Raw genomic sequence first — 50628 nt, forward strand, 5'->3', positions numbered from 1 at the left:
ATGAGGTTGGTGTAAGTGCTCTGGGAGAACAGCGTGATGACCAGGAACGCCTGGATCATCAGATTGGTCAGCCACAGCGCGTTGACCGGCACCTGGTTGGCATTTTCCTTTTTCAGAAAGGCCGGCATGGTGTTGTCATGGGCCGTGGCGTAAAGAATTTCTGCGCACAGCAGCGCCCACGACAGCAAAGCCCCCACCAACGACACCGCCAGGCCGATGCTGATCGCCACCGCGCCCCACGGACCGACGATGTGTTCCAGCACACCTGCCAGGGATGGGTTCTGCAATTGCGCCAGTTCCGGTTGGCTCATGACCCCCAACGACAGCACATTGACCAGCATCAGCAGCGCCAGCACCCCAAGGAACCCGATCACCGTGGCGCGGCCGACATCCGAGCGCTTCTCGGCCCGCGCCGAATACACGCTGGCGCCCTCAATGCCGATGAATACGAACACGGTGACCAGCATCATGTTGCGCACCTGATCGACCACGCTGCCGAACTGCGGGTTGCCCAGGCCCCAGATATCGCGGGTGAAGATATCGGCCTTGAATGCCACGACCGCAATCACGATAAACATCAGCAGCGGCACGATTTTCGCCACGGTGGTGATCTGGTTGATGAACGCTGCCTCCTTGATGCCGCGCAGCACCAGAAAATGCACGGCCCACAGCAACAGCGAGGCGCAGCCGATGGCGACCGGCGTATTGCCCTGGCCAAACATCGGGAAAAAATAGCCGAGGGTGCTGAACAGCAGCACAAAGTAACCGACGTTGCCCATCCACGCGCTGATCCAGTAGCCCCAGGCGGATGAGAAGCCCATGTAGTCGCCAAACCCGGCTTTGGCATAGGCATACACGCCGGCATCCAGTTCGGGTTTGCGATTGGCCAGGGTCTGGAACACAAAGGCCAGGGTCAGCATGCCGACGGCGGTGATCACCCAGCCGATCAACACGGCGCCGACTCCCGCGCGCTCGGCCATGTTTTGTGGCAAGGAGAAAATCCCCCCACCGATCATCGAGCCCACCACCAGGGCGATCAGCGCGCTGAGGCGGAGTTTCTCGACCGATTCAGACATCACAACTCCTACACAAATAATAAATTGAGCGAACAACCGTGTACTCAACTAATTAATTCAGCGAGTGCAGCGTTTATTTAAGACGGCAATAAAACTCCCAGGCTCATACCATAACGGCATGACAGTTTGTAAAGTTTAGGTTTATTTAAAATTTAAACACGCCGACCTTTGGCCTGCCATTTAGCGCGTTTTCCGGCATTAAGTGGAAAAGTTTGCACATTCTGCAAAACGGACTAGCTTCAAACGTCCACGCCATAGGCCAAATCATTATTCATAACAGAGAGACCGCTCTAGAAAGCGTCTTTCCGAGCATACACCTGCTCAGGCGTTTCCTCCTTAAGTCATTAATTCACAATGGAATGTGCCAATGACGTGATCTAAGTCAGCTGTTTGATCAGCGCACAGATTTATTCTGTGGTCTCTCTTCTCCTGCATTGGAGTCACGCAATGTCTGACACTCCCGGAAAACTCCGATTAGGCGCACTGGTCGCACTGGTCGTGGGCTCAATGATTGGTGGCGGAATTTTCTCTCTGCCGCAAAACATGGCGGCCAGTGCCGATGTCGGCGCGGTGTTGATCGGCTGGGTAATTACCGCCATCGGCATGCTGACCCTCGCGTTCGTGTTCCAGACCCTGGCCAATCGCAAGCCTGACCTCGACGGCGGGGTGTATGCCTATGCCAAGGCCGGTTTCGGCGACTACATGGGTTTCTCGTCCGCCTGGGGCTACTGGATCAGCGCCTGGCTGGGCAACGTCGGTTACTTCGTGTTGCTGTTCAGCACCCTCGGTTACTTCTTCCCGATCTTCGGTGAAGGCAATACCCCGGCAGCCGTGATTGGCGCCTCGGTGTTGTTGTGGGCCGTGCACTTTCTGGTACTGCGCGGCATCAAGGAAGCGGCGTTCATCAACCTGGTGACCACCGTCGCCAAAGTGGTGCCGCTGGTGCTGTTCGTGTTGATCGCTGTGTTCGCGTTCAAGCTGGACATTTTCACCGCCGACATCTGGGGCCTGAAAAACCCGGACCTGGGCAGCGTGATGAACCAGGTGCGCAACATGATGCTGGTCACCGTGTGGGTGTTCATTGGCATTGAAGGCGCGAGCATCTTCTCGGCGCGAGCCGAAAAACGCACCGACGTCGGCAAGGCCACCGTGATCGGTTTTATCACCGTGCTGCTGTTCCTGATGCTGGTGAACGTACTGTCCCTGGGGATCATGACCCAACCGGAACTGGCCAAGCTGCAGAACCCGTCGATGGCCGCCGTGCTGGAGCATGTGGTGGGCCACTGGGGCGCGGTGCTGATCAGCGTCGGCCTGGTGATTTCCCTGCTGGGTGCCCTGCTGTCGTGGGTGCTGCTGTGTGCGGAAATCATGTTCGCCGCCGCCAAAGACCACACCATGCCGGCCTTCCTGCGTAAGGAAAACGCCAACCATGTGCCGGCCAACGCCCTGTGGCTGACCAACGCCATGGTGCAGATTTTCCTGGTGATCACGCTGTTTTCCGCCAGCACCTACCTGTCACTGATTTACCTCGCCACCTCAATGATCCTGGTGCCTTACCTGTGGTCGGCGGCGTACGCCCTGCTGCTGGCAGTACGCGGCGAGACTTACGAAAACGCCCTGCGCGAACGCAAGAAAGACCTGTTCATCGGCGCTATCGCGTTGATCTACGCGGTCTGGCTGCTCTACGCCGGCGGCACCAAGTACCTGCTGCTTTCTGCCCTGCTGTATGCCCCCGGCGTGATCCTGTTCGCCAAGGCCAAGCATGAGCTGGGCAAACCGATTTTCACCAACGTCGAGAAGCTGATATTCGCCGCGGTAGTCGTTGGCGCCCTGGTGGCAGCCTACGGGCTCTACGCCGGCTTCCTGACACTGTAATTGTTCTCACTGGAGGATCTGTAATGACCACGGAAAAAGTGAAGTACGGCGTACATTCCGAAGCCGGCAAACTGCGTAAAGTCATGGTGTGCTCCCCAGGTTTGGCCCACCAGCGGCTGACCCCCAACAACTGCGATGAACTGCTGTTCGATGACGTGCTGTGGGTCGCCCAGGCCAAGCGCGACCATTTCGACTTCGTCACCAAAATGCGCGAGCGGGACATTGATGTGCTGGAAATGCACAACCTGCTGACCGATATCGTCACCATTCCCGAAGCGCTGGACTGGATCCTTGAACGCAAGATCACCGCGAATACAGTTGGCCTGGGTTTGATCGATGAAGTCAGCGCCTGGCTGCGCAGCCTGGAGCCGCGCAAAATCAGCGAATTCCTGATTGGTGGCGTGTCGGCCGATGACCTGCCAAACAGCTTCGGTGGCAAGACCATCGAGATGTTCCGCGACTTTCTCGGCCACGCAAGCTTCATTCTGCCGCCGCTGCCGAACACGCAGTTCACCCGCGACACGACCTGCTGGATCTATGGCGGCGTAACGCTGAACCCGATGTACTGGCCGGCGCGACGCCAGGAAACCCTGCTGGCCTCCGCCATCTACAAATTCCACCCTGAGTTCACCAACGCAGACTTCCAGATCTGGTACGGCGACCCCGACCAGGAACACGGTGCCGCCACGCTGGAAGGCGGCGACGTCATGCCGATTGGCAATGGTGTCGTGCTGATCGGCATGGGTGAACGTTCGTCCCACCAGGCGATTGGCCAACTGGCGCGTAACCTGTTCAAAAACAACGCCGTGGAACGCGTGATCGTTGCCGGCCTGCCGAAATCCCGCGCTGCCATGCACCTGGACACCGTGTTCAGCTTCTGCGACCGCGACCTGGTCACCATCTTCCCCGAAGTGGTCAACCAGATCATTCCCTTCACCCTGCGCCCCGATGACAGCAAGCCGCACGGCATCGATATCCAACGGGAGAAAACCAACTTCCTCGAAACCGTCGCCGCAGCGCTCAACCTCAAGGCGCTGCGTGTGGTCGAGACCGGCGGCAACAGCTTCGCCGCCGAGCGCGAGCAGTGGGATGACGGCAACAACGTGGTGGCCCTGGAGCCTGGCGTGGTGATCGGTTACGACCGCAACACCTACACCAACACCCTGTTGCGCAAGGCCGGTGTGGAAGTCATCACCATCAGCGCCGGTGAACTCGGCCGCGGCCGTGGCGGCGGCCACTGCATGACCTGCCCGATCATCCGCGACCCCATCGACTATTGATTTTTTGGCCTTGGCCGCTGCTTATCCAGCAGCGGCCAGGGGGATAACCGAAACCTAAGGAGATCCATCATGGCTTTTAACATGCGCAACCGCAGCCTGCTCTCGCTGATGCACCACACCACTCGCGAGCTCAACTACCTGCTGGACCTGTCCCGCGACCTCAAGCGCGCCAAATACACCGGCACCGAGCGTCCGCACCTGCAGGGCAAAAACATCGCGCTGATCTTCGAAAAAACCTCGACCCGCACCCGCTGCGCATTCGAAGTGGCGGCCCATGACCAGGGTGCCCACGTCACCTATATCGACCCGGTGTCGTCGCAAATCGGCCACAAAGAAAGCATGAAAGACACCGCCCGCGTCTTGGGCCGCATGTTCGATGCCATCGAGTACCGTGGTTTCGAGCAGGAAATCGTCGAAGAGCTGGCCAAGTTCGCCGGCGTGCCGGTGTTCAACGGCCTTACCGCCGAATTCCACCCGACCCAAATGATCGCCGACACCCTGACCATGCGCGAACACAGCGACAAGCCGTTGCATGACATCAGCTACGCCTACCTGGGCGACGCCCGTTACAACATGGGCAATTCGCTGCTGATGATCGGCGCCAAGCTGGGCATGGACGTGCGCATCGGCGCGCCGAAAGCGCTGTGGCCGCATGAAGATTTCATCAAGCAGTGCCAGTCGTTTGCCGAAGAAAGCGGCGCACGCATCACCATCACCGAGGACCCGAAAGAGGCGGTCAAAGGCGTCGACTTCATCCACACCGATATCTGGGTGTCCATGGGCGAGCCGGTGGAAGCGTGGGACGAGCGTATCGAGCAACTGCTGCCGTACCAGGTCAACGCCAAGATGATGAAGGCCTCGGGCAACCCTCGCGTGAAGTTCATGCACTGCTTGCCGGCGTTCCATAACAGCGAAACCAAAGTCGGCAAGGACATCGCCGCGCGCTACCCGAACCTGGCCAATGGCGTGGAAGTGACCGAGGAGGTGTTCGAGTCGCCAGCCAACATCGCGTTTGAGCAGGCGGAAAACCGCATGCACACCATCAAGGCGATCCTGGTGTCGGCGCTCGCGGATATCTAATCCAACCCCGCTCCCACTGTCGGAACACAGCCAATGTGGGAGCGGGCTTGCTCGCGAAAGCGGCGCGTCAGTCAGCCTCTGTATCAACTGATCCACCCTATTCGCGAGCACGCCCGCCCCCACATTTTCTCCTGTGTTCACAACGATGATTTTCAGAAGGACATTTATTATGCGTATCGTCGTTGCACTGGGCGGTAACGCCCTGCTCCGCCGTGGTGAACCCATGACCGCGGACAACCAACGCGCCAATATCCGGATCGCCACCGAACAGATCGCCAAGATTTACCCCGGCAACGAGCTGGTGATCGCCCACGGCAATGGCCCGCAGGTCGGCCTGCTGTCGTTGCAGGCGGCGGCCTACACCCAGGTTTCGCCTTACCCGCTGGACGTGTTGGGCGCTGAGACCGAAGGCATGATCGGCTACATCATCGAACAGGAATTGGGCAACCTGCTGGATTTCGAAGTGCCGTTTGCCACGCTGCTCACCCAAGTAGAAGTGGACCCCAAGGACCCGGCCTTCAAGAACCCCACCAAGCCTATCGGCCCGGTCTACTCCAAAGCCGACGCCGAAAAGCTCGCCGCCGAAAAAGGCTGGGCCATTGCCCCCGATGGCGATAAATACCGCCGCGTGGTGGCGAGCCCGCGCCCGAAACACATCTTCGAAATTCGCCCGATCAAGTGGTTGCTGGAAAAAAGCGCCATCGTGATCTGCGCCGGTGGCGGCGGGATTCCAACGATGTATGGCGAAGACGGCAAACTGCGCGGCATTGAAGCTGTCATCGACAAAGACCTGTGTTCCTCGCTATTGGCCGCGCAACTGGACGCCGATTTGCTGGTGATCGCCACCGACGTCAACGCGGCCTTTATCGACTACGGCAAGCCAACCCAGAAGGCCATCGCCCAGGCTCACCCTGACGAAATGGAAAAACTCGGCTTCGCCGCCGGCTCCATGGGGCCGAAGGTGCAAGCGGCCTGTGAGTTCGCCCGCCAGACTGGCAAAACCGCCGTCATCGGTTCACTCTCGGACATCGAAGCCATCGTCCAGGGCCGCGCCGGCACACGCATCAGCACGGCCAAACCCGGGATCAGTTACCTGTGAAGTAGAGGAGAAATGCCTATGGCCACCTTTGAACCTGGTCACCTGCACATCGAACGCCACGCGCTCAACAAGGACGACTACAGCTACAACCTGTGCATCGACTACGAGGTCAGCCAGGATCCAGAGGAAGGTAAGGGAATGCTCTTCAAGATGCACGGCTCGGTACAAGGCAAGGAGCTCAAGGAGGAGTTCTTTCTGCCCAAGGATCAGGCCTTCGACTTTGCCCGGCATGCGATGAACATCGCGCAGAAATATGGAATGCCGAAGGTTGCGACGCTCAATGGCACCATGCATAAACAGTACGATTTGATGTTTGAAGATGTGCGGCATCAGCTGGATGTGAAGGCGGGAGACCCCATCAAGCCTGAGCACCTGGGCTAAGCCCCTTGCACTGCCCCCCCCTGAATGTGGGAGGGGGCTTGCTCCCGATTGCGCTGGTTCAGTCACCCGTTGTGTCAGCTGACACAGCGTATTCGCGAGCAAGCCCGCTCCCACATTTTGATCTCCATCAACGCCAAGGCATACTGGCCACCCTCCGCACTCCAGAATCAAGATCCACCCATGCGTATCCACGTCAGCTTCATCGACCGCGTCGGCATTACCCAGGAAGTCCTGGCCCTGCTCGGTGGGCGCAATCTCAACCTGGATGCGGTGGAGATGGTGCCGCCCAACGTCTATATCGATGCGCCGACCCTCAGCGCCGAGGTGCTGGAAGAACTGCGCGACGCGTTGTTCAGCGTGCACGGGGTCCAAGCGGTCACCGTGGTGGATATCCTCCCCGGCCAACGCCGCCACCTGCAACTCGATGCCCTGCTGGCCGCCATGACCGACCCGGTGCTGGCCCTGGACAGCGCGGGCAAGATCCTGCTGGCCAACCCGGCGCTGATCGCCCTGTACGGTCGCGAGCCGGCCGGGGAAAGCATCAGCGAACTGTTCAACGACCCGGCGCTGCTGGACACCTTGCTGGAGCAAGGCTTTCGCCTGCCGCTGCGCGAGATCAGCGTCAACGGTCAGACCTTGCTGCTCGATGCCACGCCGATCACCGACGCCGGCGCCCTGCTCACCCTGTACCCACCCAACCGGATCGGCGAACAGTTGTCGGCGCTGCACCACGACCATGCCGAAGGGTTTGATGCGCTGTTGGGCGAGTCACCAGCAATTCGCACCCTGAAGGCGCGCGCGCAACGGGTGGCGGCGTTGGATGCCCCGCTGTTGATCCAGGGCGAAACCGGCACCGGCAAAGAGCTGGTGGCACGTGCCTGCCACGCCATCAGCGCCCGCCACAGTGCGCCGTTCCTGGCCCTGAACTGCGCGGCGTTACCGGAAAACCTCGCCGAGAGCGAGCTGTTCGGTTATGCCCCGGGTGCCTTTACCGGGGCGCAACGGGGTGGCAAACCGGGGCTGATGGAACTGGCCAACCAGGGCACCGTGTTCCTGGATGAAATCGGCGAAATGTCGCCGTACTTGCAGGCCAAGCTGCTGCGGTTTCTCAACGATGGCAGCTTTCGCCGCGTGGGCGGTGACCGCGAAGTGAAGGTCAATGTGCGCATTCTCAGCGCCACCCACCGCGACCTGGAAAAGATGGTCAGCGAGGGCACCTTTCGCGAAGACCTGTTCTACCGCCTCAATGTGCTCAACGTCGAAGTGCCGCCGCTGCGTGAACGCGGCCAGGACATTCTGCTGCTCGCCCGCTACTTCATGCAGCAGGCCTGCGCACAGATCCAGCGCCCTGTGTGCCGCCTGGCACCCGGCACTTACCCGGCGCTGTTGGGCAACCGCTGGCCAGGCAATGTGCGCCAGTTGCAGAACGTGATCTTCCGCGCCGCCGCTATCTGCGAAAGCAGCCTGGTAGACATCGGCGACCTGGACATCGCCGGCACCTCGGTGGCCCGCCAAAACGACGCCGAGGTCGACAGCCTGGAACAGGCGGTGGAAGACTTCGAACGCAGCCTGCTCGAAAAGCTTTACGCCAGCTACCCCTCGACCCGCCAACTGGCCAGCCGCCTGCAAACCTCTCATACCGCCATTGCCCATCGACTGCGCAAATACGGCATCCCCAACAAGCCCTGACGGCACTCGATCTCAATGTGGGAGCGGGCTTGCTCGCGAATGCGCCGTGTCAGCTGACATAGCTGGTGACTGAACCACCGCAATCGGGAGCAAGCCCCCTCCCACATTGGATTGCATTGCAAGTGTGGTCTGAGAACGACATCCGCTGTACTGAAAGCGCTACAGCGTAACGATATCGCTACAACCCTGTTTTTTGCGCGCCATGCAAGGCTTTGATCCACATAGGCTTTTTTTCGCGCACCCAGCTGTAGCGAAATCGCTACAGCCAGAACACATAAGCTCATAACCATTTTTATCAACTCATTGATTTTTAACGATTTAATGAGATTGGCCGCGATATTGCTAAGCAACTCCCCATTATTCCAATCCCGTCCACCAGACGAATCTGGCCCTGAGGAGTTTCCATGAGCGAGTTGCGTTTCACTGAAGATCACGAATGGCTGCGCGCCGAAGCCGATGGCAGCGTCACCGTGGGTATCACCGCTTTCGCGCAGAACGCGTTGGGTGATGTGGTTTTCGTGCAACTGCCGGAGTTGCAGTCCTACGCGAAGGGCGCAGAAGCCTCCACCGTTGAATCGGTCAAGGCCGCAAGCGGCGTCTACATGCCGCTGGACGGCGAAGTCCTCGAAGTCAACGCGCAACTCGATGGCAGCCCGGAGCTGGTCAACGAAGACCCGACGGGCGAAGGTTGGTTCTTCCGCTTTAAACCCGCCGATGCCGATGCAGTGGCTAAGCTGTTGGATCAGGATGCGTACGACCGCCTGATCAAAGCCAACGCTGAAGCCTGAGGAGCGCGCCATGACGATCAATCTCAGCACCGCCAACGAATTCATCGCCCGTCATATCGGCCCGCGCCAGGAAGATGAGCAGCACATGCTTGCCAGCCTGGGCTTTGACTCCCTGGAAGCCTTGAGCGCCAGCGTCATTCCGGAAAGCATCAAGGGCACCAGCGTGCTCGGCCTGGAAGACGGCCTGAGCGAAGCCGAGGCCCTGGTCAAGATCAAGGCCATCGCCGGCAAGAACCAGCTGTTCAAGACCTACATCGGCCAGGGTTACTACAACTGCCACACGCCGTCGCCGATCCTGCGCAACCTGCTGGAAAACCCGGCCTGGTACACCGCCTACACCCCGTACCAGCCAGAGATTTCCCAAGGCCGTCTGGAAGCGCTGCTGAACTTCCAGACCCTGATCAGCGACCTCACCGGCCTGCCGATCGCCAACGCCTCCCTGCTCGATGAAGCCACCGCCGCTGCCGAAGCCATGACCTTCTGCAAACGCCTGAGCAAGAACAAAGGCAGCAACGCCTTCTTCGCCTCCGTGCACAGCCACCCGCAAACCCTCGACGTGCTACGCACGCGTGCCGAGCCGCTGGGCATCGATGTGGTGGTGGGCGATGAGCGCGAACTGACCGACGTCAGCCCGTTCTTCGGCGCCCTGCTGCAATACCCGGCCAGCAACGGTGACGTGTTTGATTACCGCGAGCTGACCGAACGCTTCCACACCGCCAACGCGCTGGTCGCCGTGGCTGCCGACCTGTTGGCCCTGACCCTGCTGACCCCGCCGGGTGAGTTCGGCGCCGACGTGGCCATCGGCAGCGCGCAACGCTTCGGCGTGCCGCTGGGCTTTGGTGGCCCGCACGCGGCGTACTTCTCCACCAAGGATGCGTTCAAGCGCGACATGCCGGGCCGTCTGGTCGGGGTGTCCGTTGACCGCTTCGGCAAGCCGGCCCTGCGCCTGGCCATGCAGACCCGCGAGCAACATATCCGTCGCGAGAAAGCCACCAGCAACATCTGCACCGCCCAGGTACTGCTGGCCAACATCGCCAGCATGTACGCCGTGTACCACGGTCCCAAAGGACTGACCCAGATCGCTCAGCGCATTCACCAGCTGACCGCGATCCTGGCCAAGGGCTTGACCGCCCTGGGCGTGAAGGTCGAGCAAGACCATTTCTTCGACACCCTGACCCTCAACACTGGCGCCCACACGGCCGCCCTGCACGACAAGGCCCGCGCCCAGCGCATCAACCTGCGTGTGGTCGACGCCCAGCGTCTGGGCCTGTCGGTCGACGAAACCACCACCCAGGCCGATATCGAAACCCTGTGGTCGCTCTTCGCCGATGGCAAAGCCCTGCCGGACTTCGCCGCTAACGTGGAAAGCACCCTGCCGGCCGCGCTGCTGCGCCAATCGCCGATCCTCAGTCACCCGGTGTTCAACCGTTACCATTCGGAAACCGAGCTGATGCGCTACCTGCGCAAGCTGGCCGACAAGGACCTGGCACTGGACCGCACCATGATCCCGCTGGGCTCGTGCACCATGAAACTCAACGCCGCCAGCGAAATGATCCCGGTGACCTGGGCCGAGTTCGGTGCCCTGCACCCGTTCGCCCCGGCCGAGCAAAGCGCCGGCTACCTGCAACTGACCTCCGAACTGGAAGCCATGCTCTGCGCAGCCACCGGTTATGACGCAATCTCACTGCAACCGAACGCCGGTTCCCAGGGCGAGTACGCCGGCCTTCTGGCCATCCGTGCCTACCACCAGAGCCGTGGCGAAGAACGCCGTGACATCTGCCTGATCCCATCGTCGGCCCACGGCACCAACCCCGCTACCGCCAACATGGCCGGCATGCGCGTGGTTGTCACCGCGTGCGACGCACGTGGCAACGTCGACATCGAAGACCTGCGCGCCAAGGCCATCGAGCACCGCGACCACCTCGCGGCACTGATGATCACCTACCCGTCCACCCACGGCGTGTTCGAAGAAGGCATCCGCGAAATCTGCGGCATCATTCACGACAATGGCGGCCAGGTGTACATCGACGGCGCCAACATGAACGCGATGGTCGGCCTGTGCGCACCGGGCAAGTTCGGCGGCGACGTGTCCCACCTGAACCTGCACAAGACCTTCTGCATTCCCCACGGTGGTGGCGGCCCGGGTGTTGGCCCGATTGGCGTCAAATCGCACCTCACGCCATTCTTGCCTGGCCACGCGGCCATGGAACGCAAGGAAGGCGCGGTGTGCGCGGCGCCCTTCGGCAGCGCGAGCATCCTGCCGATCACCTGGATGTACATCAGCATGATGGGCGGCGCGGGCCTCAAGCGCGCTTCGCAGTTGGCGATCCTGAATGCCAACTACATTTCCCGTCGCCTCGAAGAGCACTACCCAGTGCTCTACACCGGCAGCAATGGCCTGGTGGCGCACGAGTGCATCCTGGACCTGCGCCCATTGAAGGACAGCAGCGGCATCAGCGTTGATGACGTGGCCAAGCGCCTGATCGATTTCGGCTTCCACGCGCCGACCATGTCGTTCCCGGTAGCGGGCACGCTGATGATCGAGCCGACCGAAAGCGAATCCAAGGAAGAACTGGACCGCTTCTGTGACGCGATGATTGCCATCCGCGAAGAGATCCGCGCGGTGGAAAACGGCACCCTGGACAAGGAAGACAACCCCCTGAAAAACGCCCCGCACACCGCGGCCGAACTGGTGGGCGAATGGAGCCACCCGTACAGCCGTGAACAAGCGGTGTACCCGGTTGCGTCGTTGATCGAAGGCAAGTACTGGCCGCCGGTTGGCCGGGTCGACAACGTGTTTGGCGATCGCAACCTGGTGTGTGCGTGCCCGTCGATCGAGAGCTACGCCTGATCTGACGGGAGGGATGCGGTCAAACATGGGGGAGCGGGCTTGCTCGCGAATGCGGGGGATCAGTCACTGGATGCATCAACTGACACTCCGCTTTCGCGAGCAAGCCGGCGCCCACATGTGACCGCGTTCATCCGATAAATAATAAGAAACCGGAGAACAACCATGTCCCTTAGCGTGTTCGACCTGTTCAAGATTGGCATCGGCCCCTCCAGCTCCCACACGGTCGGCCCGATGCGCGCTGCGGCCCGATTCGTCGAAGGCCTCAAGCGCGACAACCTGCTGAGCGCCACCACCGGCATCAAGGTGGAACTCTATGGATCGCTGGGCGCCACCGGTAAAGGCCACGGCAGTGACAAGGCCGTGCTGCTGGGCCTGGAAGGCGAACACCCGGACACCGTCAATACTGAAACCGTGGCTGCACGCCTCGCGCAAATGCGCAGCGACGGTCGCTTGAACCTGCTTGGCGAACACCGCATTGCGTTCAACGAGAAAGAACACCTGGCGATGATTCGCAAACCCCTCGCCTACCATCCCAATGGCATGATTTTTCGTGCCTTCGATGCGGCGGGCATCCAGATTCGCAGCCGCGAGTACTACTCGGTCGGCGGCGGTTTTGTCGTCGATGAAGATGCCGCCGGCGCCGACCGGATTGTCGAAGACACCACGCCGCTGACCTTTCCGTTCAAGCACGCCAAAGACTTGCTGGGGCATTGCGCTACCTACGGGCTGTCGATCAGCCAGGTGATGCTGACCAATGAAAGTGCCTGGCGCCCGGAAGCGGAAACCCGCGCCGGTCTATTGAAAATCTGGCAAGTGATGCAGGACTGCGTCGACGCCGGCTGTCGCAACGAAGGGATTTTGCCCGGTGGTTTGAAGGTCAAGCGCCGCGCCGCTGCCCTGCATCGCCAGCTGTGCAAGAACCCGGAATCGGCGCTGCGTGACCCGCTGTCGGTGCTGGACTGGGTCAATCTGTACGCGCTGGCGGTCAACGAAGAAAACGCCAATGGCGGCCGCGTAGTGACCGCGCCCACCAACGGCGCCGCCGGGATTGTGCCGGCCGTGTTGCATTACTACATGCGTTTTATCCCCGGCGCGAACGAGGACGGCGTGGTGCGTTTTCTGCTCACCGCCGCCGCCATCGGCATTTTGTACAAGGAAAACGCCTCGATCTCCGGGGCCGAAGTCGGCTGCCAGGGTGAAGTCGGCGTGGCCTGCTCGATGGCAGCCGGCGCGCTGTGCGAAGTGCTGGGCGGCAGCGTGTCCCAAGTGGAAAACGCCGCCGAGATCGGCATGGAGCACAACCTCGGCCTGACCTGCGACCCGATTGGCGGGCTGGTGCAGGTGCCGTGCATCGAGCGCAATGCCATGGGCTCGGTCAAGGCGATCAATGCGGTGCGTATGGCTTTGCGCGGTGATGGGCAGCACTTCGTCTCGCTGGATAAAGTCATCCGCACCATGCGCCAGACCGGCGCCGATATGAAAAGTAAATACAAGGAAACCGCCCGTGGCGGTTTGGCGGTCAACATTATCGAGTGCTGACGCCTACAAGCGCGTCCGCACGTTTTTCAGGAGCTGAACATGTCCACCGAAACCCTGTTGAAAACCCCATTGCACGCCCTGCACCTCGAACTGGGCGCGCGCATGGTGCCCTTCGCCGGCTACGACATGCCGGTGCAATACCCGCTGGGCGTGATGAAGGAACACCTGCACACCCGTGAACACGCCGGGTTGTTCGACGTGTCCCACATGGGCCAGATCCGCCTGACCGGCGCCAATGCCGCCAAAGCCCTGGAAACGCTGGTACCCGTCGACATCATCGACCTGCCGGTCGGCATGCAGCGCTACGCCATGTTCACCAATGACCAGGGCGGCATTCTCGACGACCTGATGGTGGCCAACCTGGGTAACGACGAACTGTTCCTGGTGGTCAACGCCGCCTGCAAGGATCAGGACCTGGCGCACCTGCGCCAACATATCGGCGACCAGTGCAGCATTGAGCCACTGTTCGAAGAGCGCGCCTTGCTGGCCCTGCAAGGCCCGGCGGCCGTGAAAGTCTTGGCGCGCCTGGCACCTGAAGTGACCAAGATGACGTTCATGCAGTTCGCCAGCCTGCGCCTGTTGGGCGTGGACTGCTACGTCAGCCGCTCCGGTTACACGGGCGAAGACGGGTTTGAAATCTCGGTGCCGGCCGCCAACGCCGAAAGCCTTGCGCGCAGCCTGCTGGCCGAAGCCGAAGTACACGCCATCGGCCTGGGCGCCCGCGACTCGCTGCGCCTGGAAGCTGGCCTGTGCCTGTACGGCCACGACATGAACACCGACACCACCCCCATCGAAGCCAGCCTGCTGTGGGCGATCTCCAAGGCCCGCCGTGCCGACGGCGCACGTGCCGGTGGCTTCCCGGGTGCCGAGCGCATTTTCAGCCAACAGCAAGCCGGTGTGAGCCGCAAGCGTGTCGGCCTGCTGCCACAGGAACGTACGCCCGTGCGTGAAGGCGCCGAAATCGTCGATGAGCACGGCACCGTGATCGGCAGCGTGTGCAGCGGTGGCTTTGGCCCGACGCTGGGCGGCCCGCTTGCCATGGGTTACCTGGACAGCGCATTTATTGCACTGGACACCGAAGTGTCTGCGTTGGTACGTGGGAAAAAGGTGCCGCTGCGTGTAAGTAAAATGCCATTTGTACCGCAACGTTACTTCCGCGGCTGATTGACTGTTCCTATAAGTAACGCGGTTGCGTTAACGCGCACTAATTTGTAACGCAACCGCCATAAAAGAGTGCATTGACGATAGTCATTTTAATAGGCGCAAACCTATAACAAGTGAGCAACGCTATCGAATATGTGGGATCCACTTTTAGTCAACGAAGTGTCATATGGCCGAGCAAAACCTGGGGATTCTCCGGGGCTTGTTTTTTCCATATTAGTTGACGTAGAGTTTAGCCACTGTGTTTGCATGGGTCGCTTTGAACCTGGACCTGGGCAGTAGCCATAAGTTTGCTACAACCCGTTCGACGTCTCTTACTTTCCTGCAACCCAGCCCAGTACTCTTTCATGTGAAAGGGGCTGTCATTAATTTTTAGCGTCAAAGGAAATAAGAAATGTCGAATCGTCAGAGCGGTACCGTCAAGTGGTTTAACGACGAGAAAGGGTTTGGTTTTATCACTCCAGAAAGCGGTCCGGATCTGTTCGTGCATTTCCGCGCTATTCAGGGCAATGGCTTCAAGAGCCTGAAAGAAGGCCAGAAAGTGTCTTTCATCGCCGTGCAAGGCCAGAAAGGCATGCAGGCTGACGAAGTACAAGCAGAAGGCTGATCCTTACTGCGACAAAAAGCCCCTGATGGTGACATCAGGGGCTTTTTTATGTGCGTTTGCTCGTAAAATGGCTTTTTTCTCAAGAGAGACGGCCATGCCCAAACCTTTGTTGAGCCCCCAAGGCGAATTCCCCGCCGTTGGCCTGGGCCGTCGTCTGGCAGCGATGTTCTATGACTTCCTGTTGTGCACCGCGCTGCTGATCGTCACCGCGTTTATCTACAAGCTGGTGTGGATGGCGTTTATCGGCGAAGCCAGGATGCGCACGCTCACCGAGTCCGGCGCGCTGGACGGCGACCCGCTGCTGTCAACGATTCTGTTTTTTGTGCTGTTTGGTTTTTTCGCCATGTTCTGGACTTATTCAGGGCAGACCCTGGGCATGCAAGTGTGGGGCGTGCGCGTGCAGAACGCTGACGGTTCGCGGATCAGCCTGTGGCAAGCGCTGCTGCGGTTCGTGGTGTCGATTGCGTCATGGTTGTGTGTGGGGCTGGGGTTTATCTGGTCGCTGTTTGATAAACAGAAACGCAGCTGGCATGACATTTATTCGGATACCCAACTGGTGCGGATTCCGAAGCAGAAGAAATAAACGCTGAATAGTGGAGGTTCAAATGTGGGAGCGGGCTTGCTCGCGAATGCGCAGTGTCAGTTGATATATCTGGTGTCTGAACCACCGCATTCGCGAGCAAGCCCGCTCCCACAATTTTGACCGTATTTACAGCTTGGGTCAGGCGTTGCCGGCGAGCTTCAAGCGCGCAGCCTGGGTGAAGTCCAGCATGCGCTTTAACGGGCGCACGGCATGCGGGATCACCGACGGCTCGACGAAGATCTCATTACTGCCCTCACGCAAACACTGCAGTGTGCGCTCCAGCGTGTTCATCGCCATCCACGGGCAATGCGCGCAACTGCGGCACGCCGCGCCGTTGCCGGCAGTAGGCGCCTCAATGAAGACTTTATCCGGGCACAACTGCTGCATCTTGTAGAAGATGCCGCGGTCGGTGGCCACGATGAACGTCTTGTTCGACAAACGCTGTGCGGCGGCAATCAGCTGGCTGGTGGAGCCCACCGCGTCCGCCAGCTCGATCACCGAGGTCGGCGACTCTGGGTGCACCAGAATCGCCGCGTCCGGGTAGAGTGCCTTCATGTCTTCAAGCTGCTTGGACTTGAACTCCTCGTGGACGATGCACGCCCCGTCCCACAGCAACATATCCGCACCGGTCTGGCGCTGGATGTAGGTGCCCAGGTGCTTGTCCGGGCCCCAGATAATCGTTTCGCCGTTGTCCATCAGGCTTTCGACGATTTCCAGTGCGCAGCTGGAGGTCACGACCCAATCCGCCCGGGCTTTGACCGCCGCCGAGGTGTTGGCGTAAACCACCACGGTGCGCTCGGGATGCTGGTCGCAGAACGCCGAGAACTCCTCCACCGGGCAACCCAGGTCCAGCGAGCACGTGGCTTCCAGGGTGGGCATGAGGATGCGTTTTTCGGGGGTGAGGATTTTGGCGGTCTCGCCCATGAAACGCACACCGGCAACCAACACGGTCTTGGCCGGGTGGGCAGCGCCGAAGCGGGCCATTTCCAGGGAGTCGGAGACACAGCCGCCGGTTTCTTCGGCCAGGGCCTGAATCACCGGGTCGCAATAAAAGTGGGCAACCAGCACCGCGTCTTGAGCCTTGAGCTCGGCGGCGATGGCGACACGCAGGCTCGCCTCTTCTTCGGCGCTGAGGGCCTTGGGCTGCTTGGCGTCGAGGTGAGCTTGAACCAGTAGGCGTTCGGAAATTTGCGTCATGTTCGCAAGACCTGCAAGCGCAGTTGCGCGAAAGTCGAGTGTACCACCGGCTCTGGAGCCCTTCGGGCGCCGCCGGACGAAGTGATTGTGTTCATCAAGCACGGGTGAAGCTGCGCAAGGCTACAGAATATCGAATGGATTCAAAAGCCTAATCTGGCATTCCCGGGTGCGTCTGTCGGGCAAAAAAAACGGGAAACCCAACGCAAGGGTTTCCCGTTTTCCAACCGGTGTCAGCGCTGCAGTGCGGCAGGGTCTTGCTGCAGCATCACCGAGTCATGCATGCTCGCCAACGCATCCTTTAGCGTTGACTGCTCCAGCGCATCCTTGGATTTTTTGCTTACCTGGGCCGCGTGCTCAAGCAGCGCCAGGTAATCGCGCTTGGATGCGCCCTCCTTCGGCACCACCGTGTCCTCAACCAGCTTGGCCATCACATACTTCTGCGTATGGGTGCTCTGTACAGCCGTCTGCGAGACGGACGCGCTGGCCAGTTGGCCGTCTTTATAGGCGAAGCTTGCCGTACTGCTGGCCTTGTCCTGCACTTGCACATACAGGTAATTCTGCGATTCACGGTTGCCGTCCAAAACCGGTGGTTTACCGCCATTGAGGCTTGTGTGGAAACTCGCAGAAAGCGCCGACTGCTGGTGCTGGGTAACACTGCGATCTGCGCTACTGCGACCGTTGACCTGGGTCTTCTGCGACACGGTGTAGGAAAAACTGTCGACTTCCGACGGGCGCATTGGGTTGCTAGCGTCCACAGACTGTTTGATCGAAGCTTTGAAATCAGCCAGGCCAGTCAACAGGCCTTTGTCGCTGGGGTTGTTGCTCAGGGCGACTGGAGCGGTAACACCTTGTGGATAGTTGCTGTTCATGGCGCTGAACGCATCTTTGAACATCGCCATCAGGTCCGCATCCGCACTGCCGCGTTGCGCCACCCGGTCAAATTGGGCCAGGTAGGTTTTCAGCGCCTTGGCTTGCTGTTTAGAATCGCCGAGGATTGCCGCGTTTTTGAGGTCGACGGCCAGGTCAATGTTACCGGCCGGGCCACTCATGCGCGTGGTACGGCTCTGACTGTCGGCGTGGAAAGCCAGGCTAACGTCCTTGCCATCAAGGGCCTTGAGGCTGGCATTGAGGTCGACGGAAGCCAGCACCTGGGTATCAAACTGGGTCAACTTGCTCAGGTCGAGCTTGGGCGGCACGGCGGTCAGCCCGTCCACCGAGGCTTGGAAGGCACTGCCCAATTGGCCGACGGCCTTGAGTTCATCAGCCGTCAAGTCGCCGCCCTCTACGGTGGCCTGCACGCCCAAGCCATCCTTCTGGCTGGACAGGCTGAAGGTGACGGTCTTGCCGCTGGCGGTCTTGATGCTCAGGCTGACCTGGTTGTCGGCCTTGTTGTGCAGCAGCGTCTGGTCGGTCTTGATCGCGCCGGCATCCCCGGCCCGGGCTGCCGTTGTATTGAGCACGGACTGTGAAATACCGACGCCGCCGCCCTGGGTAAATTGATCCACCAACGCCGCGCCCAGGCCGCTGTAGCGACTCGCCGTGGAGATCGAATTAAAGCGGCTGTTGATGGCGTTGGTAACGGCATCCTGGCTGCTGTTTTCCCAGGCCCGCAGCGTTTCCTGGCCGGGCAACTGCCCGTCTCGAGAGTAGATATCGACGACATCGGCCGCAGGATTACCGAGACTGACCAGCGAAGACGGCCGAACCGGTGAGACATCGACGGTATTCGCCACGGCGGCCGGCAAAGGCGTCGCGGCCGCGCGAACGATGAGGGGATGGGTAGCGATGATAGGCGTTAGCGTCGTCATGACAGTCCGTGTCTTGAAAGCTGAGTAGCTTTCAATTTAACCAACACGTGACGGGATTGACAGCATTGAAGCCAAAATGATGACCAACGCGTGCTGCCAAAAAACTGGCTTTTTGCCGTATTGCGCAAGTCAGAACCGGTAAGTCACCGAACCACCAAAACCATTGGCTTTGTCTTCATGCCAGGCATCGTAAGTCGGTGTTAATGCGGGTTGGGTCTGGCGAACCTTGATAGGTTGGTTTTTCAAGCCCGCCAACGGTTTATTGTGCACGTGCCGGTGCAATTACGCTGAACTCGCTGGTGGGATAGTTATCGTAATGACATGATAAAGTCCATTCAACATATTCGGTCAGATCCAAATGAATAGCACCGTCGGGATGGGCCCCGAGACAAGTCACACGCCCGATCCCCTCACAGGCGGCGCAAGCGAGCTGGCCGCGACTGGCTTGGGTAGAAATGAAGCGTTCACTGAGCGCGTACTGGCCAGCATCAACGATTGCATCAAAGTCCTGGACCTCGACGCCCGTCTCACCTTCATGAGCGAAGGTGGTCAGAAAATCATGGAAGTCAGTGACTTCAACAGCATCCGCGGCTGCCCCTGGCCCGACTTCTGGCAGGAACAGGGAAACCTGGACGCCAAGGCCGCCGTGCAGGCCGCCCAAAACGGTGAAAGCGCGAGCTTTATCGGGCCTGCGCAAACCTTGGCCGGCAACCTGAAGTGGTGGCATGTGCAGGTCAGTCCGATCCTGGACGGTAATGGCCGACCGGAGCAAATCCTCTGCGTGTCCCGTGATATCACCGCCCTGCGTGAAGCCGAAGAGTCGCTGCGTAAACTCAATGAGTCGCTGGAGCAGCGGGTGGTGGAGCGTACCCGTGATCGTGACCGTATCTGGCGTCTGTCGCCAGACTTGATGCTGGTTGCTCAGCTCGACGGTGTGATCTCTGCCGTCAACCCAGCCTGGACACGCATGCTCGGCCATACCGAACACGACCTGGTGGGCAGTCAGTTGCTGGCCCTGGTGCACCCGGACGACCTGGCCGTCTCGTCATCGGCGGTCAGCCGCCTGGGGGATGGCAAGAACTTTCCCAACTTCAAGAATCGTTACCGCCACCAGGATGGCAGCTACCGCATGATCGCCTGGACCGCCGTGCCCGACAGCGACTACATCCACGCGGTGGGCCGTGATATCCAGGCCGAGGAAGAAGCCAAGGAAGCCTTGCGTTTGTCGGAAGACGCCCTGCGTCAATCGCAGAAACTGGAAGCGATTGGCCAACTCACCGGCGGCGTCGCACACGACTTCAATAACCTGCTGACAGTGATCAAGTCCTGTGCTGACTTGCTCAAAACGCCTTCGCTAAGCGAAGTACGGCGCATGAAATATGTGGAAGCCATCGCCAGTACCGTGGACCGTGCTGCCCGTCTGACCGCGCAATTGCTGACATTCGCCCGCCGCCAGGCCCTGCGCCCGGAAGTCTTCAACGTTGGCGACAGCGTATTGCGGGTGGGCGAAATGATGGACAGCCTGACCGGTTCGCGCATCAAGGTCACCATCGAGGTGCCGCAGAAACCGTGCTTTATCAACGCCGACGAAAGCCAGTTCGATACCGCTCTGGTGAATATGGTGGTCAACGCACGGGATGCCATGGCCGGCACTGGCGACTTGGCGATCAAAGTGGCGACAGCCAACTGGCTGCCTTCAGTGCGGGCCCATCCAGTGCGCGTCGCCGACTACGTGACCATCGAGTTAAGTGACACCGGTTCAGGCATTGCGCCGGAAAAGCTCGACGCCATTTTCGAACCGTTCTACACCACCAAGGGTATCGGCCAGGGCACCGGCCTGGGGTTGTCGCAGGTGTACGGTTTTGCCAAACAATCGGGCGGTGAAATCCTGGTGAAGAGCGAATGCGGCAAAGGCAGCCAGTTCGTTTTGTACTTGCCGGAAGTCGAAGCCGGTGTGACGACAGCCATCCCGGAACACCAAAGCGACCCGATTGCCTCCAACCTGTGCGTGCTGATGGTCGAAGACAACACCGATGTCGGTCTCTACACCTCGCAGACCCTGGAGCAAATGGGTTTTAAAGTGCTATGGGTGCCCGACGCCAACAGTGCACTCGACGCCCTGGCGCCCAACCCGGAGAGCTTCCAGGTGGTGTTTTCCGACATCTCGATGCCAGGCATGAGCGGGCTGGAGTTGCTCGACGCGATCGAAGCCCTCTACCCGTGGCTGCCCGTGGTGCTGACCACCGGCTACAACGACGAATACGCGCGCATCGCCCAGGAAGAAGGGCAGCGCTTTGTGCTGATGCAAAAACCCTACTCCACCGAAGCGTTGGCAGTGCAACTGCACAAAGTCGTCAAGAGCCGCCTGAATCTGATTTCTCCAGGCTGACCCGCTTGTATAAACACGTCGATTAAACGGTTATTGCGCAACAATCAGAAAACCCGCCCCCATCCGTTAATACGCACACCCCCGTAAAAACAACCCTCAACAGGTGCCCACAGGGCACCTGCGCACCACCTTTGTGCATTTTTTTGCTGAATAACGCGGCATTCCTCACGTTTTACGTAATAAATCCTACAGCCGATGTAACAAACCGTTTATTGATGACTCAAGTGCGGCAAGTCCCCTCCCGAGTGCATGGCTTGGCTCGATGGGCATGAATCGTGTGGATTTCTACGTTAAGGATGTCGAGTGCCGAATCAGCCCTCAACCAAGCGTCTTTGTTGTATTCATAAACTAGGCGCCGCCCTGCTCTGCCTGTGTGCGCTGCCGGCGGCCGGCGCCGAGGGGCCGCAGCTCGGTCAGGAAGCCCTGCGTTTGCAGCAACAGCAGCAGCGCGACTTGCAACAATTACAACTGGAGCAGCGCCAGCGGCAGCTACAAAGAGGCAGTTTCGGCGCGCAACCGGCGACGCCAACCGTGCCTGAGGGCGGCGGCCACGACGAACGCTGCTGGCTCTTGAGCGGTACACGCGTGGCCGGTGTGACCTTGTTCAGCAATGCTGAGCTGAGCACACACATCAAACCCTACGTGGCCGCCTGCATGGGCGTCACCCAGATCAACCGCCTGCTGGCCGAGATTACCCGCCTGTACGTTGAGGCCGGCTACATCGCCAGCCGTCCGTACCTGATCAGCACGCCGGCGGCTGGGCACCCGTTGGATATTCACGTCGAAGAAGGCTATGTCGAAGCCATCGAATTGACTGACCAGAGCCTGCCGGTGTCGTTACGCGGAGCGTTTCCCGGGATGCTCGGCAAGCCGCTGAACCTGCGCGACCTGGAGCAAGGCCTGGACCAGCTCAATCGCCTGCGCTCGGTGGACCTCACCGCCGACATCGCACCTGGCAGCGAACCTGGTGCGTCGCGAATCATCTTGCACTCGCGCAGCACGGCCTCGCGCTGGGGGTTGGGGCTTGGGGTGGACAACCTCGGCAGCGCCGGCACCGGCCGTGATCGCAATGCCATCAGCCTGAGCCTGGACAGCCCGTTGGAACTCAACGATTCGCTCAACCTGAGTTTCAGCGACACGCTCAACCACGGCCCGCGCTACAGCCGCAGCAACAGCCTGTTTTATTCCATCCCTTACGGCTACTGGACCTACAGCCTGTTCGCCAGCCACGCCGAATACCGCTCGCCCTTCACGCTCAGCAGCGCGACGTTTTATAACAGCGGCCGCACCGATCAGGTCAGCGTGCGCACCGATCGGGTGTTATGGCGCGACCAAGGCCATCAACTCAGCGCCAACCTGCAACTGGCCTACAAGGACGTCGACAGCTATCTGCAAAAGGTTCGCCTGGGCATCCAGAGCCCAACGCTGACGGTGGCCGAGGCCGGCGTAAATCTGTTCTGGCTCAACAGTGCGGTGTGGAACCTCGACGTCAATTACGCCCAAGGCCTGACCTGGTTCGGCGCCGATCGCGATGCCGACCACGTACAGAAAAACCTGCCCCAGGCGCAATTCCACAAGTACCGCGCCAACCTGACTCAATGGCGCAACGGCCAATGGCTGGGGCAGCCGTGGCAGTGGCAGAGCCAGCTGTCGGCGCAATACAGCCCGGACACGCTGCCCGCCATCGAACAACTGCTCGGTACCGACGACTCAGCCGTGCGTGGCTATCGCGACAACAGCGCGTCGGGTGCGATCGGCGCGGTATGGCGCAATACCCTGCGCTTGCCGCTCAACAGCGACCTCGCGGTCAAGATCACGCCACGCCTGGGCCTGGACAACGGCTGGGTCAAGCGCGAACACGGTGCCCAAAGCCAACGCCTGAGCGCGGCCAGTGCCGGGCTCAACCTGAGCTGGAAGAACGTGCAGCTTGATGTCGATTACCAACACAACCTCAACACCCCCGCAGGTTTTGCCCAGGAGCCGGATGTATGGCTGACGCGCCTGAGCCTGCAACTATGAGCCGATATCTGTTTAGCCTGAAATAACCGCAATTCCTGACCACCACAGCAGCGTTGCAACGAACAACGCACGTCGCGGATCAGCCAACACAGAGCGAAATTATTTATGCCGACAGACACACATCCGTTTCACCTTTCACCTCAAGGCAAACTGCGCTGGGCCATCGCCAGCCTGTTTCTGCTGCCACAACTGGCGCTGGCCGCTGGGTTGACCGTGGTCGAAGGGCCCGGCGGTACACCGCAACTGCAAAACCAGGGTGGCGTGCCCATCATCAACATCGTCGCGCCGAATGCTGGCGGCCTGTCCCACAACCAGTTTCTGGACTACAACGTCGACCGCCAGGGCGTTGTGCTGAACAACGCCTTGCAGGCCGGTCAATCCCAGCTCGCCGGGCAGTTGGCAGCCAACCCGCAGTTCCAGGGCCAGGCGGCGAGCGTGATTCTTAACGAAGTGATCAGCCGCAACGCCTCAACCGTCAACGGCGCCCAGGAGATTTTTGGCCGGTCGGCCGACTATGTGCTGGCGAACCCTAATGGCATCTCTGTCAACGGCGGCAGTTTTATCAACACCCCGAATGCCAGCCTGGTGGTGGGCCGCCCTGAACTTAACGACGGCAAGCTGCAAGCCTTGAACACCCGCGATGCGCGCGGCCAACTCACGGTACAAGGCCAGGGCCTGCACAACCGCGAAGGTTCAATCAACCTGATCGCGCCGCGCATCGACAGCGACGGTCACCTGAGTGCGCGTGATCAATTGAACCTCACCGTCGGCCGCAACCAAGTCGACTACGCCAGCGGCCAGGTGCGCCAGGTAGACCCAGCCAGCAAAACCCAGGAGCAGCGTATCGACGCCCGTCTGTTCGGGGCGATGCAGGCCGGGCGCATCAACATCATCAGCACCGCCGATGGCGCCGGCGTGCGCGTGGGTGCCGTAAACGTGCAGGGGCGTGACGGGGTCAAGATCAGTTCGGCCGGCGACCTCGATATCAGCGGCCAGGTCCACGCCAACAGCCTCGACGCGACCCGCGCCAGCGTGCACAGCCGCCAGGGCGATGTCGACGTGCACAGCGCCAAGGACCTGAGCCTCGCCGCCACCGACGTCAGCGCGCGCAACGTCAAACTCGACGCCGGCCGCAACCTGACACTTGGCAGCCTGGAAAGCCGCAAGCTCCAGGAAAAACGTGAGCAATGGGACAACAGCAACTTCCTGTTCACCTACGAAACCTATGACCGCACCACCACTGACCAGGACGCGCGCCAGCACGGCAACAAGGTGGTCGCGCAACAGGACGCAGCACTGTCGTCCGGCGCCAAAACCGAGATCAAGGCCAGCAACGTGGAAGCCGGGGCCGGTCTGCACGTCAATAGCGGCGCCGACCTTCAGGTGCTCGCAGCCACCGAAACCCACGAAACCCGCGATCAGGGCAATCATCGCAAGCACCTGTGGAAAGCCAACTGGGACACCTCCAGCAGCGAACAGCGCAGCATCACCAGCAGCCTCAAGGCCGGCAAGACCCTGGAGCTGACCAGCCAGCAGCAACTGCACCTGCAGGGCGCCGAGCTGAACACACCGGGTGACCTCCAACTGGCCGCCCGCCAAGTGGATATCAGCAGCGCCAGCCGCACTCAGCGCAGCAGTCATACGGCGTACTCCGGCGACCTGACAGGTGGCAGCTTCTTCGGCAAAAACGGCGATGGGGATAAAGGCAACACCTTGAATACCGGCAGCAAGGTCAACGCCGACGGCAAGCTGATCGTCCAGGCGGATGAGGTGCGCATCAGCGGCAGCCAGGCCCGTGGCGGCAAACAGGCCAGCGTGATCAGCGACAAAGGTTCGCTGGTGATCGACGGCGTACAAGACACGTCCCACGACAATAGCTACAGCAAGGACAGCAAATTCTTCGGCATCGCCAAGGATGAAAGCCGCCAGAACCTCAAGGACAGTACCGTGGTTGCCAGCAACCTGCGCTCGGACAGCAACCTCAAGCTGCAAAGCGCCAAGGACATCCACGTCAGCGGCTCACAGGTGTCCGCCACCGGTGAACTGCAGGCGGATGCCAAGGGTGATATCAAGGTCACTGCTGCTGAAAACACCTTCCACAACGCCACCAGCACCCACACCCGAGGCTTCGAGGGCTACGCCAGGGAAACCGCCGATGGCACCCGCCAGTACCGCGCGGGCGTGAGCTACGAAGACCAGCAGCACACCAACAAGACCGACACCACGCAACAGCAGGCGTCCAGCCTCAGCGGCGGCAGCGTGGCCGTCACGGCCGGTGGCGACGTAAGCTTCAAGGGCTCCGACCTCAAGGCCACCGAGGGCGATGCGACCTTGAGCGGCAAAAACGTCGAACTGCTGTCGGCCCATGACAGCAGTCACAGCGACACCGACAAAACCACCACCGGCGGCGGCGTCTATTACACCGCAGGCCTTGACCGCGCTGGTAACGGCGCGCAGTTCAGCCACCAGAGCAGTCACGACACCCGCAGTACCACCACCGCACAAACCAGCCACGTCGCGGCGGCCGGCAAACTGACCCTCAACGCCGGCAACACCCTCACCAGCCAGGGCGCGCAGGTCCAGACGGGTGGCGAGTTACAGGTCAGTGCGGGTCAGGTCGATAACCAGGCGGCGCATAACAGCGAGACCAGCACCCACAAGGAGAATGGTTGGACCGCCGATGTCGGCGCCAATGTCGAATACAAAGGCGTCACCCGGCCAATCGAAAAAGCGTTCGAAGGCATGGCCCAAGCCAAATTCCATCAGCCAGGTTTGCTCGATGCCTTCGAGCAACCCAATGTCGGGTTGGATGTGGAAGTCGGTCATACCAATAAAAGTCGCACACAGCAGGACAGCACGGCGGTGGTCAGCCAGTTCAGTGGTGCCACGGTGCAGGTCAATGTCGCTGGCACGTTGCAGGATGCAGGCAGTCAATACCGCGCCACCGATGGCGGCCTGAAGATCGCTGCCGGCGAGCATCTCGCCACGGCGGCGGCCAACACCCACAGCAGCAGCGAGCAAGGCGTGGACGCCAAGGCGGGCGTGCGGGTCTACACCACCACCGGTGAAGACCTCAACGTACGTGGCAGCGGCACGGGCGGCAGCAGCGACGTGCGCCAAACCGCCAGCACGGCGGTGGTCGGCAGTTACGCCGCCACCCAAGGCGTGAACATCCAGGCCAAGGGCGATGCAGGTTATGAGGGCAGCCAGTTCAACGGTGGCCAGGCAGGCATCCACCTCAAGGCGGGGGGTGAGTTGGCGCTCAATCAGGCCAACGATACCCAGAGCGACACCCGCAGCAGTCTGCGCGGCAATGGTTCATTGACTGTGGGCACGGCGCCCGGCGCGAACGGCACAAACGTCAACCTCGGTGCCGGTGCACAGTTGGACCATAAGCAACTGGACACCCGCGACAGCCAGGCGCGTGTCGCGACGCTTCAGGGCAGCGGGCCCATCGCGCTAAGCAGCGGCGGCGACATGACCCTGCAAGGCACTCAGGTCGGTAGCCGCACCGCCAACACCGGCGATATCAGCCTGACTTCCGGCGGCAAGCTGGACCTGCAAGCGGCAACCGATACCCACGTCAGTAACGGCAGCAACCTGGGCGGCGGCCTGACCGTCGGTGCCGGCAAGACCAGCAGTGCCGAAAGCAGCGGCAAGACCGGCAGCCTGAGCGCCAACTTCAACATCGGCAAGGTCGCCGAAAACGATCAGGCCGCCGTCGTTGGGCAGTTGCACAGCAACGGCAAGGTCAGCCTCGCCAGCGGCGCGGATGCGAAGGATGCCATCCACTTGCAAGGCACACAGGTCACCGCTGCCAGCGTCAAACTCGACGCGCAACAAGGCGGCATCCTGCAAGAGTCGGCGCAGTCCACTCAGGCCCATGACAGCTGGGGCGTCACCCTCGGCGCGGGCGGCAGTGGCGGCAAGACCACCCTGGCCGATGCCGGGGAGCACGACACACCCATGACCCAACTTGGCATCAATGCCCGGGCCAAGGTCGACGTGGATCACCTGCAAAGCACTGCGCAGCGCGACAGCCTGATCAAGGCAGACAGCGTAACGCTCAACAGTGCCCGCGATACCCACCTGGCTGGCGCACGGATCGAAGCGGATCAGGTGAGCGGCAAGGTGGGCGGGGACTTGGTGGTTGAAAGTCGCCAGGACCACATCAGCAGCACCCAGGTCAACGTCGATGCCAAGCTCGACGTCGAGAAAAACCAGCCCGGCGTGGTCAACAAACTGGCCAAAACCACCGGCCCGCTCAAGGACAAGGTGCAAGCCAAGGCCGAGGGCGCCTTCGACAAGCACCGTGAAAAGCTCGAGAACGCTGTCGACAAGGGCACCGAACAACTCGCTTCGGCCAAGGAAAACCTGGCCAGCGCCAAGGAGCGCCTGGGCGAGAAACTCACCCGCAGCGCCAGCTATGAGGTGAACCCGGAGCCGCGTGGCGCCTTCGGTACCCGCGTCGACAAGGCCAGGACGTACCTCGCGGACAAGAAGGATGCGTTGGGCACTCACCTGTCAAACCTCAAGGATAAGGTTTGGCCAAAAACCAGTGACAACCTTGCCGTCAGCGGCAAGCACACCACCGGCAGCTCGGTGGCGGATACCGCAGAAAGCGTGCTGTTCGGTGACAAGAGCGGTAAAACCAGCTACACCCCGACCTTGAACCTGGATGTCAGCCGTGTCGCCAAAGACAGCGTTACTCAAGCGTCTGGCATCCAGGGTACTCAGGGCGTCAATCTGCAGGTAAGCGGTGCAACGCATCTGACCGGCGCACGGATCAGCGCGCAGGGGGGCACCGTCGAGCTGGGCGGTTCCGAGGTGAAGGCCACGACGTTGGCAGGCAGCGATTATCGCGTCGATGTCGGGCTGAACGTTTCAAAATCGCCGGTCAACCTGGTGTTGGGCGCCAAGGACCAATTAACCCAGAAACAGGACGACGCGACCCGTCAGGATCAAGCCTTCAACCTCGGGCCGCTGCGGGTAGGCGGGCACAGTGACAGCCAGCAATGGCAGGCGGGAATTGATCAGGAGATCAACTAAGCAGTCATGCCCCGGTGGAAACGAGTCAGTCGATTTCCACCGGGGCAATCATTTCTAAATGTTTCTTCATAAACCCAAACCGTCATTAAACCGACACATCTCAGGAATTAAATCGTCACGTCTTAGACAGGTGGACCTATCCACTTACCCCTTCCTTGAGGTGTTGTCGTGATGTTGCCGAGCAAAAAAAGTCTGTCCGTTTTGTTGACCGCCCTGTGCCTGAGCGGTGTGGCCCACGCCACTGACGTTACCGGTGCCGGTTCGAGCTTCGTCTACCCGGTGCTGTCCAAGTGGTCACAGGACTACAGTAAGAACTCCAGCAACCGCATCAACTACCAGTCCATCGGCTCCGGCGGCGGTATCGCCCAAATCAAGGCAGCCACCGTTGACTTCGGCGCCTCGGACGCGCCGCTGTCCGCCGATGAACTCAAAGCCGGCGGCCTGGGCCAGTTCCCCAGCGTAATTGGCGGCATCGTGCCGGTGATGAACGTCGAAGGTGTGGCCGCAGGTCAGTTGAAACTCGACGGTGATGTGCTGGCGAAGATCTTTCTCGGTGACATCAAGGCCTGGAACGACCCGGCAATCGCCGCGCTCAACCCCGGCTTGAACCTGCCGGTGGCGAACATCACCGTAGTGCACCGCTCCGACGGCTCGGGCACCTCGTACAACTTCACCAACTACCTGTCCAAAGTCAGCGATAGCTGGAAAACCAAGATCGGCTTCGGCACCACCGTGCCTTGGCCGGTCGGCGTGGGTGGCAAGGGTAACGAAGGGGTTTCTGCCTACGTGAAGCAGATCAAAAACTCCATTGGCTTTGTGGAATACGCCTACGCGTTGCAGAACAAGATGACGTACACCCAGTTGAAGAACGCTTCGGGGAAATTCGTCAAACCTGACGCCAAAGCGTTCCAGGCCGCCGCTGACACCGCCGACTGGGCCCACGCCAAAGACTTCAACCTGATCATGACCAACGCGCCAGGCGAAGGCGCATGGCCGATCACAGCCACCACCTGGATCATCATGTACAAGCAGCCCAAGAACGCGGAGCAAAGCCAGGCCGCCTTCAGCTTCTTCAAGTGGTCACTGGAAAAAGGTCAGCAACAGGCTGCGGCACTGGACTACGTAGCATTGCCGGACTCTCTGGTGACGCGAATCGAAGGTTACTGGAAGTCTGACTTCACCAACTGATTCGCCTTATGACCGCCTTCCTCATCGCTTGAGGAAGGCGGTGAGCACATCTGATATGAACGACAGCGTCCAAACCCTGGTTATGACAACTCACGCGGGCGACACACGCAGCGACAGCCGCGCGGCCCGCGATCAACGCCACGATCTGTGGTTCAAACGCACACTGTTCGGCGCAGCCATGTTGGTGCTACTGCTGCTGGCAGCCATTGCAGCCTCGACCCTTTGGGGCGGCGGGCTGGCGTTCAAGACCTTTGGTTTCGACTTCATCACCAGCACCGAGTGGGATGCGGTCAATAACCACTTTGGCGCCGTGGTGCCGATCTACGGCACCCTGGTGACCTCGTTTCTGGCCTTGCTGATTGCAGTCCCGGTCAGTTTCGGCATCGCGATTTTTCTCACCGAAGTCGCGCCGCCCTGGCTGAAGATGCCGGTCGCATCAGCGATTGAATTGCTCGCCGGTATTCCATCGATCATCTATGGCATGTGGGGCCTGTTCGTGTTCGGGCCGTTTATGGCCGAACACCTGTCGCCGTTGATCAATGACTACCTGGGCGCCCTGCCCTTGGTCGGCTCGCTGTTTCAGGGCCCGCCACTGGGGATTGGCATGCTGACCGCCGGCATCGTGCTGGCGGTGATGATCATGCCGTTCATCACGTCGGTGATGCATGAGGTGTTTCGCAGTGTGCCGACACAGTTGAAAGAATCCGCCTACGCCTTGGGCAGCACCACTTGGGAAGTGGTGTGGGACATCGTGTTGCCCTACACCCGTTCGGCGGTGGTCGGCGGCATCTTCCTCGGCTTGGGTCGTGCCCTCGGCGAGACCATGGCCGTGACCTTCGTACTGGGTAACGCCCAGCAGTTTTCCGCCTCACTGCTGATGCCCAGCAGCTCGATCGCGTCGGTCATCGCCAACGAGTTCAGCGAGGCCTACACCGATCTGCATCGCTCGGCGCTGATCGCCCTGGGCTTCCTGCTGTTTATCGTGACCTTCGTCGTGCTGGCGTTGGCGCGGCTGATGCTGATGCGCCTGTCGCGTAAGGAAGGGCTATGAACGCCAACGGACGCCTCTACCGAAAACGCGCGCTTAAAAACGGCGTAGCCCTGTGCCTCAGTTGCGGCGCTACGGCCTTTGGCCTGCTGTGGCTGGCATGGATATTAGTGACGACCATCGTCAATGGCTTCCAGGCGTTGAACCTGCGCCTGTTTACCCAGATGACCCCACCGCCCGGCACTGAAGGCGGCCTGGCCAATGCGTTTTATGGCAGCGCACTGATGTCCGCTATCGCATTGCTGATCGGCACCCCCATCGGGCTGATGGCGGGCATCTGGCTGGCAGAGTTCGCACGACACTCGCGCCTGGGTACTACCGTGCGGTTCATCAACGACATCCTGCTGTCCGCGCCATCCATTGTGCTGGGGCTGTTCATCTACACCGGCGTCATTCTGCCGCTGAACCTGCTGACCAATCACCAGGTCGGATTTTCTGCCATCGCGGGGGCATTGGCCTTGGCCCTGCTGGTAATCCCGGTGGTGGTACGCACCACCGATGAAATGCTCCAGCTGCAACCCTCGACCATGCGCGAAGCGGCCCTGGCACTGGGTGTGCCGCAGTGGAAGCTGACACTGCAGATCGTGTTGAGGGCGGCCAAAGCCGGCGTGGTCACCGGCATCCTGCTCGCGCTGGCCAGGATTACCGGGGAAACGGCGCCGCTGCTGTTCACCGCCTTCGGCAATCAGTTCTGGAGCAGCAACCTGCTCAAGCCGATTGCCAGCGTGCCGGTGGTTATTTTCCAGTACGCCATGAGCCCGTTCGACGACTGGCATGCGCTCGCGTGGGCCGGTGCATTGGTGCTCACGCTGTTCGTGCTGGTACTCAGCCTGGCATCCCGCCTGATTCTTTTACGCAATAGGTCTCACTGATGGACGCCACCGGCATTGCTCACGAAAAAACCAAAATCCAGGTGCGCGGGTTGGAGTTTTTCTACAACAATCAACGTTCCCTGAAATCCATCGACATCGACATTCCGGAAAAGCGCATCACGGCCATCATCGGTCCCTCAGGCTGCGGCAAGTCCACCTTGCTGCGGGTGTTCAACCGCATCTACTCGATGTACCCCAAGCAAGAAGCGCGTGGCGAAGTGCTGCTCAATGGCGAAAACATTCTCGCCCCCGGCTATTCGATGAACCGCCTGCGCAGCCATGTGGGCATGGTGTTCCAGAAGCCCGTGCCGTTTCCGATGTCGATCTTCGACAACATCGCCTACGCGGTGCGTCACCATGAAAAATTGTCCCGGCGCGAAATGAATGACCGCGTCGAGCAAGCCTTGCGCGGCGGCGCCCTGTGGGATGAAGTGAAAGACAAACTCAACCAGAGCGCACAGAGCCTCTCGGGTGGCCAGCAACAGCGACTGTGCATCGCGCGCACGATTGCCCTGCGACCGCAGGTATTGCTGCTGGACGAACCGACCTCTGCACTCGACCCCATCTCGACCGGGCGTATCGAGCAGTTGATTACAGAGTTGAAGGCGCAATACACGGTGATTATCGTGACCCACAACATGCAGCAAGCCGCGCGGGTGTCGGACAACACCGCGTTCATGTTCATGGGGGAATTGATTGAGTATGGGAATACGGACGAGATCTTCACCAAGCCGCAGATGAAGCAAACGGAGGACTATATTACCGGGCGGTTTGGTTGAGCGGACGCCAATACTCTTTAACCAAAAAATCCGGAACGCCTCATTTGCGCGAGCCGTCCGGATTTTCTAAACCGCCATAAGGCGGTGGGAATAAAGTTTTACAGGCCCTTCGAAAACACTACCTATACTGCCAGCCGTCAGTTTGCGCCTAAGAGCCAACACCTTGCAAAGAGAACTCCAACTCCTTACCTACGCCCTGTTCTTTGACAATATGCTGTTTACCTACCGTCGAATTTTTATACCTGCCGTACAGACCTGTGCTCATGATTTCACCCACCTTTACATCCCCCTTGTCATCAGTAGTAAAGGGTGCAAAAAAACTACCGCGGGTAGGCGCTATCTGCGAGCTTTTATTTATTTTCGCGCCGTATTGTTCGACGAAGCCAGCGTCACTACCCGCTAGCGCAACATTCTGATCGACGTGTATATCTTTGACATGTTGTTTTGGCCCAGGGTTATCAGGATCCGTAACATCCTGAACATAGGCGCTCAAAATTCGCGGGTCTGCGGGGTCTCGTTCGACAGTAAGTTCATACTTATTGCCAAACTTAAAGTCCACCAAGGTGCTATTGCTCGCGCCTGTTACCCCATCAAATTCAGCACGCCCTTTGGGCGCATTGAAATGCGGGCCATATCCGGAAAAAATAATCAGCGCCTTGCCATCCCCTCGGGGTTGCATCCCGATATAGCCACGACCAAGGGCTGTACCTTTCTCAGTATTGACGCCGAACATCATCGCGTAGTAAATCCCTGCGTCCTTATCAGCCTTTTTTTGAAGACCTTCGTCGATAATGATAGGGAACGTAATGTTGCTCAACCCAGGGCGCGGAGCGGCAAGCGAGTACTTCACACCAAACAATCCGTTGGGAGATGTGAACTCTTTCTTCATTTCAAATTTTGGATCGCTTACTTTATCGAGCACTGAGGCATCGGAAATAAGCGGAGTAGGCGAAGCACTGTCTTCAGATTTTATTACCGTCACACTCGCTGGCGATTGTGTTGGCAGTTGAACATGTATTGCTCGTGGAGAAAGTTGCGAACGGTAGATATTCATAACAACCACAGCCCTCTTTTGGAACAGCCATCAATAGGCATCAATGCAATGCCCGTTCATAGGCATGGTTATAAGGCCTCACACGCATCAATAGTGCTGACACCGATGAATGCCCTAGCGGTCTGAAAGGCGTCATTGTCGGCTGTAAATAATTGCTGATTTCGATCAAGGCAACTGACGACTTGTACGCACATTTCACGATATGACAGTAAATGGCTGACACCAAACCGCGCTATCAGAAAGAGCGCTCGGACGGCGTGGACTTTTCCTAAAGCAGATAAGGTCTATAACTGACAATTGCGGGAGATATATCTGAGTTGCCCATCACTCAAGACATTCTATTGAAACCTCGCGTAGCGAACGCCGCGACGGCACGCCCCCTGCACCGGCTTTAGTGGTAACCCCTCACCCAGGCTCTACTTCTCAACCAAATCCCAGGCAAAAAAAAACCCGGAAATCCTCACTTGCGTGGGCCTTCCGGATTTTCTAAACCGCCAAAAATGGTGGGTCGTGTGGGATTCGAACCTACGACCAATTGGTTAAAAGCCAACTGGTTTTCAGGTCTCGAAACCAATTGGTTATGGGCCTAAATCTACCCGATTTTCGATGCAGCCTCTAATGAATTCACATTAGAGGCTCCAAACCATGAAAATCACTGCGGTCGTTTCGACCAAAGGCGGCGTTGGTAAAACCACCATTGAGGCCAACCTCGGCGCATTCTGCGCGGACGCGGGCCTTCGAACCCTCCTAATCGATCTGGATCCCGCCCAGCCTTCGCTTTCTTCGTATTACCAATTGGTCGAGGAAGCTCAGGGCGGCATCTATGACCTACTCGCGTTCAATATCACCGACTCCCTCAAGATCATCTCCAGCACGACGATTCCTAATCTGTCCCTGGTGATCTCGAACGACGTAAATAACCAACTGAACAGCTTGCTCCTGCAGGCACCGGACGGCAGATTGCGACTGGCCAATCTGATGCCGGCATTCGAAGGCCATTTTGACCTGGTACTGATTGACACCCAAGGTGCCAGATCGGCCATGTTGGAAATGGTAGTTCTCGCGTCTGACTTGGTCATATCCCCTCTTCCACCCAACATGCTCGCCGCACGCGAATTTAGCCGTGGAACCATGCAGATGTTGGATGGCCTCCGTGCATATGGGCGCCTGGGTATGAAAATTCCTCCCGTGCGGATCGCTATAAACAACCTTGATCAAACCACCGACGCGCAGGTGATTGAGCAGTCAGTCCGCGAAATATTCCAAGACAATGAAGAAATCAGCGTTTTGGACAGCATTATTCCTACTGCAGTGGTGTTTCGCAGCGCTGCGTCCCAAGGCGTTCCAGCACACCGCCTGGAATATCGCCAGCCTTCCAACCGCAAATCGCCAGCAGCCCTAGTCGTCATACGCCAATTGGCCATTGAGCTCTTTCCAGAATGGCGCGACCGCTTCGAGGCCATGACCGAAGAGAAGGTGGCAAAATTGCTGAGGGAGGATCGTTGAGATGGCAAAGCCCTCTATCACCGATGCTCGCAGCATTTCTGCAGACGTCATCCTTGAGATTGGCAAGTACTACAGCGCTCAACAATTACGCAGCTTGCAAGCCAAACTTAGTGGTACCGCTCGTGACATCCATTCCCTGACAAGTGGTACGCATCTACCCGGCCGTATAGGCGCTCACTTGAGCTTTGAACAGCGTCAGCTTTTGCAGGACGCCGCGAAGCTTATTGAGTCAGTAAACTCGAACATACGGCACGCAAAGGAGAAGCGCGGCCGCGACGAAAACGTGGCCAAGCGGCGTCAACAAGCACGAGATGCAGAAGCGAAGCGCCTTGTAGCTGAAACATATCTGGAACCTTTCGTCCCTGACCCAGCAGCTCTGGAACCTCTCCTCGATATTCTTAAAACAGCGCTGACGCTCAATCGCGCAGACGTTTTCAGGAATGGTTATTCCCCTGGTGAGTTCAATCTCAGGCTCCGTGATTACCTGTCGCCTGCCCGAACACGAAAGCTCATTGGCTGGACCAGCCCAAATGCGTTCTGGATAAGCACGGTGCTCTCCCTGCGCAATGACGTTGTGCAAGCTATCGAGCAGGAGATTGCTTACGACGATGGTTCCAGCGTCCAGGACCGTCTCAATGTGTTGAAACAGAAGGTTTCGGACTGTCGCGCCCAGGTTTATCTCTCAGCGGATGAAGAGGAAACACTGCGACTTTGGTCAGAGGCGCTCTCTCCTCGTGCCCAGCAGGAAGGGGGTGAGTGATGGATAAGCAAAGAGTTCTTGAAAAAGTTGCTAAATGCTTTGCACTGGCCAACTCCAACGGTGCATCGCCGAATGAAGTAGAAACAGCGCTACGTCAAGCCCGAAACCTGATGAAGCAGTACAACCTCGAAGCCATCGAGGTTGCGGCTCATACGGTTGATGAAGCGAGCGTTGCCACACATACCCGCCGGGCTCCACAAGATTGGCTTCACCTGCTCGCTCAGACGTGTGCGCGAGCGTTCGATTGCCAACACATTGCCTACTACAACCCTTTACAGGGCTGGTCCTTCAAGTTCCTGGGCAAAGGTATTTCGCCAGAGCTCACTGCACACGCGTATTCCGCACTGCTTCACCAATTGGTGGCAGCACGCCGTGAGCATGTAGCCCAACAAAAGCGATGCCAACTGAAAACCAAGCGTCGTCGCGGCGCTCTGTTTGCCGAAGGTTGGATAAACGCCGTGAGTTACAAAGTGGCTGAATTTGCCGGCTCTATGGACAGTAAAACAAGCAAAGCTATCAGCGCTTACTTGGAACACCATCATCCGACGCTGAAAACCTTCGAGATCCGGTCCCTTGAAGCCAAAGGACACGATACGGGATCCCTGACCGCAGGTTGGAATCAAGGGCAACACGTTCGACTTCATCACGGGGTAGGGAAAACAACCCACACCGCTCTCAGTTCTGGAGGTGGCCAATGACACGTCAATGTCTGTCCCCTCTGGCTAAGGCTACCTTGGAGCATGCGCGCTCCCGATTGGGTTTGGTGCCGGTTCAAAAGCATCATATTTGGAGTGAGGCTGAGGAGCGCATGCTCATTGCCCGCTATCCCAACGAAACTACCCAGGCCCTGGCCAATGAAATCGGACTCAGCGTCTATCAGGTTTATGCCAAGGCCAAACGCCTTGGCTTATCCAAAAGCGCTGAATTTCTAAGCAGCAATCTCTGTGGCCGATTTGATGGTAGCTCAGGCACTGAGCATCGCTTTGCCAAGGGCATGACCCCTTGGAACAAAGGCGTCAAGGGACTCCCCTCAGTCGGCCGCATGGCAACAACACAGTTCAAGGCAGGAAACCGGCCCGAGAACTGGCTCCCCGTTGGCAGTCTGCGCACAACACCAGATGGGTATCTGCAGCGAAAAATCACTGACACCGGTTACCCACCAGTTGACTGGCAAGGCGTGCACATCCTGCTGTGGGAAGAGCATTACGGTCCCGTACCCATCAACCAATGCGTGTGCTTCAAGGACGGTAATAAGGCCCATATCGCTCTCGACAATCTAGAGCTGCTCACACGAGCGGAGCGTATGCGCCGCAACACCATCCATCGCTATCCGGAAGAGCTGAAGTCCGCCATTCGCGCCATCGGCAAACTCAAGCGCACCATTCGTGAGGCTGAACATGAAAAACAAGATTGAGGATCTCCGCAATCACCTGTTCGTCACTATTGAAGGCCTGCTCGACCCCGACAAGCCAATGGAACTCGATCGCGCTAAAGTCGTGGCCGAAGTTGCCCAGGTGATGATCAATTCGGCCAAGGTCGAAGTGGACATGGTCAAAGCTCTGGGTGCAGCTGACGGCAGTGGCTTTATGCAGATAGATCAGGGGAGGTTGAAATGAATCATCTCGACCTATCTCCACCCCACTCCGTCGAGGCCGAACAAGGCGTATTAGGCGGGCTGCTGCTCGACAATAACGCCTGGGATCTCGTCGCAGACAAGTTGGAATACTCGGATTTTTTTCGGCACGATCATCGGTTGCTCTTCGGGACTATTGCCAGCCTGGCCGACAAAGCCATTCCGTTCGATATCGTGACCGTACATGACGCATTGGAGAATCCCGACGAAGCGGGTGGCCTCGCCTACCTCGGCGAATTGGCCAAAAACACCCCGTCAGTGGCCAACATAGAGCACTACGCATTCATCGTACGTAACCGCTCTCAGCTCAGGCAGCTCATGACCCTGGGCTATCAGTGCTCTCGCGAAGCTACAGATCCGCAGGCCGACGCAACGGAAGTTCAGGAGTCCATCGAGCAGCAACTCTTCGCCTTGGGGGAAGGTAAAAGCGCGTCGGAGTTCGTCAACATCAACAAGTGCCTTACGGCGGTCGTCGAGCAAATAGATGAGCACTTCAATGGTGATGTAGCGGTGACCGGCGTGCCTTCAGGCCTGGACGATCTGGACGAGATGACGTCTGGTTTCCAGGAAGCCGACTTGATCATCCTCGGCGCACGTCCGTCGATGGGTAAAACATCTCTGGCCTTGAACTTTGTGGATACAGCGCTGCAGGCAAAGCCTGATCGTACGGTCCAGGTTTTCAGCATGGAGATGCCCGCTAAAGCGCTGCTCTATCGACTGATGGCTATCCTTGGCCATCTCGACCTTGGCAAGCTGTTGAAGGGCAAGCTCGATGACGAAGACTGGCCGAAACTGACCGCCGCAGTTTCGCGCATCAACAGCTACGGTGAGCGCTTGGTCATAGACGACTCATCAGGTCTTACACCTGGTGCGATCAGGGCCAAATCCCGGCGTGCAGCTCGCCGGTTCGGCCACCCGAGCCTGATCCTTATCGATTATCTGCAGCTCATGCGCTGCCCAGGTCAAGAAAACCGGGCGAATGAAATCAGCGCTATCTCCCAAGCACTTAAAGCGCTGGCCAAGGAGATGAACTGCCCAGTAGTCGCCCTTTCTCAGCTCAATCGGGAACTGGAGCGCCGCCCAAACAAGCGCCCAATAAATGCCGATTTGCGTGACAGCGGCGCCATTGAACAGGACGCGGACCTGATCATGTTCGTGTACCGCGACGAGAAGTATCACCCGGAGACCGAACACAAAGGCATTGCAGAAATCATCATCGGCAAGGCTCGTAACGGCCCGACCGGAACGGTGCGCACCGCCTTTATTCCACACCAAACCCGCTTTGCAAATCTCAGTGCTAGCAGTGGCTCGCAAGGGGTTCAGCCATGAAAAAAACTCCCGCTATCTCTCATTGGTGCCGTAGTTGTGACGGTCACCATCCGATACATCAGGTGAGTGGAGTTGTACCGGCCTCCCCTGACGATGAAGTGGACGTGCTGATTTGCCCAACTTGCAATAGCTATGACATCGAGGAGCTTCTGGAGGTGCCAGATGCACAGTAACGCCTCACTTTTCCCAAACATTCATGCCGGTGCAGGATTCGAATCCTCGGCCGTGGTTCACGCTCATAAAACGGGGATCAACCCCATTGAACTGGACGCTCTTGCTCAATCGATTGGTCGCCTTGCTCGTGACCACAGCACAGTGGTCCCGTTGAGCATGCGTGGCGATCTTCAGGAGTTTCAGGAGCTCGGCTACATCGAGGTATCCGAAACAGCAAGCTCAACGCTCACCGTCGAACTGCTCTGCGCAGGTGCGTTGCTCTCAAGCTACTTCTGGTCGGTTTGGGTCCCCCGTCACCTCCAAAGCTGCTCGTTGAAAGTGGCTGTGATGTCCCACCTGCAACATCCAGAGCCAGTTCAACACTGCAGCGTTGTATTCCGCGTGCCAGGGGCACGTGAAGCAACACGTCAATTTCTACATGAGCTGGGTACCAAGTTTCCTGGTGATCAGGCTGAAATCATTGCGATTCAGGCCGGCAACGTTCTGGCAGACAAGGATGTTGATCAATGACCGTCAGCCGTTTACGTGGACAGCACGAGAACCTTCGCCACTTGGTGGAGTTTGCAGAGGCTAACGGCTGGAACGTCTCTCGAACTCACGGTGGCCACATCAAGTTCACCAAAGCTGGGCTTGGGTCCATTTACACCTCGTCAACCTCAAGCGACCACCGCTCAGGCCTAAACGCTAAGGCCCGACTTCGTCGCGCTGATCGGACTCAATCTCAACTTACTCAGGATGCCATCTAATGCCTATTCGTCATTGCATCGTTCACTTGATCGACAAGAAACCCGACGGCACACCCGCGGTCTTGCATGCCAGCCAACACGAATTGGCGAGGTCGCAAGCCCTAGAAAATATGTTGTCCGACTTCAACGAAGCCTACAACGCCAAACAGGGCAAGGCTTGGGGCTTCTTCCATGCAGAGTCCGGCGCATACCCTTTCAGTGGCTGGCTGAAGATGTACTTCGACGGTAACCAGGACTTCACGCAGTTTAGCCTGGAGGCAGTCGAGCACCTGCAAAGATTGATTGAGGAGTCCAACCTATCAACCGGCGGCCACGTGCTGTTTGCGCACTACCAGCAAGGCATGACCGATTATCTGGCGATCGCCTTGCTGCACCACAGAGATGGCGTGACGGTGACGGACGATTTGGACGTATCCCTATCGCGTCACCTCGACCTTGGCCAACTGCACCTGGCAGCGCGTATCAACCTGTCCGAGTGGCAGAACAACAAGCAATCCAAGCAGTACATCTCATTTATCAAGGGCAAGAGCGGCAAGAAGTTTTCGGAGTACTTTCGCGAGTTCATCGGCTGCCAGGAAGGCGTCGACGGCCCGGGCGAGACCCGCACCCTGCTCAAGGCTTTCAGCGACTTCGTTGAAAGCGAAGACCTGCCGGACGAATCCGCACGCGAGAAAACCAAGACCCTGGTGGACTATGCCAGCAGCCAGGCCAAGCTTGGTGAGCCCATGGGCTTGGAAGAACTGTCGAGCTTGATCGATGAAGATCGGCCAAAAGCGTTTTACGACCATATCCGCAACAAGGATTACGGCCTGTCGCCGGAAATCCCGGCGGATAAGCGCACCCTCAACCAGTTCCGCCGTTTCACCGGCCGCGCCGAAGGCTTATCCATCAGCTTCGAAGCGCACCTCCTGGGCGACAAGATCGAGTACGACGAGGCTTCAAGCACGCTCACCATCAAAGGTTTGCCTACCCAACTCAGTGATCAGTTGAAACGTCGCTGAACATACCCCTGCCCGATAAGTAATGGAGAACGCTATGAGCAATGAAACCAAACGTCAGCTCGAAGAAAAATTCGTAGTCCGCCTTCCGGACGGAATGCGCGAGCGAATCGCACTGCAGGCACGTGAAAACACCCGGTCAATGAACTCGGAAATCGTTCACCGCCTGGAAGCGACCGCGGGGCTTGAAGCCGCTTTGGATCGAGCCCACAAGATCATTGATCAACTGTTGGCCGCAGCTCCGGCCAATGAGCAAGCTGGGGCAAGAGTATGAAACCGTCATTGGCCCAGAGCATGAAAGAAAAGCTGCAGTTGCCTGGCTTCGAATCGAAGTCGCCTGCAGCCGCCCGCTTGAGCGATCCCATCGTCGACACACCGATGTTACTGACATTGGATGAGACGCTGCCGTATGACGAGAACCCACGGACCACGCGCAACCCCAAATACGATGACATCAAGGAGTCGATCCGTCAGCGTGGCTTGGATACGCCACCGCCGGTGACCCGAAAGCCTGGTGAGGAGAAGTTCCGGATCAGGAACGGCGGCAACACTCGACTCGCGATTCTCAACGAATTGTACCGTGAGACCGGGGACGAGAAATTCTTCAGGTTCCACTGCCTGTTTCGTCCATGGGATGCAGTCCGGGGGGAGATTATTTCTCTCACCGGGCACTTGGCCGAAAACGATCTGCAGGGGCAACTGCTGTTCATCGAGCGGGCAATTGGTGTCGATAAGGCAAGAGCGCTATATGAGGAAGAAGCAGGCGGATCGATATCTCAAAGTGAACTCTCTCGACGTTTGAAAGCTGACGGGTATCCAATCTCTCAGCCCCACATCAGCAGAATGCAAGATGCTATTCGCTACTTGCTTCCTGTAATTCCCGCAATGTTGTACTCCGGCCTCGGATTTGATCGAGTTATAAAACTGTTAGGTTTGAGAAAAACCGCCCTTCAGTGCTGGGAACGTAATTATCAGCAGCAAGGAAACGAGCTGCCTCTTGAATTCGAAACAGTCTTCCAAGATGTTCTGTCTCAGTTTGAGGGAGATGCCGAAGAGTTTCTGTTTCAGCGCTTCCAGGACGAGTTGATAGCTCAACTGCAAAAGCCGCTGAATCTCGGGTACGAGAAAATCCTGCTGGAGATTACCCAGAATCAGGACCAATTGCGCAGATCCACACCGATACTCGAACTGCCTCAACCCACCTTAACCTTGGGTGGTATTCCGCAGGGTGTTAGCTCGACCGAGATCGGTAACCCTCCCTCTCAAAATCCGGCACACCAGTCGCCCGCCCCCCAGACCGGGGGAGCGATTCAAACCAACACAGCACAACAAAAAAGCAAAGATCCAATCAAGCCGCAGGTCACGCCACCTCCCTTGGCGCAGATGAGCCCTGAAGAGCAGAAGAGCCGTCTGGACGGGCACGTTGCGAGTCCAGTAACGACTTCAGCAAGGGTCGAAAAGATGAAACGCGAAGTCGCGGCGCTTGATGGGGAGATTCTGCCTGACTTTGCTGCCAATGCTTTGGTGGCCATCCCGGTTCAAGCCGGTGGACTGAATCCCATTTCTGACCTCTGGTACATCGAACGCGAGATCGATAATCCCGTCACCCTGCGTCAGCATATTGCTCAGCTGGCACGGGAAGTTGCGAGTACAGTCAATGCACCTGGTGAATTCCTGGACCTCGACGGAGGGGTGGGCTTTAGCTATCGACATCCAACTGAAGACGTCGAAGTCACCGCTACAGCCCAGCACACTTTGACGCTGCTCCAGTCATTGAGCGGCTCGATCGCCATCGCGTTGAAGATGATTCAACAACAGCCTGAACAGGCTGGTTCACTTGCCGATTTCGAATTTGCTGCAGGTCTCGGCCAGATCCTATTGGGTCAACCCTATACCAAGGATCAATCTCCAGATAACACGAATCGTCTGAGCGATGGCGCGCTGGTGAAGCTTTTTCGAATTATTCGTCTCGCAAGACGTTTGATCGACTTAGAAATCAAGTCAATGGCCAACAACAATCCGAGTTCACCTAGCTGATTGGGTCGATGGCAGGGAGAGAGTCGTATGTCCAAAACACCTATCAATGAAGCCATCTTGTCTCAGGTGCTGCACCACATGCGCAACGGCCAACTCCGTCGCTGCATAGAGATGGGATTGGAGCCCGAAATTTTGGCCCAGCTTCAACAACCTTCGGTGCTGAGCTTGCTGCTTAACACTCCCGTTTCCTGGTGCAGCGTCACGATTGATGGGGACATGGTGAAGAAGCTGCTGACCGGGGCACAACGTTCTGACGAGGAGGTACGCATGATTGAACGTGCTCTCCGATTGGGCGCTACGACGCAGATGCTGCAACAGTTCTTTGGCTTGTCACCCCAAGACGTCGCCCTGCAACGGCTGGTGATCGGAGTAACGGCACGTCGTGGCCGGTGGCGAGAGTTCAGCGAAGAGATGGATGCTCAACTTTGGTACCGCTGGACTCACCTGATGAAAGAGCATCAGGTTGAACTGGATGACAGCCTGGCGTTGCTGGACGTGGCCATGCTGGTGGCAGAAGAACTCAATGCCCCACAGGGCGCCGACTCAGCTGAAGGCACGGAAAACCTCAGCTTAGCGATTATTTGGCACCGCGTTCAGTCCTGGATCAGAGAGGGTCTTTATCCGCCTTCGCATCCCAGCGCTGGATTCACAAAAGGTTTGAAGCTGGTGTCATCAGCCAACCATCAGTTGTCCCTACCGACAGTGACACTGGAGCAAGGTGACAACGATCTATGAAGTTGTCCCGGCTCCCCTTCTCGACACTTCTAGACTCTGCATCAGGGCATCTTGAGGCTCATCTGCGTCAGAAAAAAGAGTCGACGCCCCCGGGGATTGAGGGCTCAACGCCCTACTCTGGCATTATTTTCAGCGGTAACCCTCATGAGACAGTTCCTCGTCGATTGCTTCTGGATGATCGACTGTCTCCGCTTGAGCGAAATGCCTGGCAGGTATTCCGCCTACTGATTAATGACGACGGTCTGACGGCGTTCCCCACCTATGATCAGCTACGGCCATACCTGGGCATGCTACCCGGCAGACCGGCGTCCCGTGAAACGGTATCAAAAGCCTTGGTCACGCTTCGCCTGACTCGCTGGCTCAGCCTCGGTCGTCGCGTGCGTAATGACCTCAGTGGTCAGGTTCAAGGCAACGTCTACCTCCTTCACGATGAACCTGTAACGCCTGGTGAAGCGCTGGAGTTCGACAAAGACTATCTGCAGTTACTCGCTCAATCGATGGAGCATCAGACCAAGGCGATTCGTGAAGTCGCTGAAATTGCCTGGAAGGAGTTCGCCGCAGATCCGGAGGTTGGTCAGCGATTACCGACTCGGTTGAACATCATCGAAGCTCGCTTGAACAGTCAGTCATGGGTTCAGGCAACAGCCCTTCAGCCTTTGACTGCGCCCGAGTTCGGAATCCGAACTCACCAAAATATAGCTCCCTCCACCCTGAGTTCGGAATCCGAACTCAGTGAATCCAGCGGTAAGCGAATCGCTTTTGAGCTGAGTTCGGAATCCGAACTCAGCCGTAAATCACTGAGTTCGGACTCAGTTCGGAATCCGAACTCATATAGTACGTATACAGATACAAACAAAGATGTTTGTAAAAGCTCTGTACATGTACCGCCCACGTCAGATGACACGGCTGCAGACTTCCTGGATGCCCTGCACCGGCTGCCCACGGATCAGAAACAGAGTGCCCTTGTGGCGTTGCAGAAAGTCCCTCCAGAGGTGAAACCTGCGCTCATCAAGCAATGGGTGCACCGTTGTGACACGGGAGGCGTTCGAAACCCTTTTGGGTATCTGATGACGCTTGTCGCCACGGCGGTACGAGGTGACTTCAACAGCAATTGGAAGCCAGACGACAAACCACGTCTCAACCACATGAACACGGGTAGCCGGTCGACGGGCTCAAGCACCGTTGAAGTTGCTCAACCGGTGAAAGCGATGGTGACTCCACGCAATCCGGAATCGATACAAACCGCCAATCAAACACTGAGCGAGATGCTGCACCTGCTAAAGCCCAATCGGAGCACCCATTCATGACTCCGGACGGAAATGTAAGTCAGCCAAGCTATGCCGCCCGCATGGCGCTGACCAGACTTGACACCAGTTATGGCAGAGAGCTGAGTGATTCGGGCCGAATCATTCAACCAGGATCCCAGGTCAGCGGCATAGCCGAGCTGAGTGTTGCTGCCCGCAACACCCAGCCAGGATTCGATATCGGTGGAGGCATTCAGCCAAGTGATGTGGCCCGCATCACCCTGACAGAATCCGTAATCTGTGGTGGCCGTCGGCTAAGTGCTGTGGCCCACACCACTCACCAGGGATCAGATACTCCAGGTGGCAACTCAAAGCTATGTGGGCCACATAACTACCGGCTGGATGATGTGTCCCGCATCACCCTGACAGGATCCGTAATCTGTGGTGGCCGCCGGCTAAGTGCTGTGGCCCACAACACTCAACAGGGATTCGATACTCCAGGTGGCAATTCGAAGCTATGTGGGCCACATAACTACCGACTGGATGACGCGGCCCGCATCACCCTGACAGGATCCGTAATCTGTGGTGGCTGTCGGCTAAGTGCTGTGGCCCACACCACTCAACAGGGATTCGATGCTCCAGGTGGCAACTCGAAGCTATGTGGGCCACATAACTACCGACTGGATGATGCGGCCCGCATCACCCTGACAGGATCCGTAATCTGTGGTGGCTGTCGGCTAAGTGCTGTGGCCCACACCACTCAACAGGGATTCGATACTCCAGGTGGCAATTCGAAGCTATGTGGGTCACATAACTACCGACTGGATGATGCGGCCCGCATCACCCTGACAGGATCCGTAATCTGTGGTGGCTGTCGGCTAAGTGCTGTGGCCCACAACACTTACCAGGGATCCCGGATCGCTGACGGCAGTCAGCCAGACAATGTTGCTTCTCTCCTTCTATATATAGACGCATCAACAAATCCCCTTCCGTCTGACTATGGATTTATTGCTGCGTCCGTAGCAGCCCAATTGCAGCATGGCCATGTCAATCCTCTTTCCAAGGAATAACTGCACCATGGCTGACAATTACCGGCTCAATATTGGCTCACTACGCAGCGATGTGAAGCTCACCCTTCACACGCATCACGCTGCACGGATCTGGATGGGACGCCCAAAAAACGATCTCAAGGTCGGCATCATCGGATTGTCTGGCTTCTGCACTGTAGTCAATCGAATGTCACGTGGCGCCCAGCAGGATGATCCATATTCAGATTGGTGGATGATCCAGCTGGAAGAGAAAATCCGGGATTCAAAGGAGGCACTCAAAACCATCGAAGATCGTCTCGACACAGCCATGGCTTCCCTTCCCCCGGCCATCAGTATCAGCGAAAACCTGTCCATCCAGCCTGTCAGCCTACCTCTGTATATCGCCAATCCACTCGGCTTCCAAGCCGTGTACCTGCTGACCAACTACGACGAAATTGTCAGGCGCATTTTGCTGGCCCAGCATGTCGGTCTGGTCGGTCGTCACGATATGGAAACTTGGATCGATGAAGGCGCAGCCGTGCTGCGCAGACTTTTTGGCCTGGCCCAGATCTATAAATACTCCGGCGCTACACGCGATGACTTCGCCGCCAACAATGCCAAGGCTGAAGCAGCCCGCAAAATGTATGAGCGTTACGGAGAACTGCCGCAGGACATCCTGGAAGGCACCCGCCGTTCGAACTTTGCTCCCCCCATCATTCGCGGCCAACAGCAATCCGAGGCGAGTGATCACTTTGATGATACCGAGGAAGGCTGATGGTCATGGGCCAGACGTCCTCAGAAGACGGCGTGCTGCAACAGACCGCCTTCCGACCACTGCAACAGGATGCCTTCCAGCGACTGCAACAGGCTGCCTCACTAAAAGGCCTTTTAAAGCCTTTTAAAGGTAAGGGGGAGCTGAGCCAATTTGCCGATCTATGCCGGGTCCAAGAGTCGGGATTAAAAGCACTTGCCCAGGAAGTGCTGAGCCAGGCTCGCCGATATCCATTCACCCTTGTGCCAGTTCGACTGACCGAACAGAACACCCAGGCCGGTACCCAATTTCTGAGATGGCAGCAGGTCACGGACCGCCGAATGGGCGTCGGTGTTTGGGCAGACATGATGGGTTCATCCAGAACACCAGAAACCATGCTGCAGGATTTGTACGCAATGGAACTGCAGCGCATCACGCTGAACATGCAAATGAGCTTGATGCACTCAATTGCCAAACAGGCCGCCGATTGCGCCGAAAAAATGGGCCAGGCAGAGGCCGTGTACACCGCTCGACTGCAGCAGCTCACCAATCAAACGCAACATCCATAACCTCGGAGAATACTCATGTCCACACCTGTACAAGGCTGGGAAGGCAATATCGGCTCCACCCCGGAATTCAAAGAGTTCGCCAACGGCAACAAGGACCCACGGAGGCTCATGCGGGTCAACGTCTACTTCGACAACTCGATTCCGGACGGTAAAGGCGGGTATGAAGATCGTGGGGGGTTCTGGGCGAACGTCGAGTGGTGGCACAAAGATGCTGAACACTACTCGCACCTGTTTCAGAAGGGCATGCGCGTGATCGTTTCCGGCCGAGCCGTAATGGATCGCTGGGAAAAAGATGGGGAGGAAAATGCGGCTCTGAAGGTTCAAGCCTCGCGGGTCGCCATCTTGCCGCACAGGATTGCGAGCGTGACCCTGTCACCGTCGCAGGGCCAAGGCAGCCCGTCACGTGATCAGTCCAGTCCGCAACCTGCCCCTGATTTCGACGACTACCCGGACCCCGACCGTCCGTTCTGATTGCAGGGGCTTAATTTTGGCCCCCCAATCGTTAAGCTCGTGGTGGAGGGAAAAACATCAACGTCTTTCCCTCCCCAATCGTGAAGCCTTAAGGTGTATGACAATGCGGGACGATGATGAGGTGAGGTGTCCAGATGGCTGGCTTCTGGTAGCAGCGGATCACCCCACGTTGGGACGGCTGTACTGGCGGTACTGTGATGAGAGCGACGTCAACGCAGCAGACTTCTACGGTATCACCGACAACATTCGACTCGCCTCCTGGATAAAAGCTGGTTGGCGTGATAAAGACGTCTGGGCTGATGACTACAGTGACATGAGCTCATTCGTTGCACGAAGATTCATACAAGAGCTTTTGAACCCTGATCGCTACGACACCAACTATTTCGAACTTTTCAACTGGGATGATGAGTCTGAGGATCTTGAGCTTCATGGCGATTTACACGATTTTCAACGACGAAGTGGTCAGTCCGTTGAGTTCTTCGTGCATTGGCTAAGGGCCACCAATTGGTTCGACATCCCGGCACCTGGCTGCAACACCCTCCCGTAAAAAAATCGCGCCAAGCGCGGATCTGCTGGAAGATGAATTTGAGCATCGAGGAGCAACCGGCATGGGTGATAACGCTTTCTTGCCTAAGACCTCTGACAAGCGCAGTTGCAACAACCCTCACCTGACGGTTATTGCCACTGGTGCGGCCGCTGCGCGGAAAGGGCTACGGGTGTATGACTGCCCTTACCAACATCCCGCTATGCGTGCGTCGTGGCTAAAGGGCTTTGCCCAGGCACAGCAGCTCTCGCTGGACCTATAGCCGCTTAATGCCCTCCCCCGCGTATTGACCATTTCCTATTGAAGCCCTACCCGCCTGACGCAACAGTCCCGCTCTGATTATCTGAGAGGGACACACCGTGAAGCTATTGATTATCGAGGCACCAGGTAAGCGGAAAAAGCTTCAGCCAATGATGGAGAAGCTGCGCCCAGATGAAGACTGGAAGGTGGTTGCAAGTGGTGGGCACATACGCGACTTGCCGGCCAGTGGGCAGGACGACAGCATGATCACTACCGGTGTCCGCAAAAATTACAGACCGGTGTACGTGATCCTGGATAAAAGCGCCAAGGCTGTGCAAACGATGAAGGCCGCAGCTAAACAGGCCGATGAAATCTACCTCGCAACCGACCCGGACCGCGAAGGTGAAGCCATCAGCTGGCACATCCAGCAGGTACTGGCGGTCAAATCCTACAAACGCATCACCTTCAATGAAATCACCCTCAAGCGTGTCGCAGAGGCTCTAGCCAACCCTCGCCAAATCGATTTGAACAGGGTTGCCTCACAGGAGTGCCGGCGTGTTTTGGATCGCTTGGTGGGCTACCTGGTGACCCAAGAGTTGCGGCGCCTGATGGGCAAACCTACTTCCGCTGGCCGCGTTCAATCACCCGCCGTGTTTCTCGTGGTCTTGCGCGAACGCGAGATCCGCAACTTTCAGGTGGTCAATCACTTTGGCGTGCGTCTGTTCTTTGCCGATGTAAGTCGGGGCACCACTTGGTATGCCGAGTGGCAACCGGTACCGGATTTCGCAAGCAAGGACTTCCCCTATGTTCAGGATAGCAACCTAGCTCAACACGTCGCCGGCACTCGAAATGTGGTCGTGGAGTCCTGCGAGGATCGCAAGGCCGAGCGTCATCCTCCCGCACCATTCATCTCGTCGACCCTTCAACAAGCTGCCAGCAACGCCTTGAAATGGGATCCGGACAAGACCATGCAGGTGGCCCAGCGCTTGTACGAGCAAGGCGTGATCACTTATCACCGAACTGACAACCCAAACGTCCCAGATGAAGCCATGGTAGATATTCGAACGGTGGCCAACGCTCTTGGATTGAAAGCCGTAGATGACCGGCGCACGTTCAAAGCGGCCGAAGGCGCCCAGGAAGGCCACCCTGCCATCACACCCACCTATTGGTCCGAAAGATCCGCCGGCGAAAACGATGACGAACTGGCCCTGTACAAGTTGATCTGGGTTCGGGCATTGGCCAGCCAGCTCGAAGCCGCCATCTATGACGTGCGCACTGCGAAACTGCTCGCCGTTGGTCCTGGCGGCAAAGCGCTGCGCTTCACCGCATCGGGCAAAACGCTCTACCACCATGGATGGCTGAAGGTGCTCAAGGGCGATGATACGGATGAGGAGGAAGACGCAGAAGCAAACAACCCCGTGCCAGCGCTCACTCCAAAACAGATTCTTTCGGTCCACAGCGGCGAACTGCTGAAGAAGAAAACACAACCACCGTCACGCTACACCAAGGCCAGCCTGATCAAAGAAATGGAACGGCGCGGTATCGGTCGTCCAAGTACGTTCGCCTCCATCTTGAAGAACATCACCAGCAAAGGACTGATCGAGGAAAAGAGCCGCAAACTGGTACCGGCGCCTCTGGGGGAGGAAACGATCGCGAAGCTCGAAGGGTTCTTCAGTTTCGTGGAGCTGGATTTTACGCGGGAATTGGAGCGCGACCTGGACAAAATCGCCCAGGGCCAAGACACCTACGGCGCCGTCGTTGCACGTCTGCATAAGCGCCTGGAAGAGGAACTGTCTCAGCAACGTGGTATGCCAAGTGTGCCAATGGCGTCAGCTCCACGCCCAGCCACAGCCGGTGGCGCTTTCAACTGTCCCAAATGCAATCAGCCTCTCGCAAGGCGTCAGAAAAAAGGGGACGGCGGCTATGACTTCTGGGGCTGCACCGGGTACAGGTCCAACGGCTGCAAAGTCAGCTTTCCCTCACTGAATGGCAAACCAGACTTCGATAAACCCAGAGGGGTTTAACTCTTACTACCGAGAGCATAATTCACTGCTAACGGTGTTATGCATTAACGCTGGAACCTACCTCTTCCGTACCTGACATTCCTCTGCGAATAGCGGAGGAGGTCACGGGTGAGCGAACAGAAAAGACAATCGGTGTTGGGACTGCGCATCTTAGCGCCGAAGCTGGAAAAGTTCTCAGATCGCCAGATTGAAGTGGCCCAGACTTGGGCTTTGCATTTTCAGATCTCACCTTCCCTCCTGACCTCGTTCATCGAGCACTACCTCAACTCTAATGTCCACTCCCGCTGCTGGTGTGTGGCATGGGACAGTACCAATGCTCAAACGCGCCAGGTTCTGGCCAGGATCGGCAACCAGCTTCAGTACTTCGACGGCCAGCAATTAATGGCCTGCAAGATCGTAACTAAAGATCGCGTACATAAAAAAAAGG

At 58.2% G+C, this 50628-nt stretch carries 41 protein-coding genes and 1 pseudogene (1 of these 42 only partly in view); 38 read left to right on the forward strand and 4 right to left on the reverse strand.

Features of this window, described 5'->3' with window-relative positions; genetic code table 11:
- Window positions 1-1076: the 5' portion of an arginine-ornithine antiporter gene (arcD, locus tag A7D21_RS15820; protein WP_053257731.1), read on the reverse strand. It extends 352 nt beyond the left edge of the window; only the first 1076 of its 1428 coding nucleotides appear in the window; it begins with the start codon at window positions 1074-1076; its stop codon lies off the left edge, out of view.
- A gap of 447 nt (window positions 1077-1523) precedes the next feature.
- Here arcD (A7D21_RS15820) and arcD (A7D21_RS15825) point away from each other — a divergent pair, with 447 nt between their 5' ends.
- The 12 genes from arcD (A7D21_RS15825) (at window position 1524) to A7D21_RS15880 (ending at window position 16009) form a co-directional block, all read left to right on the forward strand.
- Window positions 1524-2951 carry an arginine-ornithine antiporter gene (gene arcD, locus A7D21_RS15825; RefSeq protein WP_053257732.1) on the forward strand — a complete coding sequence of 476 codons (1428 nt, stop codon included), beginning with the start codon at window positions 1524-1526 and terminating at the stop codon, window positions 2949-2951.
- A gap of 23 nt (window positions 2952-2974) precedes the next feature.
- Complete coding sequence (gene arcA, locus A7D21_RS15830; RefSeq protein ID WP_053257733.1) at window positions 2975-4231, forward strand: arginine deiminase; 1257 nt, start codon at window positions 2975-2977, stop codon at window positions 4229-4231.
- Window positions 4232-4300: 69 nt separating this feature from the next.
- Window positions 4301-5311 (forward strand): ornithine carbamoyltransferase, encoded by a 1011-nt coding sequence (locus A7D21_RS15835; protein ID WP_069552082.1) that lies wholly within the window; start codon window positions 4301-4303, stop codon window positions 5309-5311.
- A 169-nt stretch (window positions 5312-5480) separates the two neighbouring features.
- On the forward strand, window positions 5481-6410 hold the full coding sequence (gene arcC, locus A7D21_RS15840) for a carbamate kinase (protein ID WP_069552083.1): 930 nt from the start codon (window positions 5481-5483) through the stop codon (window positions 6408-6410).
- 18 nt (window positions 6411-6428) lie between these two features.
- Window positions 6429-6791: a DUF5064 family protein gene (locus A7D21_RS15845; protein WP_053257735.1), complete on the forward strand. Its 363-nt coding sequence runs from the start codon at window positions 6429-6431 to the stop codon at window positions 6789-6791.
- A gap of 180 nt (window positions 6792-6971) precedes the next feature.
- Window positions 6972-8480 carry a sigma-54-dependent transcriptional regulator gene (locus A7D21_RS15850; protein WP_053257736.1) on the forward strand — a complete coding sequence of 503 codons (1509 nt, stop codon included), beginning with the start codon at window positions 6972-6974 and terminating at the stop codon, window positions 8478-8480.
- Window positions 8481-8884: 404 nt separating this feature from the next.
- Window positions 8885-9268, forward strand: a complete 384-nt coding sequence (gene gcvH, locus A7D21_RS15855; RefSeq protein ID WP_053257737.1) for a glycine cleavage system protein GcvH — start codon at window positions 8885-8887, stop codon at window positions 9266-9268.
- Between the two features lie 10 nt (window positions 9269-9278).
- The gene (gene gcvP, locus A7D21_RS15860; RefSeq protein ID WP_069552084.1) at window positions 9279-12119 is read left to right on the forward strand and encodes an aminomethyl-transferring glycine dehydrogenase; all 2841 of its coding nucleotides are present in this window, start codon (window positions 9279-9281) and stop codon (window positions 12117-12119) included.
- A gap of 162 nt (window positions 12120-12281) precedes the next feature.
- A complete protein-coding gene (locus tag A7D21_RS15865; protein WP_053257739.1) occupies window positions 12282-13658 on the forward strand; it encodes an L-serine ammonia-lyase in 1377 nt (458 codons plus the stop codon).
- A gap of 39 nt (window positions 13659-13697) precedes the next feature.
- Window positions 13698-14822 (forward strand): glycine cleavage system aminomethyltransferase GcvT, encoded by a 1125-nt coding sequence (gene gcvT / locus A7D21_RS15870; RefSeq protein WP_053257740.1) that lies wholly within the window; start codon window positions 13698-13700, stop codon window positions 14820-14822.
- Window positions 14823-15213: 391 nt separating this feature from the next.
- Entirely contained in the window at window positions 15214-15426 is a 213-nt protein-coding gene (locus tag A7D21_RS15875; protein ID WP_017139143.1) for a cold-shock protein, read from the forward strand.
- A gap of 94 nt (window positions 15427-15520) precedes the next feature.
- Complete coding sequence (locus tag A7D21_RS15880; protein ID WP_053257741.1) at window positions 15521-16009, forward strand: RDD family protein; 489 nt, start codon at window positions 15521-15523, stop codon at window positions 16007-16009.
- A gap of 138 nt (window positions 16010-16147) precedes the next feature.
- On the opposite strand, the gene nadA is transcribed toward A7D21_RS15880, so the two are convergent.
- Entirely contained in the window at window positions 16148-17206 is a 1059-nt protein-coding gene (nadA, locus tag A7D21_RS15885; RefSeq protein ID WP_069552085.1) for a quinolinate synthase NadA, read from the reverse strand.
- Between the two features lie 230 nt (window positions 17207-17436).
- Complete coding sequence (locus tag A7D21_RS15890; RefSeq protein ID WP_256556235.1) at window positions 17437-19014, reverse strand: lactate dehydrogenase; 1578 nt, start codon at window positions 19012-19014, stop codon at window positions 17437-17439.
- Between the two features lie 430 nt (window positions 19015-19444).
- Between A7D21_RS15890 and A7D21_RS15895 the strand changes: the two genes are divergently transcribed.
- The 7 genes from A7D21_RS15895 to pstB all read left to right on the forward strand — a co-directional run bounded on the left by A7D21_RS15895 (window position 19445) and on the right by pstB (window position 32358).
- Complete coding sequence (locus tag A7D21_RS15895; protein WP_069552102.1) at window positions 19445-21403, forward strand: PAS domain-containing sensor histidine kinase; 1959 nt, start codon at window positions 19445-19447, stop codon at window positions 21401-21403.
- A 303-nt stretch (window positions 21404-21706) separates the two neighbouring features.
- Complete coding sequence (locus A7D21_RS15900; RefSeq protein ID WP_069552087.1) at window positions 21707-23422, forward strand: ShlB/FhaC/HecB family hemolysin secretion/activation protein; 1716 nt, start codon at window positions 21707-21709, stop codon at window positions 23420-23422.
- Window positions 23423-23527: 105 nt separating this feature from the next.
- A complete protein-coding gene (locus A7D21_RS15905) occupies window positions 23528-28471 on the forward strand; it encodes a hemagglutinin repeat-containing protein (RefSeq protein WP_069552088.1) in 4944 nt (1647 codons plus the stop codon).
- Window positions 28472-28642: 171 nt separating this feature from the next.
- On the forward strand, window positions 28643-29659 hold the full coding sequence (gene pstS / locus A7D21_RS15910; protein ID WP_078827231.1) for a phosphate ABC transporter substrate-binding protein PstS: 1017 nt from the start codon (window positions 28643-28645) through the stop codon (window positions 29657-29659).
- A gap of 82 nt (window positions 29660-29741) precedes the next feature.
- The gene (gene pstC / locus A7D21_RS15915; protein ID WP_371850818.1) at window positions 29742-30710 is read left to right on the forward strand and encodes a phosphate ABC transporter permease subunit PstC; all 969 of its coding nucleotides are present in this window, start codon (window positions 29742-29744) and stop codon (window positions 30708-30710) included.
- Window positions 30707-31579 (forward strand): phosphate ABC transporter permease PstA, encoded by an 873-nt coding sequence (gene pstA / locus A7D21_RS15920; RefSeq protein ID WP_069552089.1) that lies wholly within the window; start codon window positions 30707-30709, stop codon window positions 31577-31579. The genes pstC and pstA overlap by 4 nt, the downstream gene beginning before the upstream one ends.
- Window positions 31579-32358: a phosphate ABC transporter ATP-binding protein PstB gene (gene pstB / locus A7D21_RS15925; RefSeq protein WP_053257749.1), complete on the forward strand. Its 780-nt coding sequence runs from the start codon at window positions 31579-31581 to the stop codon at window positions 32356-32358. Before pstA ends, pstB begins: the two co-directional genes overlap by 1 nt.
- 148 nt (window positions 32359-32506) lie before the next feature.
- Here pstB and A7D21_RS36220 read toward each other — a convergent pair whose 3' ends face one another.
- A complete protein-coding gene (locus A7D21_RS36220; RefSeq protein WP_256556236.1) occupies window positions 32507-33412 on the reverse strand; it encodes a hypothetical protein in 906 nt (301 codons plus the stop codon).
- A 645-nt stretch (window positions 33413-34057) separates the two neighbouring features.
- Between A7D21_RS36220 and A7D21_RS15940 the strand changes: the two genes are divergently transcribed.
- The 19 genes and pseudogenes from A7D21_RS15940 to A7D21_RS16035 form a co-directional block, all read left to right on the forward strand.
- Window positions 34058-34918, forward strand: a complete 861-nt coding sequence (locus A7D21_RS15940; protein WP_056791357.1) for a ParA family protein — start codon at window positions 34058-34060, stop codon at window positions 34916-34918.
- A 1-nt stretch (window position 34919) separates the two neighbouring features.
- On the forward strand, window positions 34920-35678 hold the full coding sequence (locus A7D21_RS15945) for a hypothetical protein (protein WP_056791353.1): 759 nt from the start codon (window positions 34920-34922) through the stop codon (window positions 35676-35678).
- Window positions 35678-36376 (forward strand): DUF2786 domain-containing protein, encoded by a 699-nt coding sequence (locus A7D21_RS15950; RefSeq protein WP_069552090.1) that lies wholly within the window; start codon window positions 35678-35680, stop codon window positions 36374-36376. Before A7D21_RS15945 ends, A7D21_RS15950 begins: the two co-directional genes overlap by 1 nt.
- On the forward strand, window positions 36373-37092 hold the full coding sequence (locus tag A7D21_RS15955) for an HNH endonuclease signature motif containing protein (protein ID WP_069552091.1): 720 nt from the start codon (window positions 36373-36375) through the stop codon (window positions 37090-37092). Before A7D21_RS15950 ends, A7D21_RS15955 begins: the two co-directional genes overlap by 4 nt.
- Window positions 37076-37294, forward strand: a complete 219-nt coding sequence (locus A7D21_RS15960) for a hypothetical protein (RefSeq protein ID WP_069552092.1) — start codon at window positions 37076-37078, stop codon at window positions 37292-37294. Before A7D21_RS15955 ends, A7D21_RS15960 begins: the two co-directional genes overlap by 17 nt.
- Entirely contained in the window at window positions 37291-38640 is a 1350-nt protein-coding gene (gene dnaB / locus A7D21_RS15965; RefSeq protein WP_069552093.1) for a replicative DNA helicase, read from the forward strand. Before A7D21_RS15960 ends, dnaB begins: the two co-directional genes overlap by 4 nt.
- A 162-nt stretch (window positions 38641-38802) precedes the next feature.
- Window positions 38803-39324 carry a putative protein CP11 gene (locus tag A7D21_RS15970; protein ID WP_069552094.1) on the forward strand — a complete coding sequence of 174 codons (522 nt, stop codon included), beginning with the start codon at window positions 38803-38805 and terminating at the stop codon, window positions 39322-39324.
- 235 nt (window positions 39325-39559) lie between these two features.
- Window positions 39560-40561, forward strand: coding sequence for a nucleoid-associated protein YejK (gene yejK, locus A7D21_RS15980; RefSeq protein ID WP_069552096.1), 1002 nt, complete (start codon window positions 39560-39562; stop codon window positions 40559-40561).
- 34 nt (window positions 40562-40595) lie between these two features.
- Window positions 40596-40832, forward strand: a complete 237-nt coding sequence (locus A7D21_RS36485) for an Arc family DNA-binding protein (RefSeq protein WP_020303012.1) — start codon at window positions 40596-40598, stop codon at window positions 40830-40832.
- Window positions 40829-42595: a ParB family protein gene (locus A7D21_RS15990; protein ID WP_069552097.1), complete on the forward strand. Its 1767-nt coding sequence runs from the start codon at window positions 40829-40831 to the stop codon at window positions 42593-42595. The genes A7D21_RS36485 and A7D21_RS15990 overlap by 4 nt, the downstream gene beginning before the upstream one ends.
- Before the next feature lie 27 nt (window positions 42596-42622).
- Complete coding sequence (locus A7D21_RS15995) at window positions 42623-43330, forward strand: DUF2857 domain-containing protein (RefSeq protein ID WP_069552098.1); 708 nt, start codon at window positions 42623-42625, stop codon at window positions 43328-43330.
- The gene (locus tag A7D21_RS16000; RefSeq protein ID WP_069552099.1) at window positions 43327-44637 is read left to right on the forward strand and encodes an STY4528 family pathogenicity island replication protein; all 1311 of its coding nucleotides are present in this window, start codon (window positions 43327-43329) and stop codon (window positions 44635-44637) included. The genes A7D21_RS15995 and A7D21_RS16000 overlap by 4 nt, the downstream gene beginning before the upstream one ends.
- A 1014-nt stretch (window positions 44638-45651) precedes the next feature.
- Window positions 45652-46377 carry a PFL_4669 family integrating conjugative element protein gene (locus A7D21_RS16005; protein ID WP_069552100.1) on the forward strand — a complete coding sequence of 242 codons (726 nt, stop codon included), beginning with the start codon at window positions 45652-45654 and terminating at the stop codon, window positions 46375-46377.
- Window positions 46378-46382: 5 nt separating this feature from the next.
- Complete coding sequence (locus tag A7D21_RS16010; RefSeq protein ID WP_069552103.1) at window positions 46383-46922, forward strand: DUF3158 family protein; 540 nt, start codon at window positions 46383-46385, stop codon at window positions 46920-46922.
- A gap of 15 nt (window positions 46923-46937) precedes the next feature.
- Complete coding sequence (locus tag A7D21_RS16015) at window positions 46938-47393, forward strand: single-stranded DNA-binding protein (protein WP_056791322.1); 456 nt, start codon at window positions 46938-46940, stop codon at window positions 47391-47393.
- 103 nt (window positions 47394-47496) lie between these two features.
- Window positions 47497-47940 carry a hypothetical protein gene (locus tag A7D21_RS16020; RefSeq protein ID WP_056791318.1) on the forward strand — a complete coding sequence of 148 codons (444 nt, stop codon included), beginning with the start codon at window positions 47497-47499 and terminating at the stop codon, window positions 47938-47940.
- A gap of 61 nt (window positions 47941-48001) precedes the next feature.
- Complete coding sequence (locus A7D21_RS16025; RefSeq protein ID WP_044275449.1) at window positions 48002-48199, forward strand: CrpP family ICE-associated protein; 198 nt, start codon at window positions 48002-48004, stop codon at window positions 48197-48199.
- A 97-nt stretch (window positions 48200-48296) separates the two neighbouring features.
- Entirely contained in the window at window positions 48297-50201 is a 1905-nt protein-coding gene (gene topA, locus A7D21_RS16030; protein ID WP_069552101.1) for a type I DNA topoisomerase, read from the forward strand.
- A 108-nt stretch (window positions 50202-50309) separates the two neighbouring features.
- Window positions 50310-50628, forward strand: a pseudogene (locus A7D21_RS16035) (hypothetical protein); the annotation flags it as partial.

Origin of the sequence: Pseudomonas sp. AP19, from assembly GCF_001728855.1 — a bacterium.
GTDB lineage: Bacteria > Pseudomonadota > Gammaproteobacteria > Pseudomonadales > Pseudomonadaceae > Aquipseudomonas > Aquipseudomonas fluorescens.

What these genes read in the sequence shown, in the direction of transcription:
- pstS (WP_078827231.1), top strand. Translation starts at nt 28,643, where the DNA reads ATGTTGCCGAGCAAAAAAAGTCTGTCCGTTTTGTTGACCGCCCTGTGC.
- A7D21_RS15905 (WP_069552088.1), top strand. Translation starts at nt 23,528, where the DNA reads ATGCCGACAGACACACATCCGTTTCACCTTTCACCTCAAGGCAAACTG.
- nadA (WP_069552085.1), bottom strand. Translation starts at nt 17,206, where the DNA reads ATGACGCAAATTTCCGAACGCCTACTGGTTCAAGCTCACCTCGACGCC.
- gcvP (WP_069552084.1), top strand. Translation starts at nt 9,279, where the DNA reads ATGACGATCAATCTCAGCACCGCCAACGAATTCATCGCCCGTCATATC.
- A7D21_RS15845 (WP_053257735.1), top strand. Translation starts at nt 6,429, where the DNA reads ATGGCCACCTTTGAACCTGGTCACCTGCACATCGAACGCCACGCGCTC.
- A7D21_RS16025 (WP_044275449.1), top strand. Translation starts at nt 48,002, where the DNA reads ATGGGTGATAACGCTTTCTTGCCTAAGACCTCTGACAAGCGCAGTTGC.
- A7D21_RS15950 (WP_069552090.1), top strand. Translation starts at nt 35,678, where the DNA reads ATGGATAAGCAAAGAGTTCTTGAAAAAGTTGCTAAATGCTTTGCACTG.
- A7D21_RS15940 (WP_056791357.1), top strand. Translation starts at nt 34,058, where the DNA reads ATGAAAATCACTGCGGTCGTTTCGACCAAAGGCGGCGTTGGTAAAACC.
- arcA (WP_053257733.1), top strand. Translation starts at nt 2,975, where the DNA reads ATGACCACGGAAAAAGTGAAGTACGGCGTACATTCCGAAGCCGGCAAA.
- gcvH (WP_053257737.1), top strand. Translation starts at nt 8,885, where the DNA reads ATGAGCGAGTTGCGTTTCACTGAAGATCACGAATGGCTGCGCGCCGAA.
- A7D21_RS15835 (WP_069552082.1), top strand. Translation starts at nt 4,301, where the DNA reads ATGGCTTTTAACATGCGCAACCGCAGCCTGCTCTCGCTGATGCACCAC.
- A7D21_RS15875 (WP_017139143.1), top strand. Translation starts at nt 15,214, where the DNA reads ATGTCGAATCGTCAGAGCGGTACCGTCAAGTGGTTTAACGACGAGAAA.
- arcC (WP_069552083.1), top strand. Translation starts at nt 5,481, where the DNA reads ATGCGTATCGTCGTTGCACTGGGCGGTAACGCCCTGCTCCGCCGTGGT.
- A7D21_RS15970 (WP_069552094.1), top strand. Translation starts at nt 38,803, where the DNA reads ATGCACAGTAACGCCTCACTTTTCCCAAACATTCATGCCGGTGCAGGA.
- A7D21_RS15850 (WP_053257736.1), top strand. Translation starts at nt 6,972, where the DNA reads ATGCGTATCCACGTCAGCTTCATCGACCGCGTCGGCATTACCCAGGAA.
- pstB (WP_053257749.1), top strand. Translation starts at nt 31,579, where the DNA reads ATGGACGCCACCGGCATTGCTCACGAAAAAACCAAAATCCAGGTGCGC.
- dnaB (WP_069552093.1), top strand. Translation starts at nt 37,291, where the DNA reads ATGAATCATCTCGACCTATCTCCACCCCACTCCGTCGAGGCCGAACAA.
- A7D21_RS36485 (WP_020303012.1), top strand. Translation starts at nt 40,596, where the DNA reads ATGAGCAATGAAACCAAACGTCAGCTCGAAGAAAAATTCGTAGTCCGC.
- A7D21_RS16010 (WP_069552103.1), top strand. Translation starts at nt 46,383, where the DNA reads ATGGGCCAGACGTCCTCAGAAGACGGCGTGCTGCAACAGACCGCCTTC.
- arcD (WP_053257732.1), top strand. Translation starts at nt 1,524, where the DNA reads ATGTCTGACACTCCCGGAAAACTCCGATTAGGCGCACTGGTCGCACTG.
- A7D21_RS15865 (WP_053257739.1), top strand. Translation starts at nt 12,282, where the DNA reads ATGTCCCTTAGCGTGTTCGACCTGTTCAAGATTGGCATCGGCCCCTCC.
- A7D21_RS15995 (WP_069552098.1), top strand. Translation starts at nt 42,623, where the DNA reads ATGTCCAAAACACCTATCAATGAAGCCATCTTGTCTCAGGTGCTGCAC.
- pstA (WP_069552089.1), top strand. Translation starts at nt 30,707, where the DNA reads ATGAACGCCAACGGACGCCTCTACCGAAAACGCGCGCTTAAAAACGGC.
- A7D21_RS15990 (WP_069552097.1), top strand. Translation starts at nt 40,829, where the DNA reads ATGAAACCGTCATTGGCCCAGAGCATGAAAGAAAAGCTGCAGTTGCCT.
- yejK (WP_069552096.1), top strand. Translation starts at nt 39,560, where the DNA reads ATGCCTATTCGTCATTGCATCGTTCACTTGATCGACAAGAAACCCGAC.
- A7D21_RS15960 (WP_069552092.1), top strand. Translation starts at nt 37,076, where the DNA reads ATGAAAAACAAGATTGAGGATCTCCGCAATCACCTGTTCGTCACTATT.
- A7D21_RS16020 (WP_056791318.1), top strand. Translation starts at nt 47,497, where the DNA reads ATGCGGGACGATGATGAGGTGAGGTGTCCAGATGGCTGGCTTCTGGTA.
- A7D21_RS15955 (WP_069552091.1), top strand. Translation starts at nt 36,373, where the DNA reads ATGACACGTCAATGTCTGTCCCCTCTGGCTAAGGCTACCTTGGAGCAT.
- A7D21_RS15890 (WP_256556235.1), bottom strand. Translation starts at nt 19,014, where the DNA reads ATGACGACGCTAACGCCTATCATCGCTACCCATCCCCTCATCGTTCGC.
- A7D21_RS16000 (WP_069552099.1), top strand. Translation starts at nt 43,327, where the DNA reads ATGAAGTTGTCCCGGCTCCCCTTCTCGACACTTCTAGACTCTGCATCA.
- gcvT (WP_053257740.1), top strand. Translation starts at nt 13,698, where the DNA reads ATGTCCACCGAAACCCTGTTGAAAACCCCATTGCACGCCCTGCACCTC.
- A7D21_RS15880 (WP_053257741.1), top strand. Translation starts at nt 15,521, where the DNA reads ATGCCCAAACCTTTGTTGAGCCCCCAAGGCGAATTCCCCGCCGTTGGC.
- A7D21_RS16005 (WP_069552100.1), top strand. Translation starts at nt 45,652, where the DNA reads ATGGCTGACAATTACCGGCTCAATATTGGCTCACTACGCAGCGATGTG.
- A7D21_RS15945 (WP_056791353.1), top strand. Translation starts at nt 34,920, where the DNA reads ATGGCAAAGCCCTCTATCACCGATGCTCGCAGCATTTCTGCAGACGTC.
- A7D21_RS16015 (WP_056791322.1), top strand. Translation starts at nt 46,938, where the DNA reads ATGTCCACACCTGTACAAGGCTGGGAAGGCAATATCGGCTCCACCCCG.
- pstC (WP_371850818.1), top strand. Translation starts at nt 29,742, where the DNA reads ATGACAACTCACGCGGGCGACACACGCAGCGACAGCCGCGCGGCCCGC.
- A7D21_RS36220 (WP_256556236.1), bottom strand. Translation starts at nt 33,412, where the DNA reads ATGAATATCTACCGTTCGCAACTTTCTCCACGAGCAATACATGTTCAA.